The following is a 57,671-nucleotide window of genomic DNA, read 5'->3' as shown; positions in this document are numbered from 1 at the left end:
AGGAGCTCGAAGTCGAAGCTGAAAGCTAGCCGCTCCAGTCGTGCAGCCCCTTCTTCTTCTGCTGCTTCTGATCAGCCAGAGCTGCAATCGCGATCCCGAAGAAAGCGCAGTTAAAGCTCGGTATTTCCGGAAGGGTTTATTACTTAGCTTAGCTAAGCAGAGCTGAACTTAGCTACATTGCACTTTGTACATTAGATTTGTTGTAACAACCCTTGCTTACTCACGCAGACTGCACTTTTTACAGCAGAATTCATGCTTTGAGGGGGGAAATCGTCGTTGCAAGCTAATTCTGCTGCATAATTGCAATGTAGCTTCCCGTATCCACCCTCATGTGAGGTTTCTACTGCAAAAGTACATCGTAGGTTGCTGGTTGGTGATTTGCCACGGCAATATGCGGCTATGCAACAAGCAGCATGAATCGCGGAGTTCGGAGGCATAGAGGCGAATTTCGAGAAAAAACGTCCCCAAAGGCTCGATGCCTTCAGGGACGTTTTTTTATAGTTTGCTTATAGCTTAATTGGCAGTCCTGTACGCGCAGACTCATTGGCAGCAAGCGTAACCCGATGCGTCAAATAAGCATCTGCATAGGAGGAACGAATCCGTGATGTATCTCCAGTTCTGACAGCGTGAAGAAAAGCTTCATTTTCCAACTCATAAGGATCTGTACGATTAGCGTATTCCGTTTTGCGGCCCGCTTCGATATCAACAAGTCCATGATGCCCTAGCTCCAGCACACCTTTATTCGTATAAATATGTAGTCCGGCGCGATCACCTGCTGGAATTGCGCATGTATTGCTAATGGTAGCAACAGAACCGCCTGCTAGCTTCAGCGTAACCGTACCTACGTCAGGGACGGAAACACCCTCTTCGATCGTATTCATATAACGTTCACCGTACGCTGCATAAACCTCGGTTACTTCTCCAACGGTATAGCGAAGCAAATCTACAACATGTGTCGTCTGCTCCACAAATTGTCCGCCGGAGCCGCTCATCTTGCGCCACCAGCTTACGCCAGGCATCGATCCCATCCAATAGCCAAGTGCCATTAGCGTCGTACGCTCGCGAAGCAGCTCTCTGGCACGGTCCGTTCCATCCATATAACGGAAGTGATAGCCTACCGATGTAATCAGCTTCTTATCTTCAATTCCTTTCAATATGGAGGAAGGCAGCTGCTCGTCTACTCCAATAGGCTTCTCTACCAGAAATGGAATGTTTCTCTCTAGCAATGCACTCTCAATTTCTCCATGCGCAAAAGGAGGAACACAAATGTATACTGCATCGAGCTTGCGATCATCGAGCATATTTTGAACAGAATCATAACCTCGGGCACCATCAAATTTTTGCGCAGCTACATCTGCTTTCTGCTGATTTGTAGCTACAAAAGCGGTTACATGAATACCATCCAGCTTTGCAAGCTTCTCAGCATGCATCATGCCGAACCAGCCTGTACCAACAATACCTATTTGAATTGACATGAATGAATCCCCTTTCGTAATGGGTTACTCTCCGATTATACTTGCAGTTCTAGTAAAAAGTCTATTTTTATACGCAGGTACCTATACTGCTCCTCCAACATACACTATTTTATCGGTAAGGCTGGCGTTGTATGAGCGGAGGGATGTTATGACAACAAACAATATGAGAACAAGCAAGAGAATCACACAAGAACCACAGGAGCTTGATCTTCGAACTGCCCTATTCCTAGCTGCGGTTTGCGGACAAACGTACATGCAATACAATAATAAGGACGGACTGTTTCTTGTGCCAAGACCCTACAGCTTAGCAAGCGAATTTACAGCCAAAGCATATGATAACAGCGAGGAAAGATTCGGTTTTGTGCTCACTTCAGAACGAGCCTCGATCCTTGCTTTTCGCGGCAGCGGCTCTGCTGTTGATTGGGTATCTGATTTTATTGCACAGCAAACGGCCTATCGTCCCGTCAAAAATGCAGGTCTTACTCACAAAGGGTTTACCGATATTTATATGTCTGCCCGCGTACAAATTCTTGAGATTATTAGTCAGCTTCCTTCAGATAAACCACTGTTCATTACGGGTCATAGCCTAGGCGGTGCACTTGCAACGCTCGCAGCTTTGGATTTGGCTAACAACTCTGAATTTACAGCTCCTATTGTATACACTTATGGCGCTCCAAGAGTCGGTGATCCTAAATTTGCGGGCAGCTACAATGCGTCGATTGCTACACACTGGCGATTGCAGAACGAGTTTGATATCGTACCACATCTCCCTACGCTCGTCTACCAGCCTCCCAAAACTAAACAAACCTATTACTACATGCATGCAGGGAGCGAGGTTCCACGTTCATTTCGAATGGGCTCGGTTTCTGGCAATCATATATTATCCAACTATTTTGCCGATCTTGCGAACGAGGATCCCGCTTTTGCCATAACCATTTGCAATGACCCGCCTGGCTGGTGTCCGGCTATTGCATTTTAGGCAAGCCATTGCCATTTATTATTTCCCGACTAGCCTGCTTGCCTCTAGCGTTTCCTAAGCGGGCAGCACGTAAAGCAGGATAGCAAAGAAATGAACAATCGAGCCTGCCAAGACGAATAAATGCCACACCGCATGATGATACGGAAAGCTGCGCCACATATAAAACACCGTCCCAAACGTATACAGCAAGCCTCCTGTCACAAGCAGCTGTACCCCGCCTGGTGCAAGATGCTCGGTGAGTAGCTTCCATGCAAATACAATAATCCAGCCCATCAAAATATAGAGGATTGTTGAAGTAAACAGGAAACGCGAAGCAAAAAAAGCTTTGAAGCCTGCGCCAATTACAGCAGCTCCCCAGACGATTCCGAAAAGCACCCAACCCAGCTTACCTTGCACGATATGTAATAGGATAGGTGTATAAGTTCCAGCAATAAACACATAAATAAAGGAATGGTCCAGCGACTCGAACACCCGCTTCGCTTTTCCCTCTGGTGTGCTGTGCACGAGTGTAGACGCCGCATAGAGGAGCAGCATGGCTGACCCATAAATGGTAAAGCTCACGACATGAACGGCCGTTCCTTTTGTTGCAGCGAATACTATCAGCACTACAAGCGCCGCAATACTCAAAACTGCCCCAATTCCATGTGTAACTGCGTTTGCAACTTCTTCCCTTTTGGAATACGTATGTGTATTAGCCATCGGCTGCTCACCTCCTAAGATGAAAGCAAGCGGTCATACGATAAAGATGTTGACGTCGCTTACTTCCCTTAGTGTATAGGATCACAACCACCCTTTCAACCAACCGCGCATCCGATCAACCGTTTTATCCAAATTGCAGATGGCCTCTTGATCAGCAAAGTCCTGTGTATGGCGAAAATAGTCCGCATGCCCTCCTACCGTAGGTATGCCCTCCACATAGCCGGGAGCATATTTCATCCGGTTCCACTTAGGTACTGCATATCTCGATTTGCTCCAGCCGCCCCATGTGCCAATACGGCTAATCGGATCATTGAGCTTTCCCAAGCTGTCAATCGAATGAAAATAGCTGACACGCTCCTGCAGCTTTGGCTCGATAGGCGTTCTTGGCGAGCCTACCTGAACGATGCGGAAATCTTCAACTTGATTTTGCTCATACAGCATCTTAGCCGCTTGATAAGCAGCTGCTCCACCGCCACTGTGTCCAATGAGAAGAAGCCGCTCACCCGTGAGTGTCTCTTTGATTTTAGCAAGCGCCTGCTGTCCGCCAATACGTCCAGCCGTCAGACGGTTGGACAGGTCGCTTCTCACCTCTAGAACCTGCCTCACCAGACTGCGGCTCGCATCCCCATACGGAAAAACAACATGGACAACAGGATCGATTCCTTCCGATTGAAACATTTTTTCGAGCTTTATTTTGCATTCGGTAAAGATACTGTTGGATGTTGCCACACCGGCAAGCAAATAAATATTCATTCCTGATGGTTTGGTCGCCGTCATAACGAATCCCTCCGCAACTAATCATTGACGTATATTCATTATGTGGGATTGCTATAGAATTCATTCTTGTATATTATATCCAAGGTGAAACGGCTGTCGCTGTTCTTATGGCGCCAGCGCGTTTCATTCCGGAGAAATATAGAGAAAGCATGGCGAAATGACATACTTTCCTATATTTCAACAAAGAAAAACGCCTAGCTGTTGCCAGCCGGCGCTCTTCCTCGTTTCTATTGCTGCATCTTATCGTACGAGTCCGGCATCTATACACCCATTTTTTTACGTTGGTTGTTGACCTTCTTCGTATTTTGGCTCTTCAGCGCCTGCGTCCCTGTGGATAGATGCGTTTGGCCAGGAGCTCCTCCTGCTTTGTTTTGCTTCTTCTGAGCGAGCAACTGCTTCGCTTTCTCTGCTTGAGTCAGCTGCTTTGGCTGCTCGGCAGATTCGTTTTGATCGATTGTAGACATAGGTTCACCTCGCTTCATGCACTACATAGTCTTATTCTACTACACTTATATATCTGGTAAAAGAGGCTTTACTTAATGTTGTGCTTCTCGCTATGCGCCAAGAAGCCATTTCCAGCTGTGGCAGTATTGGTTCTGTAGTAACTATGACCGCTTTCTTTGCACATTTTCTAATGCTCTCGAGCATAACAAGCTGCTCTTCCTCCGGCAATACGGAGCATAAATTATAAGGCATATCCACAATCGCCGTATCGTATTGCTTCTCCATTAGCCTCATATCGCCAAGCCTAACCCGATCCGGATAGCCAAAATGGGCCAGATTAATACGTGCGCCCTTCACCGCAAGCGGATTGAGATCGATCCCCTCGATATCAATGCCCATCGACATCGCTTCAATAAGAACGGTGCCCATTCCGCAGCATGGATCGATCAGCTGCTGCTGCGTATTTCTCCCAGCTGCAATATTAACGATCGCACGTGCCGCTCTGGTCGGGAGCGCAGTCGAATAATTTTGCGGCTTGCTTTGATGCTTTAGCCAGATGGCGCCGTTCTCCTCCACTTGCCCAAAATACCAGCGGCCCGCAAGCTTCGTTAAACCAAACAACTGCTCAGCACGCCGCATATCTGCTTTCCCGTTCATCACTGCGCCGGCAGCACGCTCTAGCTGCCTCTGCTCCTCATACGGAATAGGCTCGTCGCCAGTAGTGAACAGCACCTTGAATGTTTTGCCGTTCAGTTCAATCAACGACAGCTGCAAAAGCAGCTCCTCGAGACTGTCAGCTTGATACCTTGCCGCAATACGACGCTTCACAAACGGGCTTCGATCAACAGAGACCTCATAGGAACTCCTTACTGCTCCCCCATTTATCTTATGATCAAACAGCATTTGTAATTCAAGCTCGCACAAGGCCGCTTCATCCTCATGGCACGCATACGTATAAATAAACATGATTGACCTCGCGATCCAAAATAAATTATTCAGACTGCGGCATTGCTGCCGTCTGCTCAGTGTGAAGCTTAACCTTCGATAGCCCAAACTGCTCTGCCTCAGCATTCAGCTCGGCAATCTGCTTCTCTAAAGCTTTGACTGTCCGTTTAAATCGGATTTGACGAAACATGCCAAACATCGCAACAGTCACGCCTCCAAGCAGCGTCGATCCCAAAATTACGAGAATTAGCGGAAGCGTAGTCTTCGTAAATAAGAAGTTTACGTGTACCGGCTCAACATTGATCACGGCAAATATCGCAATGAGAAGCGCGAACACTAAGGCAGATATAAGAATTCCCTGTCCCTTCACGCCGATCCCCTCCCTTTTGCAAAATCATACCACAAACCTTATTCCCCATACATCCATATTTGCTTCTCGGTGTGGACCGTTTTTCCCGACTCAATCGCTTGCCCCATCAATAGAGCCAAATAATGATCCTGCGAGGCATCCGCTAAACTATAAAAGGATGAGCCCTTGCCAGCAGCATAGTCTCCCATTTTCAATAGACAGGCAGCTATTGCAATTTCATCATCGCTTAGTCTTGCAGGAGCGACTGGGTTTTGGTACAGCCATTCTCCGCCGGCGATCACGCCGCGATGATGATAGCCCTCCAGATTGCCGTGATGACCAGTATCTACCCTTCTAAGCTCCGTATGAATAGGTGTCTCGAAATCCTTTAAATAGCTCACCTCACAGTCTACAAGCTCGCCAGTGCTGCCTCTAACGAGCATTCTGCTGCGTCTTATCCATGAGAAATATTGGTCTCCCGTAAAATCATAAACTGCCAGCTTGTCGCCAAAACGAAATGTAGCTATGTTCTGAACCGATTGAACCATTCTCTCAACTTGTGGATCGCCTTGTCTGCTTGGGCCTTGCATAATTATGGATTCAAATTGCTGGCCGGTAATAACTGCCGACTCGAACCGTACACCTAGCAGCTGTCTAATCAAACTTATCCCGTGATAATCATGGGCAACAGAAACCTGTACATGTGTTACCTCGCCCAGCTTCCCGGAGCGTACCATCTGAATCCGAGCTGCGTGCATAGGCTGATACAAATACTGCTCTGCCACCTGTACCTTAGCGTCCTTCGGCAATGAGCTGTAAAGCGCGGTAAGCATGGCTAAATCAGCTGCCGGCGGCGTTTCTGCCAGAACAGGTATTTGCCGCTCGGCTAATTGACGGATGATCTCCGGTGCTATCGTTCTCGGAACGGATACTACTGCAAAGCTGAATTTGTCAGACTCCGCCGCAAATTGCTGCATCGTTCGGACAGTTGGTATCCCCCATTTTTCTTCAATAGCTCGTCCCTTTTCTTCATCTCGTACGAGCATGGTATGAATATGAAACCGCTCAGGCAGCGCCCGAGCAATCCGTATATAAAATTCTGCACGCCAGCCTCCACCAACAATTCCAAAGCTTATCATTGACATTGTAATACTGCCCCCTGCAAATTAATCTAATCTGTATTTTCCAATAAAAAAGAAAAAGATCTCCACATGAGAGATCTTCTTTATGCAGTTTGGAAAGTTCCTGTAGCTTTTATTTCCTCTTGGCAGCCTGTGTATGCTTGCAGCTTGCCGTGATATATTAATTCAAGCAGATTCGTGTTCTCCAGATCCGCAGGTGTAACGAAGAACGATGGCTTATTAACCAAGTTAACACCGCTTTCTTCAAAGACCGATGCGACAAACTGTGAGCAGAAATACGCGTATTCTCTCTTCATCTCAATATTAAGCATAATCCCTAGCATGCCAAGCAGGTTATATTTGTATTGGTCTTGGTTCTTTTCCATATACTGAATTTGATTTCTCATATGAATATAAGCGCAATGACTAATTGTACATCTGTATAGTGCACAGGTTGAATTCTCAAAAAACTCGCCTCGCACATCTTCCTTCACAAAGCCTGCAAAAAAAGGATTGCTCGGATTTTTCCTGCCAAAGCTGTATACCTCATTCAAATCACTATCAAATGCAATAGAAGCATGATTTAGCATATTTTTCGTATACCATCTAATCGTCTTTGAAAACAATGTCCCCGTATTCGTTAAGAGCACATAAATTTCCACATCTCTATTCATGCAATACTACCTCCACATTAAAGAACTTTCATCTAGGTATTAACTTTAATGCAGGAGAACTAAATTCTAAACCTGCTCAGGTAATAGGTTGATCCTCGACCTTAGTCCAGTTTTGCGAGTGTAGCCTGACAAAGGGTGGTCTATGAAACTTTCCTATTTCCATAACCTTTCTTCATTTTACTGGATTTTCATGTTTTACTCAATAAGTAGTTCGATCTTTCTCACTCTTGTTTCAAAAAATGTTAACATTTACTTATTTTGAAAATGATATAGTAGAAAAGGCACTTACTATTTAGTTTCTATTATATGCAGCATTTCGTAGTATAGTATAGCCTTTGTAATCATTTTAACATTAACGGAGGGCGTTGCAATGAACTGGTACACCCGTTATATCACACAACTGGAGCAAATATATAAGGAAGCCGAAGATCGGATTTCCCTTTTTCCCGAGCCGCTTAATCATATCGGACTTGCTTATGCAGACAAGTTCAATCCCGTGAAGCATGAGAGCCGCAAAGATTATATTTGCAGCCTTCTTCCCTTTTGGATCAAAGAAGCGAGCGGTATTAGCGATTCTGAGTGCAAAAGCCTTGCTAAAGCTAATGTATATGGAATGCTTTATTTTTTTATTCAGGATGATTTGATGGACAATATCCCTACAGCCAAATGGAAAGAGCAGCTAGCGCTTGGAAATCTGCTCCTGCTTGAGATGTTCGGTGTATTTCGCCAATTATTTCCGTCAGATTCGCCATTTTGGAGCTACTACGACCATTATGTGACCGTATGGTCAGATAGCGTAATAAATGAAGCTGGGCAAAACTTTTTCATGACCTCGCCCATACGAACCGCGGGTAAAGCAGGACCTGTCAAAATTGCCAGCACCGGCGCGCTTCTGTTAACAGGACGCCAGAAACAAGTTGAAAAACTCGAGCAAGCCATCGACATTGTGTTAATGACACTTCAAATGTCCGACGACTACGCAGACTGGAAGGAGGATCTCGCAGAAGGCAGCTATAATGGCTTACTTGCAATGATTGCTGCTGAGCAGAACTTAGAAAGAAAACTGACGGAAAAAGACGCTGAAAATGCCATTTACATTAGGGGTTGCATGAAGCGCTTCGCTCAGCTTGCGGCCGTTCATCACGAGAAGCTAGTCGCTTTGGATACTAACGCTATTGAGCTAGTAGACTTTCATACCTATCTAGTAAACCATTTGAACCAACAGGCTGAGACGATAGATACAAATAAGAGACTTATGCTTTCTGGCGGTTTTAACTATTTATTGGTTAGTTTGGAAAAAGAATAGATAGGACTAAAAAGACTTTTGGAACTATGGGCAGCAGTCACGAATAGACATATTATCCCCTATTATTGTTATGTCAAGCTGCATGAAAACTATTAAACACACCTTTTATGTCGAAAATTTGAATTAATTGTAGATATTCCCGAAACTACATGATATACTTATTTGGTAATCTTATACATAATTTGAAAGGGTGATCATTTTGTCGACAAAGCAAGTAACTCAGGAGAACGTTATTCAAAAAGCATGGGAAGATTCCGAATTTAAGGCTCAGCTTCTCGCAAATCCGAAAGCTGCATTAAAAGAAGCTTTTGGCATTGATGTACCTCAAGGAATTGAAATAAATATTGTGGAAGAAACTTCTACAAACCTTTATTTTGTACTTCCGCAAAATCCTACGGTTGCTAAAAAAGAAGATGTTGAAGGCGCAGCTTGGCAATAACATAACAAAAAAAAGCGTGAGTCTGCTCGAATATGAGCAGCTCTCGCTATTTTTTTGCCGAAGGTATCTGGATAACAACCTCTGTCCCTACTCCCTTCGTACTAAAAAATTCAACCTTCCCTTGCATCACTTCAATGATGCGGAAGGTCACCATCAAGCCTAAGCCTGTTCCCTTCGTTTTTTTCGAATAGTAGGGCTCACCTAATCTTTTTAAGTCTTTTTCATCTATTCCCTCGCCATTGTCTTTTATATTAATGATTACATTTTTGGAGTCATCCATAAACGTATAGATTTGTATGACTCCCCCTGTATCTAATGCTTCGATACTGTTTTTAATAATATTAATTAGCGCTTGCTTTAGTTTGGAAGAATTACCGCGAACATAAAGATTTGGAGATAAATCAACTTTAATAATCCCGCCCTGCATATTCGCTAATGGAATTAAAATCCCCTCAATCTTCTGAAGCTCCTCTGACACATCCAAAAGGACGGTATGATCAATCTGAGGCTTGGCAAATGTCAAAAAATCAGTAATGATGTCTGAAGCTCTGTCCAGCTCCTCTATCGCCAGCAGCATAAAGCTTTTTTCTTTGTCATTCACGGAGGTTCCCCGAAGCAGTTGCAAAAATCCCCTTGTCACCTGCAGCGGATTTCGCACCTCATGAGCAACCGACGCAGCCAGCTGGCTAATAATTTCCATTTTCTCCGATCGCTGCAGCTCGTTATTAAACACCTCAAGCTGCTTCGAATAGCTGATTAGCTGCTCGTAGTTTTGTACTATCCTTCTTGCCAAAATAATAACTAGCGAGGCAATAAAGCTAAAAATGCCAAATTTCCACAAAAACAAATCATAATTCATACCCTGAATAAAATACCACATCACTTCTAAAACTCCGATGATCGCAAAAATGCCATACCCTGTCGTTATAATTTGTGCATCTCTATTTCGCTGTAAACAAAATCGGATCAAACAAAATAATATTAAAAAATTACCAAAAACGATTGAGAAGGCAAAAGATATCGTTGTGACTGCGATATACGATTCAGCGATTTTACTAGAGAAAAATGAAGATAATAGAAATAAAACAGTCAGTATCGAAAGAACGACTTGGAACTTTCTAAAGCGGGTTATGAGTCCCAGCGGTCCTCTGCCGAAAATTCTCTCAAAAAAGAAAAATAGAGACGGAACCACTAAAGCTGAACCTATATCAAACATATAATAAATAGCGAACCCATAATCGTTATATACCCTATGCAAATAGGGAGATAACGCAAGTATCATTACTCCTATTGAAAAAATAACAAAGGAAAGTGAATTTAATCCTGCAAGGTAAGATTTATTCATGAAGATAAAACATAAAAACATGGCAAAGGATGAAAATATAAACGCTCCTCCAATAACGACGTCAAGTATCTCCTTTTTCATAAAGGACTTATTGAGCATCTGCTCTTCGCCAAGCATAATTGGTTTATTTAAACCTAACCAATCAGAGTTGGTCTTAAGAAGAATATAAACCATCTGATTAGCTTCACTTTCCGTCACAGACAGTAAAATTTCATTTTTGTTATACGGATAGTTTCTCTCCGACTTATACACGAGATCTTTATTAATAAAAATAGAAACATCTTTAGCGGTAAGTTTGGTGATGTATAACGATGGCCTAGCAAAATCATTGGCAGGAAGTTTAAACCTGAGCCACGCCGAGTGAATGTTAGCAGGTTTTAGAGGTAAATCATCCTCGGAGGAAAAAGATTGCCATCCGCTTGCTTCATTGGTAGGAGCAGCATTTTGGGCAGCACGGTACGGATCCTCTTCCCAGATCATTTCCCACTCTGTAATGTTCGTGGTCGCTGAATCTGATAACGCAAAAGAATCCTCGACTGGAAGGCTAGTGACTATGAATAACAAAAAAATAAACAGTATTACGAATTTATACCAAAACTTCATCATGCACCTCAGAGTGTAAAAAAATACAAATCTTTCTTTCGTACTCTATTTCGACAATCTTCGATAAAGCTCCTTCTCAAAATTCTAATTTTCCAAAAAAAAATTAATATGAATATTTTTACATCAAATATTATGAAAACTGCCCCTAAGATCACAATAATCTTTAGGGGCAGCCTACTATTATAAAAGCTTCTTCATCCATTCGAGCAATCCGCTAATTACTTGCTTCTGCTGCTCTTCTAGTGTAATGGTGGCAGCATTATCGCCCTTCTGTGAACCGTAGGAGCCAAATTGAGCATGGTTTCCGCCTTCTATCGTAATATATTCCGTTTGATTAGGCATATAACGTTTCCCTTTTCCCCATTCCTCTCTATTCAGCACACCATCTTTGGTTGCCGTCATTTGCAATACAGGGAATTGAACATCAGCTAAGCTGCCAGCCTCTTCTGCATAAGCCGCCAGAAAGAAGACACCATCGATTTGATCCAAATGCTCAGCTGCATAGCGGGAAGCAAATACGCCTCCAAGGGAATGGCCGCCAATAACATAGCTTTCTTCAGGATGCTCCGATATAAACGCATCGGCTTTGTTCTGTCCCATAAAAGCAAGATTAAACGGCATAGTTGCAATATATACCCGGTGGCCAGCCTCTGCCAATTCACGAGCGAACGGCGCGTAGCTCTTCGGATCTACCAGTCCACCTGGATAAAAAATAACGTTTGGCTGCAGCACTGCCGCATCGCTAGATGCAGGCTCAAAGCGGTAGCCGGCCTGACCAACGCTTACTGTAACGGTCTCATCACTCGTCATCGCCGTCTTCGCTTCAGAAGACGGTTTATAAAGTATTGTCTGATATACAATGGCTAATATTAAGATCAACACAAGCAATACTCCCAATGACCATATCCAGACTTTTTTAGCTCGGCCTTGCTTTGGTTGCTGCAAAGCCTTTGCACGCTCACTCATTTCATGCACTCCTTTTTCTATCCTGCTCCTTAACGCAGCACTATCCTCTTTCCTGCTGGTTCCAATCGTTGCACCTATTATATTTATTGTATCGTCTCTCATTGCTTCTAGCAAATTCATGCAGCAAGCTCATTTCCCCTAATGACAACGGCCCATTGCTCAACTACAATGATATAAGGTGAAGCACACCGCATGTACTCCAGAATCTGGAGTGGAGCGGTGTGCTTTTTAGTTTTTAGGATGGGAGATGGATGAGACAATGGTAAATCAACAGCCGTCAGATTTGGTGAAGGACAACACAACAAATCGAGCCCTATTAGTTGAGCAAGCTTATAAGAATTGGATTATAACGCATATCGAGCTTCGAGAGGCAGACAGTGAGCGGAGACGAAGGCTAGTAGACAGAGACGACCATGGCGAGCAGCTATTTGCAACTCTTATTTGGTGGCCTATACTCGGGAGCTTTGAACATTTGCATCCGGAGTATGAAGTCAATGATTATCGCGATGGCAGTCGCTTTCTCGATTTCACCTATATTCGCTCACCTCACCAAATCTCCATTGAAATTGACGGTTACGGACCGCATCAAAAGCATGCTTCGAGGCGTAAATTTTCAGATGATCGCTTTCGTCAAAACCAGCTCATTCTGGATGATTGGATCGTTGTTCGCTTTTCTTATGACGACATACGAGAGAGGCCAAGACAATGCCAACAGTTTATTCAGCAGCTGCTTGGTAAATTGTACGGCATCGGAAGAGTAGACGCACTTGAATTACAATTATCTGCAACTGCGCGTGAGTTGCTGCGATGGGCGAAACGTCTCGAGCGAGAAGCCACCTTCGGTCCGAAGGATGTGGAGAAACAGCTTCGCATTAGCCACTGTACTGCCCTTAAATACTTACAATTGCTGCTCCAACATAAACTAATCGAACAAGCCTCAGGAAAACAACGCATTCGCAGCTATCGCCTAACAGCATTAGCCGCTCGCACAGTTCTTTAAACTAATGTTAGGTCGACCTGGGTTTTGGCGGAGCTTGTGGCGCATTAGATCTAGTTTCTAGATCTATTTCTGCGGATTTGAGCTGTTCCGAGGTTTTAGATCTAGTTTTTAGATCTATTATGCGGAAAAGTGTGCTGCTGCCGGATTTTGGCAGAGTTTGCCGCGCATTTGATCTAGTTTCTAGATCTATTTCTGCGGATTTGAGCTATTCTGAGGTTTTAGATCTAGTTTTTAGATCTATTATGCGGAATAGTGTGCTGCTGACGGATTTTGGCAGAGTTTGCCGCGCATTTGATCTAGTTTCTAGATCTATTTCTGCGGATATGAGCTATTCTCAGGTTTTAGATCTAGTTTTTAGATCTATTATGCGGAATAGTGTGCTGCTGGCGTGACATGGCAGAATCCCGCGGTTAGTCGATGCCCCAAAGCCTAAAAGCCTAAGAAACATGAAGATTTCATAGTCATATACAAAGTTACCCAACACACTCTCGTAATTTGGTATAATATGATAAATAATGTCTTTATAAAAGGATGATGACCATGTCCGATCATAACGACCACGATGAGCTTGCTAATCGCCGTCGCAATAAGCTAAAGCTGCTTCATTTTGATGCGAACGGTAAGGATTTAGTAGAGTCAGAGAAGCCGAATGAGACGTTCGCTGATGTTGGCGGTCTTGAGGATGTTAAGAAAAAAATTCGCATGAACTTTATTTTGCCGCTGAAGCAGCCTGAGCTTTTTGCCGCTTATGGCAAGGAAGCAGGCGGAAGCTTGCTGCTATATGGACCTCCAGGCTGCGGCAAAACCTTCCTAGCCAGAGCAGTAGCTGGTGAAATTGATGCCAATTTCATGCATATTGAGCTGCAGGCTATTCTAGGTATGTATGTGGGGCAAAGCGAAAATAATTTGCATGATATTTTTGAGAAAGCACGTGAGAATAAGCCATGCGTCATCTTCATCGACGAGCTCGATGCAATGGGCGGCAGCCGCAATCAAATGCGTCAGCACCACGATCGCATTCTCGTCAATCAGCTTCTCATGGAGCTTGACGGACTTCGTACGTTTAATGATCAAGTGTTTGTCATCGGCGCAACGAATACACCTTGGTATCTTGACTCAGCGCTTCGCAGACCTGGTCGATTTAACCATATGATCTTTGTACCACCGCCAGAAGAAGTCGAGCGATCAACGATCTTACAGTTGAAGCTGGCTGACAAACCGCTTGCTTCACTTGATTTAAGCAAAATCTCGAAGGAGACAAAGTATTTCTCCGGCGCAGATCTCGAGCAGATTGTGAAGGACGCTGTCGAAAGCGCATTGGAGAGAACGCTAGAAATTGGAGAGATCCAACCAATTACACAGGATGATCTGAAGAAGGCGTCCAAGCAGCGTAAAGCGACAACGCTTGATTGGTTTGCCACTGCCAAAAACTATGCAACGTTCAGCGATGTGAACCAAGACTATCAAATCGTTCTAGATTATATGAAGCAAAGCGGTTTAAAATAATCCATTCATAGCGAGGTAGCCTTATCCATGATAGAAGACGCCAGCAGTCAGCGATATGAGAGAATTCAACAGCTCGTGCAGTGGAAAAAATACCAGGATGCCACAAACGAAGCTATGGCGCTTATTCGGGATACACCGGAGGACGCTTATGCTTATGCGCTACTCGGCCACGTTTGCCTTCATATGGAGCAGCTAGATCAAGCCCTTCATTGGTCAGAAGAATCACTTCAGCGTAATCCAGAAAATGAGTTAGCCTGGTTAGTGCGCGTCAACGCTTACTATACAAAACAAAACTTTAAGGCTGCTGCTGAAGCAATTGCGGAAGCGCAGCGAATTGATCCTTACGAGCCGCATTATTTTTTCTTGCTCGCCAATATAAACAATAAGGTGAGAAAATATGCGGAAGCAAGAGATTTATTGCTTAAAGCACTTGAGATTTCTCCTGAAAATGCGCTGTATATCGCTAACCTGAGCTACAACGAAGCTTTGCTTCTCAATTTTTCTGAATCAAAGCTGCTCGCAAGCAAAGCTTTACGACTGGATGTAGAGTCAGACATGGTCTATATGTATCTGGGCTGGTCCGCCGAGAGGCGAAATGACTATGAGGATTATTTGCTCATGCTGAAGAATGCGATCAGACTTGACCCGGATGACAAACAAATTCGCCAGCAGTTTCTTGAAGCTCTACAAAAAAATTATAAATGGTATCGAATTATGCTCATGCCGGGAAATCTCTTGAAAAGAATGAAAACATGGCAGATTATTGTTTCCTGGATTGTATTATGGATCTTGTTCCGACCATTCATTATCCTATTCATCGTTCTTTATATCCTCACGCATTGGACAACAAAGTTACTGGTGCATGTGAAAGTATTTGGCTGGAGACGTCGGGGGTGACCCTGAGAGACTCATTGTAATCTGAGAGTTCCATTGCTAACTGCAGCGTACTTGCTCCATCACCGTGCCATGCACTCCCCCTATAACAAGAACAAAATCACCTACGGTGAATTTACGTACTAGCCGACGGTTACTTCTCCGCCGGCTCTTTCTTCCTCACCAAGTCTCCGTTACACTCCGGGCATACGAACACAGGACTCTCCTCAGGTCCTAATTCATAAGAACACTCTCCTACGATGAAATCAGGCACAGGATCTAAACATCCGCAATCTACGCAAACATAATCGATAAAGACTTCTTCCTCCTCATCATCAAAGGAAAATAGTTCAACAGCTTCTTCCTTTTCGCTATCCTGTTTCTTGCCTTTCCTTTCGTTCATTAGCCCGAACCCCCCATTTCTTCTTATACGCTCGTTCACTTTCCTCATCATAATAATAAATTCGCCCATAGTCTGCATGCCAAATAACCACAAGCAACATGGTTTGTTTGCAGCAGGGACAGGCGATCGGATCCCGTTCATAAGTCTCCAACATCCGCTGACGGTACGTCTTTCTTCTCTTTTCCTTCGGCGGGAACGTCATTTCAATCTGTTTATGGACCATGTACCGCCATAAGTTAACGATCTTTTGCGACTCCTTATTCTTACTTCTGCTGTACAGGCCATACCTGCCTACCATTCGAAAATGCTTCGGCGGGATATGTTGCACCAGGGCATAAATGAATTTCATGACAGGGGCTACGACATCGATCCTCTTTCCTGTCTGATGATCTTCGTACCAGTAATGTACCGTATGGTAGTCATACTTTATAATGCGATACTCTGCGATTGCCGGACGAGCCAGATAACGTCCAATATACTTGGCCGCTCCACGGGCATCCTTCATTCGTTGTTCTGCGTTGACATAAAATCCATGCTTGTACCGACTGTACAGTTGGTTTACCAACGTTTTTACCTTCGCATCGCCAGGATGCCACTTCAACATTAAATCCATAAGTAGCTTCTGCCATGACTTTCTCAAGTAGGTAAAAGAAATATACTCCACACTCTTCCACTGCTTATGGCAATCTAACGCACCTTCCGTAACCAGGGCATGAATATGCGGATTAAACTTTAGATCCCTTCCAAACGTATGAATGACCGTAATGACGCCCACGTCATACTGTTTGCTCTTATTTTTACGCCGATAGTAATATTGGATGACCTTCGCCACTTCTTTACTAAGCTCGTTCAAACGACTCCGATCCTCAAAGAAGTATTTCCTCAACTCTTTTGGTACCGTAAACACGGTATGACGATGGGGGACATTCAGGATTCGCTCCTGTTGCTTTTCTGCCCAGTCATCGGTGTATTTCTTTCCGCATCCATGACAAAACCGACTCTTACAAGTAAAACAGATAATGACCGGTTCCGGTTTTCCCTCCGTACAACCCATACATTCATATCTCGCGTAACCCATATCCTTCGTGCCGCATCGCGTTGCCTTGTTTACGGCTTCCGGTATCGCTTTCTGCAGTTCTTCCGGGAATAGATTCGCATGAAGTTCCCAAAACCCATGAAAATGATCCTTCAAGATCTGTTTCACGATCCCTCGTTTCTTCCATGTTTCTCGCTTCTCCATAACGATCCCCCCCTATTTATTTTTTCGACTCGATTATCCACATTTTTTAGCATCGCATAATTTCCTAAACAACAAAAAAAGAAGTCTCGCATGATCTTTCTCAGATCGAGCGAGACTTCTTTAAACTTAACATTTCCCTTTATTGCAGCGCGTCATTCAAACGAGTAATCGTCATATATGCCTGTTGACGCGTATAATTTCCTTTTGGACTAAAGTTGTTATTTCCAGTTCCATTCATAATATCGTACATGAATACAAAGTCTACGCTTGTCTTAGCCCAGCTGGCAATGCTGCTTTTATCAGCAAAAGCAGAAGCATCTGTCAGCACATCATAACCAAGCACCTCTGCTGTGTTCGTAAGCATAACAGCCGCTTCCTGCCTTGTTATGCTGCCGCTGGGATCAAATTTGCCGTTGCCCTTACCGTTTACGATACCCATCAGATTTGCCGCAATAACTTCCTTTATAGTCGTATCTGTAAAAGGGTTATCGCTAAGGCTAAGCTCATTCTCCGCTAAAATAGCATCAATCGTTTGACCGGTTTGCACTTCCAATAACTTAATAATAATTTTCGCAAAATCAGCGCGGGTTATTTTTTGCTTGTAGCCGCTTTGCAATTCCGCAGGTATAAGTCCTGCTGCCATCGCTATCTCTACTTCAGTTTTAGCCCAAACATCTGGTTGATCGCTTTTTCCTATCCACTTGTCAATCTTGAAGAAAAGGCTGGACACAGCCTCTGTTTTCTCATCAAATATGAAAAACTCATAATAAGAAACACCTTGATTAAATGTTACTGTGGCAGTTGTATTTGCAGGCAAACCTTCCTCCGACGTTTCCTTGCCATTAATCGTCATTGGTAGCGCTTCTGCTACTAAAACACCTTTTTCCCAGCTGTATCCGATGACCGTAGCACTGAGATCAACCTTTGCTGTGACGGTTAAAACTGCATTTTCCGGAACGAGTACTGAAGAAATTTCCAAATCCTCATAAATTTCACCTGTATCCTCAATGGTTACCGTTTCTTTCACTTCACCGGTTGTCTTAGAGATGGTATACGTGTAGTTCTCCTGCGGTATTTCAGCCGCTGAAGCAGGCAGTACGAAAGACAACATCATTATACTTGCCAGCATCATCATAAAAAAAGCCTTTTTACTTCTAATCACAAGCTTTCCTCCTATTATTTCCTAATATGTACCTGATACTAATTCAACAAATCGTACAAAATCCCTTTATTATTCCGATCAAATTCCATTTCAACACGCCTATACTTTTCTATATAAAAAAAAGGACAGCTTCGGCATTTGTATGCCTAAGTGTCCTTTATCTGTATATCCCTCACCAACCAGCTATTTTGCTTGACTTCGCTAAGCAATTGCTCTGCCATAAGTCCATGACTGATCACATTAGGATGTCCCGTTTCACTCATACCGTCCCGCTCTGCATTCACCTGCTCGAATAAGAAGTAATGAAGTGCTGCGAATCAATCGTATAATTGTCTTCACCATAATTGACAGGTCAAGCCACTGCCTTGAAAGCGAACCGTAATAGAGCTCCCTGCCCAGCTCAAAACAGGACCCTTCGCCTCTCTCCAATCCATCCGTCCGATGTACCTTGCACGCTTAGCCATGTCGAACACGGTTGAAGCTGTTCCATCCAGTCTCAGTCAGCTATTGATAGCGCTGGATCAAGTCCCGCTTTAGCTCCCAGACGGCTTCACTTAGGTTGACACGGTAGGCCTCTGCATTCAGCTTTCGCAAGTATTGCGGCCAGAAAAGCTCAAACTGCCCTCGATGATAGCTGCGGATTTGCTCCAAGCTTGGCAGCTTGTACACCAGCTCTCCTTGGGTGAATATAGGCTTTAACAGCGGTATCGCTTCATAGCGTTCGATATACTTGTGAATGTAGGGATGAACGGGGTCAAATAGTTTAATCCGTTCTCCTAGCTCTATATGCTGTTCGTTTTTAAGTGCAATATAATCCGCCTCAGCTTTTCCGGTATCCGTATTAATAATACGATACAGTGACTTAAAGCCTGGTGTGGATACTTTCTCTGGATTTGCCGAAATTTTAATAACTGGCTCATAGCTTCCATCCTTCTCCCTGGCAACAAGCTTGTACACCCCGCCAAGAGATGGCTGATCTGCAGCGGTAATCAGCTTTGTGCCAACACCCCATACATCAATCTTCGCCCCCTGCGACTTAAGATTATCGATGATGCCTTCATCCAAGTCATTGGAAGCAACGATTTGTACATACTCAAGCCCTGCTTCATCCAGCATTTTCCGCGCTTCTTGCGAGAGATAAGCAAGATCGCCGCTATCGAGTCGGATAGCATTCATCCGTTTCCCCTTTTTCTCCAATAAATGACCAATCTTAATCGCGTTTGGAACCCCGCTTTTGAGCGTATTATATGTATCTACTAGCAATGTTACATGATCTGGCATGGAATCCGCATAAGCATGGAAGGCTTCTTCCTCCGTATTATGTCCCTGCACCCAGGAGTGAGCATGCGTCCCTTTCGCTGGAATGCCAAAGAGCATACCCGCCCGCATATTTGAAGTAGCATCAAAGCCTGCAAGATAAGTCGCTCTCGCTCCCCAAATTGCCGCATCCGCTTCTTGTGCTCGCCTCGTACCAAACTCCAGCAGGATGTCATTCTGCGCAACCAACTTAATACGTGCGGCCTTGGTCGCGATAAGTGTCTGATAATTCATCATATTAAGAATTGCGGTTTCTACAAGCTGCGCTTCGAAAATACGTGCTTCCACACAAATCAGCGGCTCGTTTGCAAAGACGAGCGTGCCTTCCTCTACCGAATAGATATTGCCCGTAAATCGAAGCTCACGCAGCGTATCCAAAAATCCCTCGGCATAATTTTCCTCCTGTGTCCGCAAATAAGCAATTTCTGCTTCGCCAAAATGAATGGAGCGGATATACTGCACAATTCTCTCCAATCCCGCAAAGACGGCAAAGCCGTTTCCAAAGGGAAGCTTGCGGAAAGAGACCTCGAATACCGCCTTCTCATTCATGCTCCCTTGCAGCCAATGCGCATACATCATATTAATTTGGTACTTATCCGTATGCAGTGTCAAATTGTTATCGCTCATGCCATTAACTCCCTTCCTTATTACTATTTCCTGAAGCTGGATTAATCACTCAAAGAAGCGTAAACGGCTTCTGGTTTATGAAACAAAAATACGCCTTAGAGATCGCTCGAGACTCTCACTGGCGTACGTTTCTATGCTTTCATTTGAACCAGCCTTTTTCTTTAAAGCGCGTAATCGCTTCGATTCGATTACTGACGTCAAGCTTGTCGAGAATGACCGATATATAGTTCCGAACGGTTCCGGTCGTAATGAAGAGCTCACTCGCAATCTCCTTCGTATTCTTACCGTCCGCTACAAGAACAAGCACTTCCTTCTCACGCTCGGTCAATGGGTTTTCTTGGCCGTAAGCTTCGTCCACGAGCTCCGAGGCAAAAATACGCCGACCAGCCATCACGCTCCGAATCGAGTCAGCGAGCTCTTCACTTGGGCTGTCCTTCAGCAAATATCCGCTCACACCGGCTTTAAGCGCACGTTCGAAGTAGCCTGATCTTGCGAATGTCGTTAAAATCATTACCTTACAGCCTTGGCCTTTGAGCTCTTCGGCAGCATCGAGTCCCGTCTTCGCTGGCATTTCAATATCCATGATACAGATGTCAGGCTTATGCTGATGAACAAGACTTATGGCGTCTTCTCCATTACTCGCTCTTCCGACGACCTTCATGTCCTCTTCCAAATCAAGCAATGAAGCGAGGGCGCCCAGAAGCATGCGCTGATCCTCTGCAATAACAATTCTAATCATAACCCTCAATCCCTCCGTTTACTAGTTATGAACCTTGTTTAATTACTTTTGGTACTCTACATATCAGCATTGTTCCGCCTTCGGAAATAATTTCCAAGCTTCCATTCACAAACTCAAGGCGCTCCTTCATCCCCTGAAGACCATGACCGCCGTAATTTCTAGCAGCTTCAGCAATACCTGAACCATTATCCTTTACCTTCAGCAGCAGCTCGGTACGCGTGGACTCGATCGTAACGGTACAAGCGGTCGCTCCGCTGTGCTTAACCACATTCGTTACCGCTTCCTTCAAGCACATGCTTAGCACATTTTCAGTCAATAAATTCGTATTGCCAAGCTTCAGGTCTCCTTCAATGGTACAGTTGATTTCTGCTGCCATCAAAATCTGCTTTATACGAAACATCTCATCCTCTATCCTTGTCCCCCGCATCTGGGTGACCATTTCCCGTACTTCCTTTAACGCCGTTCTTGCCGTCTGGCGAACGTCATTAATTTCAGCCTGGGCCTGCGCTGGATTTTTGAGCATCAGCTTTCCTGCAAGATCACTCTTCAGACCGATAAGAGAAAGCTTCTGTCCAAGCGTATCATGCAGATCACGTGAAATCCGTTGTCTTTCCTCAAGCTTAACGAGCTCCGAAATTCGCTTATTCGCATCCTCCAGCTTTCCTTCAAGCTGTCCCTGCTTAATCCGGCTATACGTATTGAAAGGAAGTAGAATAACGACGATAAGACTGATCAGGATGAACGGAAACTGTGTGAAAAACAAACTATTTTGCGTGACAAAGCCGTAATTGACCGTAACAAAGGTAGTGACAATATGAATGGTGTACAGTGTAAAGAAGCCGGCTCGATTCTGGACATTTCCTATAAAAAAGGCTAAAAATATCGAAAAATAAACATAGCTGAACAACAAAGTCATCGCAATCGATATGACAATCATGACACTGGTCCAAAAATAAACAAGCCATCCCTTGGAGACAAAGGAGAGTCGATAGCAAATAAAAAACAAAATAATCATAATAAAGCCTGAAACGACCTCATAAGGTGAGGATGAGCGAAAAATAAAGTAAAACGGCAAAATATAGAAGACGACCCAAACGTACGGGCTTAGACCTGTATTTTTATGAAAAATCTGATACCACTTATTCATGGTCGTCCCCTTTTTCCCGAAAAGTCCAGCATCGGCTGCGATTATGGTTAGTACCATTTTATCATACACATTTCTTCACGCACTTATTTTCCTTGTAAGTTAAACCAGCAGAAGCCACCCAATAACGGCATGGCTTCATCGTACTTTTTATATTTTAAGATTGTGGTTGTGTAGACTTCAGCTTGTCTGCGGCAGCTTCTAATTTGCGAATCCGTTGTTTGACGCCTTTAAAGCTGACAAATTTCTTATCTGATTCATCCCATAGGCGGAACTGGAGCGATTCCAAGCTCTCGCTAATATTAATCGTTGTTGCTTTATGAAGCGGAGGCGTCGCATTATGCGCCTTCTCCAAATTATAGTTAGGCACCTTAGGGCTTAAATGGTGGACGTGGTGGAAGCCGATATTGCCTGTAATCCATTGCAATACTTTAGGCAGCTTGTAGTAAGAGCTTCCGTCAACTGCAGCCTTTACATAGCTCCACTCGTCTTCACTTTCAAAATAGGAGTCCTCGAATTGATGCTGTACATAGAACAACCAGATACCGAGCAAACCCGATACAAAAAATACAGGACCTTGAATAAGCAAGAACGACTGCCAGCCGATAGCCCATATAAGCAAGGCATACGTGCCTACGATCAGTACATTGGTCAAATAAGTGTTCATACGTTCCTTGCGTCTAGCACCTTTGATATTGAAGCGATATTGAATAAGAAATACGCCAATTGGGCCAAGACCAAACATGACAATCGGATGACGATACATACGATAGGCGATGCGGCGCATCATCGAAGATGCAGCATATTCCTCTACGGTAAGAATCCACAAATCGCCAACGCCCCGTTTATCAAGGTTGCTGCTCGTTGCGTGATGAATAGAGTGCGAGTTTTTCCACTGTCTATAAGGAACAAGTGTAATTACACCTGTAATGGTACCTATAATGTCATTTGCTTTTTTGCTTTTGAAGAAAGACCCGTGGGTGCAGTCATGGAAGATGATGAATGTCCGAATAACGAAACCAGAAGTAAGCAGCACCAAAGGAATAGTTAGCCAGTAAGATATTGAAAGACTTAAGTAAGCGGCGTACCAAAGCAGTACGAGTGGAACCAATGTGTTAATAAGCTGTCTGACGCTCGACTTTAAATCCGTTTTCTCAAAAGGGGCAACTTCTTTCTTAAGATGAGCTAATTTCGGCTCTGTCATAACATTCTTCCTCCTCAATATGACGCGTGGAGAGTATCCTTGACGTCTAAAGCAGTTATTCTATCCTTATTGTAAAGGATGATGTCACGTCATTACAGTCATAAACGTCAATACGAGGACATGACAAATGTCATATACCTTTATGAAAAGCCGCTATGAAACTGTAATTTCTCCCAGTAAAATGAAAAAAAGCTGCCCGAAGAAGCTCTCGCTTCTAACGGGTAGCTCTACATGTCATGCGGCTTGCTAAATGGCCCAGTTCCCTTTGCGGAAGATCGGTACGATCTTGCCATCCTTCGTAATCCCGTCGACATCCATCTCCGCAGAGCCGATCATGAAATCATTATGCGTAATGCTTGCGTTCACGCCGCTGGCTTCAAGCTCCTCGGGAGACATCGTCTTGCCGCCTTCAATATTGAAAGCATAGCCGCTGCCGATCGCAAGGTGGTTCGAAGCATTCTCATCAAACAGCGTGTTATAGAACAAGATGTTCGATTGTGAGATCGGCGACTCATGCGGTACGAGTGCGACCTCGCCAAGATAATGCGAGCCTTCATCGATATCAACAAGCTGCTGCAAAATCTCTTGGCCTTCCTCAGCCTCAACCTTCACGATACGTCCGTTCTCGAAGGTCAGCTTGAAGCGATCAATAATGTTGCCGCCATAGCTAAGCGGCTTCGTGCTGGAAACATAACCGTTCACACCCGTTTTGAGCGGAACTGTAAACACTTCCTCCGTCGGCATATTCGCCATAAATGGAGTGTTGTTGACGTTTGTGCTGCCTGCAGCGACCCATATATGCTTCTCTGGCAATTCGATCGTGAGATCGGTACCGGGAGCAGTGTAGTGCAATTTTTGAAAATGGTTCTTGTTCAGCGTCTCGCCTTTGCTATGTAGATTGGCATTATGCTCAGCCCACGCTTTGACAGGATCTTCCGCATGCAATCTTACAGAATCAAAGATGGCTTTCCACAGCAGCTCGACAGCTTCCTCTTCCCCTGCTTCTGGGAATACCTTTGCAGCCCACGGCTTGCTAGCTGCTGCAACGACAGTCCAGCTTACTTTGTCAGCTTGAATTGCTCTGCGGAATTCCTTGAGTCCTTGGCCTGCAGCCTTCTGAAAGCTCGAAATACGCCCAGAATCAATTCCCTTCAACAAATCTGGGCTGGATGAAACGATGGAGATAAACACTGCGCCCCGTTCTACGAACGAATTGCGCTTGCTCGTCTCCCATTCAGGAAAGCTCGCGAACACCTCATCCGCAGCTTTCTCATATTTTAGTTTAGACAACGTATCATCGGTCCAATCCACGTGCACATTACTCGCGCCTGCCTCATATGCTCTGTTAGCCACAAGTCTAACGAGCGCAGCTTGATCTACAGCACCTGTAATAAATACCTCTTGTCCCTGCTGTACGTTCACGCCAATTTTTACGATTAACTCTGCATACGTATCTAAATGATGTTCAAACTCACTCATTTTTCATTATCTCCTTTCATAAATAACTTTATGTCATTCAATGTTGTGATTTAAATTGTATCGAAAGAACGAGCCCATAGTCAAATGGAGTGATTTATAGCAAAACAAAGACCGCATTCCAGCTTAGCTGGACTACGATCTTTGTTTCTTGGTTTGCTGCTATTTGACAACGCTCCAAATCATTTTCGCAATCTCGGCACGTGTAACGTCTGCTTTCGGATCAAATAGGTTGCCGCCTTTGCCATTTATTAGACCTAGCGCTTTCGCAGCTTCAATGGATTCACGAGCCCAATTAGACGCTTTCGCGATATCAACGAAGGCCGTCATTTGGGAAACTGCCGCCTCTGTATGATTGATATACTCGTAGAGTCTAATTAAAATAGCTGCTGCTTCCTCGCGGGTAATCGTATCCTCTGGCCTGAACTGTCCCTGATAGCCCATAATAAGTCCAAGCTCGGAAGCCTTCTCTACATAAGCCGCATAATACTTGCTTGAGGCTACGTCTGCAAACGATGCATCTCCCGCTTCAATTTCAAGGAAGCCTAACGCCTTTACTGCTATAACCGCAAAATCTGCACGCGTAATTGCCTTGGCTGGTGCGAAGTGTTCCTCATCTACACCTGTTATCGCATGCTTTGCAGCTAGTTTTGCAACAAACTCCTCCGCCCAATGACCGGTTACGTCCACAAACGATTTCCTGTATTCAAAGATTGAATAATAAGAGAAATGATTGACCGTGAAGGTTACCTTGTTCCCATCAAATATAGCAGGAATGTATTCCGCCTTGCTTCCGTTCAAATAGTACACGCCTGCATAATCCATATCAAGCGCCAAAAGCTCTTCTGGCGACAATGTCCGTGTCACCTTAATGGACTGATTAAAGTTATGGATGGAGACGGTAGTACCAGTACTAGTAAGTGCTTTTAGCTCCAATGTATATACAAGTCCGGTTGCAGCAAAACTTTTATCCTGTCCCGTTATTGCCACAACTGCTGATTGCAGCTCATCCGTTTCTTTCACATTTACTTGTAATTGAACGGTACTAGCCTCTGCAATAGCTGCCGGAAACGCTCCGGCTGGTATATCCAAGCTAATATTTTGCGACAAGATGCGGAAAGGAAGACCGCTTTGCTGTAACGCCTTCATGCCTTCACCGCTCATCTCAAGCTGATCCGTACCCGAAGTACTGGAAGCAAGAAGCTTCACTTCAATAACGGTGCCTGCTGCTGCGCTGCTTATCCTTTTGTTAATCGTTTCTGCATCCAGCTTGTAGCTGCCGTCCTTACTTGCTTCAAGCTCAATAATGCCGTTCAAGCCTTCAGAATTTCCCGATCCAGCCGTTGGTGTCGGCACAACTGGGTTCGACGTCGGTGATGGTGTTGCCGTTGGTGCTTCTGTCGGCGTCTCCGTCGGTGTTGGTGTCGGAGTCGGTGTTACCACCGGTACTGATTCGCCTGTCTTAAAGCGCCAAATATCCGATCGTCCTTCACCACTATGCTCATCTTCAGCTACCGCATACCACTCGTAATCGGTATTTCCATGCAATCTACTCCAGATCGTCGAAGCCTCTGTACCGCTATCGGATTGGACCGCCTCCCCGATTTGGTTGCCCGTATATACACGTACAGCGAAATAATCCGTTGCCACACGTTTCGTTGCCGCGCCTAAATCTAAATCCAGCGAAAACTCATCCTTGCCCGGAAACTCTTTAGGATCATAATAGTTATAATCATCAAGCGTCGGCGAATAGGTCTTGATATGCAGCTTATTGTTTTTCATATCAAATTGCATGAGCCTCATATATCCGAGACCGCCATCCTCAGCGCCTTGGTAATCAGCAAGCATTTGATATACTGTACGGTCTGCGCTACCGTCCCCATCATCGTCTATCGCGTCTTGCTTCAGCTCCGCATCGTGATAGTGGCCTGATAGAGTAGCAAATACATTTTTGTTAGGTACGACCACTCGCTCGTACACCTTGTCAGCGATTGGCGCACGATTGCCCGAAACGAGCAAATATTCATGCAAGGCCAATATAGCTTTGCGGTTCGGATATTGTTTTACAACCTTATCCATCCAGTCGATCTCTGCATCGCCAAGACCCCAGCCCATGTAGACGATAATGAAATCATTGCCGCCTGCTGATATCAGATCATAATGTCCCATATTGTTCTTATAAGACCCTCCGAAGGTTGGTTGATCCTTGAAACGATCGTCCCCGAACCATTTCCAATAGTCAGTATATGAGCCTTTTTGATGATCAACGTCATGATTTCCGGCTAAGACGCCATATGGAATTTTGGCATCATCAAGCACCTTCATGTTTTTGTCTGCTTCAATCCATTGGTATTCCTTATCGGATTCGTCGACAATATCACCCGTATGAATAACGTATTTAATTTTATTATCGATCTCATGATCCCGAATCCAAGCGACGTTGTCGCGGTAATATTTGAAATAGGTTTCAGAATAATACTGTGTATCCGACATCCATACGAAGGAGAAATCATAGGGATCGTCCGATTCTGGAAGCTGATCCTGTACCATCACTTGTATACTGTTACCGTTTCGATATTGACCGGCCGTTACTTCAGAACCAAGTTCAAAATCCTCGTTGCCTGCTATAGTAGTATCGAGCATTTTCCACTTATTCTCCGAAGGTGCCCATGCATACAGGCTGACCATCCGTCCCTCTAGTGATTTGCCGCTCCAGCTAATTTCGACAAGATCGTTATCCTGCACAGAGGAATCGAGCGTAATCTCAAAGCGCTGGTAAGGAAACTGTTCAATCGAGTCATCGATCAAATATTGTCCGTCGATTTCACTGATTGCCTTATAATCATCAGCTGTAAATGTCTTTTCTCCAGCAGGGATCATTTCCTTCGGAGGCTCTACATCTGCCGCATTGCGATAAGCTTGAAAGCCTGTTTGCGAATTAGCGTCATATTTAAAACCTTGAAAGAACCTCACATTCATACGGTCAGCAAGAGGATCGAGTACATTAACAGACAACTTAACCGAGCTGTCCAATTCTTGAGTATTATGAATAGGGGCTACCAGCACCGGAGCAAACGGATTTTCGTCAGGAACAGAAAATTGAACCGCAGCTGTCGCTGTATTCCCTACTTTATCCGAGGCACTAATTTCAAATGTATGTGCCCCAGGCGAAAGCTTAGCCGATGAAGTCGCGTAAGGTAGTACAACCATTTTGCCATCAAGCAAAGCCTTTACTTCTTGCACGCCTGCTATGGTGTCATTAATGTCTACGTCAATAACAAAATTGCCACGATATTCCTTTCCTTCCTCTACAGATGGCTTAATCGTTGGAGCTGTATTATCGACCTTGATTTTACGACTAATCGTCCCTGCCGAATAATGGCTTAGCATAATGTCGTACTCGCCATCGGCTGCTTCCTTCGTATTCCACGCATAAGCCTTCGAGCTTAGCTTGGCACTAGGAACAGCAAATTTAAAATCAAGAAATTCATGCTTGCCTGCACTATCGCCCATTTTAATGGATGTAGTCTTGCTCGCAAATGTTGGATCATAGATTTCTGTGCCGTCTGCCAATACTAGGCGAACGTTGCGCACTTCGAAGTCATCCTTGTTTTCTTCTGGACGATCATCGAACGGCCCTGATTTGGAGCCTGCATAGATTGACAATACATTTTCGCCCAGCTTCAGTCGATCCGCCGAGATTGGAATGGATAGCGTTGACCAAGACGGGATGGGATCAAGGAAGGTATGCAAAATTTCCTTATCCTGTACAACTGCATTTTTGAAATAATAATCTGCTCCCTGCACCTCGAATGCAAAATACGCATCACGTTCCACCGCATGATAGATGCCTGAGGATAATGGTTTGCCGTCAATTGATAGCGTAAGCTCATCGGCCGCAGCCGTCTCTCCTGCCCCGAGCAAAATTTTGGTGCCTGACAAAATTTCGTTGTCCGATACGTTTAGACGCAGCTCCGAACGATCCGCACCGCCAAGAATAGCGACCTGCTTCGGCTGCGTAGTTACCTTATTCGTTCCATCGGAAATCTCAAAATAATACGTAATTGATTCGCGTCCAATCAGCTCAGGCGAAAAGATCGTCTGGCGATAGAGGCCGTCATCATAGCTTTTGGTCAAATATTGCTTCGTGAACTCGCTTTGAATATCAGACTTGTAATAGAGAAGAACTGTTTTTACCAGCTGTTCATCCTTCGCATCGCCGACAATATCAAACGTTTTGGACTGCTCAACCTGAGTAACCTCCGTCAAATCGGTGATCACTGGAGAAATGGTATCCATCACCATATGAACGGGCTCAGCCGGTGCTTGTCCATCCATTAGAATACCCGGTGTAGCTACTGTGCGCCCCGGACTGTATTTAATCATTGTCGTCGTTCCATCAGCAGGATACTTATAAAAAATACCTTTGTCTGGTTTTGTTTCCTCATCGTTATCATAATAGGCAGCTGTAATTTCGATGCCGCTGTTCGTAGAAATAACCATGGCACGTTTTCCGCCATTAGCCATCCCATCACTGTAAAGCTTAAATAGATTCACACCTTCCACAAGCTGTGAGCCGCCATAATTGGCGTTAAAGCTTGCTGCCGTTGCTGAAGAATTGTAGCTATTAATGACCCAGAATACGACCGTCCCACCAGCCGGAATAATGGCATCTTCCTTCGAGGAAGGCCAGATCACATCTGCGGATGGTCCTGAGTCTGTGTAGCGATAACGAATTTTATAATCCTTCAAATTAATCGGCTGATCCGTGTTGTTATATACCTCTGCGAATTCGTAGCCATCACCGCCGCCAATATTCGTCGAATCAGGGACAAGCTCAGTCAATAACAGCACTGGAGCTCTCTGCGAGTCAAATTTATCTTTATTGACCGTAACCGGATATTCTGCTGTTTTCACTAGGTTAATGCCATCGTTTGCTTCAATATAATAAAGCATCGTAGCCTCAGTAACAGCTCCCGCCGGTATCAGTGCCTTAAAGCTTCCGTCCGAATACCCCAGCGGCACCGATGTGAAACTTTGCTGTGAAACTGTTTTGTAATAGATAGACGCCTGAAGCGCTAGTGGCTTCTCGTCATTAATTGCAGCAGTTACCTCAATGCCGCCATCGAGCTTAGCATCGCTTACTGCAGTTACCTGTGGTGCGTAATTCGTCATTTCCGGTAATTTCGCCGTTTCGGCTGGAAGTTGCTCTAACGCATTGGCTCCTGGCGTTGCAGCAAGCGTACCTGGATTGTCCATCATCTTCATATGTAGGCTTCCATCTATTGGATACGCGTAGAAGATCCCTTTATCTGGTACCGTTTGTGCATCATTTTGATAAGATGCGATGACAAGATCGATTCCATTGCTGTCTTTAATGACCAATGACCTTGCTGCTGCATTTGCCATGCCATCGTAAACTTTTGTGCGGAATAGGCTGCTGTTTCCTACAAGTGTCGTGCCGAACTTCATATTGAAATCATCCGTCGTATAATGGCCGTTCGCATTGTTCTGCACCCAAATAACAATGGATCGACGAGAAGGAATGGTTGCATCGTCTGACGTTTCAAGCTCCCAAGCGATATCGGCGCTCGGTCCTTTGTCCGGATAACGATACACTAGACTAAAATCATTGAAGTTAATCGTTTTATCCGTATTATTGTAGACTTCGATGAATTCAAAAGCATCGCTGCTAACATTCGATACATTCTCGCTATCGGGCAGCAGCTCTGTAATCAGAAGCGGCGGAACCTTGCTGTAATCAAATTGGTCTGTTTGCACCACAACGTCGTAAACTAACGTTCTTGCTGTTTCGATGCCATCTGACGCTTCAATATAATAGTTTAATTGGGCTTCAGTTAACAGTTCTTTAGAAATGATCGCTTGGAAGCTGCCATTCACTTCTAGCATTGGAAGACGAGTAAACTCCGTTTCCGAGCCTTGCTTGTAATACACGCTTGAAGACACAGTATGACCTATTGGATGGACGATTTGCGCTGTAATCGTTAGATCCTCTGTTTGCGCTGCGCTATTCACCGGTGTATGTGTAATTACCGGTGGCAGCTGAGGCTCGCCAGGAACCTGTGCAGGGTTAATGACACCAGGAGTTGCCGCAAGTGTGCCTGCGCCTGGCATCATCACCATATTTACTGAACCATCTGTAGGATAAGAATAAAAAATGCCTTTGTTCTCTTTCGTTTGATCATCATTCTCGTAGGAAGCTGCTGATACGATTTGGCCTGTCTTATCCTGGATGATCAATTCGCGAGGCTCACTATTGTGCAGACCGCCCGACGTTTTAATTTCGAACAAGTTTACATCCTCTTCTAAAGCAGATCCGTAATTTGTATTGAATTGGGCTACGGTAAGAGCAGGATTTAGCTCATATATCGTTTTTGCCTTCACCCAGAAGACAACCGGCTTATGCGCGGGTATAATAACTGCTTTGTCTGTCGATAAGGTCCAAGGAATGCTCGTTTCGACATTCAAAGGGGTAAAGTAATGATAAATTAAGCTGTAATCTTTAAAATCTATCGGTTGATCTGTATTGTTGTATACTTCAATAAATTCATATGCATCCGTGGAGCTCACGTTTTTCGAGTCGGGCACTATCTCCGTAATCATAAGCGCAGGTCCCTTTGCTGGCTCAGCAGTCTGCGTTTCCTGCAAGCCTCCTTCAGCCAAGGCAGGCTGTGCGATGACACCAAACAATATCGCAACTAACGTTACAGTCGATATCCATTGCTTTAGCATTGTTGACATAGGTTTCATTTGGATAACTCACTCCTAATTTTAGTTTCTACTGCTTTGAGGGCACAGGAAAATAAGCGAAGCCTTATTTGACTTCCCCTTAACCGTCGCTTCCTTGCTATTGGCTCCAAGCACTCTCCATCGTTCGGTCACTTGCCGTTAAAGAAAGTAGATGTAATAACAAACAATTTCCCGTTTTATGTCTGTTAAAACCTTTCTTTATTTTACTGCACCTGCATCGATTAGGATATGCCTGCCGTTTTGAGTTATTGTAAAGAAAGCTGCGCTATTGTTGATCTACTCATTCGTTTAACCGCCATAATACTCTACAGCTAGCTATACAACGCATTCATCGCCTTTGCTTCATCCTTAACCTTTTCTCTCAGCTCAGCGGGCTCGATTGCAGCAATACGCGAGCCGCAGCTCAGGATGATCTCGCAGGCGGAAGCCAGTGTTTGAAATTCCACCTTGGCCGTTATCCAATTCGGCTCCTCAGATGGAGAGCTTTCCAAAACCTTGACATAACGCTCTTTCGATAGTTTCGTGAGAGAAGCCTCCGTCACCAGCACAGTCGCCGGATATTTCGGCAGCCTTTGCCTGAAGTCCCCCATCGATTCTTCCCAATAGCTGGCCAAATCAAAGTCAGTTGGCCGCTGAATTCGTTCCTCGAGCATGACAGCACCAAGCAGGCGAGCAATGCGATAGGTTCGCATCTCCCCGCCAGCAAGGCCTACAACATACCATACGCTGCGTTTGGCAACGAGACCGAGCGGCTGGACAATTCGCTCTGCTATCCCATCCTCCCGCTGATAGCGCAGCTGCAGCGCGCGCTCCTCCCATACCGCCTCCTGAACAACAGATAAAAACGGCACAGACTCCTGCATTTGATGCCAGCCCGCTCCATCGATATGTATTTTTTGCCTAGCTATTGCTGCGCTTCTGCTCACTTCTGTGGGAGAAGCCGCCAGCAGCTTCTGTACAGCGGCATCATAATGTTTTGCAATGCCCAAGTCCCCAAGCAAGGCAGCTTGGCTCGCGACGATAACGGATACAAGCTCATCCACATGCATGCCAGTCAAATTCGTACGATATCCCTCGGATAATACCCAGCCACCATGCAACCCTCTTTCCGCATAGACGGGAACGCCCGCCTCGCTTAGCGATTCCATATCGCGAATAATCGTCCGCTCCGATACCTCCAGCTTTTCTGCCAGCACCTTGGAAGTCATTTTTCCGTTGTTTTGCATCAATAGCACAATTGCAATTAATCGTCCCGCTCTCATCCGCGAGGTCCCCCCTTTGCTTCTCTGACAATAACTTTTTTTCATTTTAACATGAATACATGACAGTAGTTGTCGTATATCCTTTGTTAAACTGACAAAGAGTAAATCATAGAAACAGGATTGGAGAGATTCGATGAAACCATTGCATGGAAAAATAGCGGTTGTAGCTGGCGCTACGCGTGGAGCAGGACGCGGCATAGCAGTAAGCTTAGGAGAAGCGGGAGCGACCGTTTATTGCACGGGGCGGAGTATTCGCGGCCAGGCCTCCGATTTAAACCGGACGGAAACCATTGAAGAAACGGCAGAGCTTGTTACTGCGCGAGGCGGCTTAGGCATACCGATTAAGGTGGATCATACAGTAGAGTCAGAAGTCCGATCGCTGTTTGAGCAAATTCGTGCCGAGCAGAACGGTCAGTTGGATGTGCTTGTTAATAATATATGGGGAGGAGAGCAGCTCACGGAATGGAAGACACCTTTTTGGAAACATTCCTTGAGCAAAGGGCTGTTAATGCAGGAGCGTGCCGTGAAGACGCATCTCATTACGAGCTATTACGGAGCACCATTAATGGTGGAAAGGAAACAAGGGTTGATTATTGAAGTAACTGACGGCATTGATTACCGCTATCGAGGGAGTCTCTTTTACAGCCTCGCCAAAATCTCTCCCATCCATCTCGCGGAAGCGATGGCAGCTGACTTAAATCCTTATGGCGTTTCATCTGTAGCCGTCACGCCGGGCTTTCTCCGCTCTGAGGAAATGCTGGAGCACTTTGGCGTAGCAGAGCATAATTGGCTGGATGCCGTAAATAGCGGCAAGCCGGATGCAGAGCATTTCGCTGAGTCCGAAACACCTTATTATATAGGACGTGGAATCGCAGCACTTGCAGCAAGCAATAATCTGCTGGAACGATCCGGACAAGTATTCCCCAGCTGGCAGCTGTCCGATGAATTCGGCATCATAGATGTCGATGGCAGACATCCGCACTGGGGGAAATATGCTAAGCTTCACGGATTCCTGTAACAACAGCCTTTACCCGTTTACAACCTCACCGCCGTTGATATGCAAAATTTGACCGGACATATAGCTCGAATCATCACAAGCCAAGTAGACATAAGCGGCAGCAAGCTCATGCGGCTGTCCCGGACGCTTCATCGGCGTATCCGATCCGAAAGTTGCCACGGACTGATCATCAAACGTCGCTGGAATAAGCGGCGTCCAGATCGGTCCTGGAGCAACTCCGTTAACTCTAATTCCCTGCTCGGCAACATTAACCGAAAGCGCGCGCGTAAAGGATACGATCGCTCCTTTAGTCGCCGAATAATCAATCAACGTAGGATTGCCGCGATACGCAGTTATGGAGGCCGTGTTGATAATCGCACTGGACGCTTTCAAATGCGGCAATGCCACAATCGTCAGATAGAACATGCTGAACACATTGGTACGGAATGTCGCAACTAGCTGATCCGAGGTGATATCCTCCAGCTTCTGCTGAACATGCTGCTCAGCTGCATTATTAACGAGAATATCAAGCTTGCCGAATTCCTTAATCGTCTGTTCAATTACGCTTTTGCAAAACGCCTCGTCGCCGATATCTCCTGCAATCAGCAAGCATTTAACGCCCGCTTTCTCGACGATCTCCTTCGTCTTCTTCGCATCATCGTGCTCATTCAAATAAACGATTGCCACATCGGCGCCTTCTTTAGCATAAGCAACAGAAACAGCACGACCGATTCCGCTGTCTCCACCGGTAATAATAGCTGTCTTGCCCTTGAGCTTTCCTGCGGCCTTATACGAATCAGATTCGTATATCGGCAGCGGATTCATCTCGGATTCAATGCCCGGCTGGCGATTTTGATGCTGGGGCGGGTTTACTTGGCTAGTAGAATTAGTGTTAGACATTCTAATCAGCTCCTTATATTTTTACCATAAAAAATTTCGTCCATTTCGTTCTTAAGCCTTCTCGTTATTTCCTCTTGCTCTATGGTTGATAGTGAATCCTTGGTGTAGCCAAACAAATAATTGTTCAAATCAAATTGCTTCAGCTTGCATTTCGTATGGAACACGTTTTCCTGATAAATGTTAACGTCGATCATGTCATACAAAAGGCATTCTTCCTTCGGTATGTAATTTTGGATGGAGTTAATATCATGATCGATAAACAGCTTATGTCCATTAATATCACGGGTGAAGCCTCGCACCTTATAATCCAGCGTAATAATGTCGGTGTCAAACGAATGTATCAAGAAGTTCAGCGCTTTAAGAGGCGAAATTTCACCGCAGGTGGACACATCGATATCAGCTCGAAACGTACTGATTCCTTCGTTCGGATGATATTCAGGATACGTATGAACCGTTATGTGGCTTTTATCCAAATGCATGACAACTGAATCAGGCAAAGGCCCCGGTGATTCCTCAAATGATTCGTTAGGGCTGCCGATAACCGGGCCCTCCGAAACGAGCAGCGTCACGCTAGCGCCCTGCGGCTCATAGTCCTGCTTAGCGATATTTAGCACATGCGCCCCAATAATTTCCGATACTGCCTTCAAAATACTCGTCAGCCTATCCGAATTATATTGCTCGTCAATATAGGCAATATAGGCTTCACGCTCTTCCTTTGTTCTTGTATAACAGACGTCATACATATTAAAGCTGAGTGACTTCGTTAGGTTATTGAAGCCATGCAGTTGAATTCGCTGTTCCGACGTTAATTTCAAGTGCCAATCTCCTCCTTTTCCATAACTACTATTTCCTTTTACCCAACTTGCGATGCAGCAAAACCAAAATGTGTAATAAAAAAAAAGCATTTCGCACTCGGTTTGCGCCGAGCTGCAAAATGCTTTTTCATGAATGGCTAATTAAGCTTCTTCAATTCCTTAATGCGAAGTATGGGATCGCCCACGTAAATTTGTGTATGAGTCATCATCCCGTCACGCTGATTAATCGCAAGAATATTAAGCGCACTGACCAGCTCATCATGCTCCTTCTCTTTCATTTGAAACTGTACGCCGTACTCATAAATATCATGCTCCACTTCACTGTACCAAACGATACAGCCATATAGAACGTACGATTGATTTGCAATTTGGGTTTTAATCATCAATAAAATATCGCTGTTAACCGGGAGCTTAACGCCTACCATAAACCGAAGACCGCCCGGGCCGATATTTTTCACAAATACCTCTGTGCTTCCAAGTCCGACCTTTCTGCCCTTAAACATGGTGATCGTCATTTCAGCCAGAAGACAATGCTTAAGATCGATCCGAAAATATTGCCTGCGGTTAACGATCGGCTGCTTGTTTTGCAGCAGCAAAGCCGGCTCCTTCAAAGATTTATTACGGAGCAGCTGTTCGATCCTTTCAGGATTCACAGGTCGGCTGAAGTAATAGCCTTGAATCTCTTCACATCGCTGCTCCCTCAAGTAGTTGAATTGTTCCTCGGTTTCAACGCCTTCAGCGACTACTTGCATATGAAGCTCCCCAGCCAAACGAATAATACACTCGATGATGCTCTTATTGCTAGGCTCTGTCATCATTTCCTCGACAAATGACCTGTCGATTTTTATGGAATGGAGAGCTAAGCGCTTCAATAAATAAAGAGAGGAATAGCCTGTGCCAAAATCATCAAGCGATACTTTAATTTTTCTCTTCTTCAGCTCAAGCAGCAGCTCTGTCACTACCTTCTCGTTGCTAATAAATGAGCTCTCTGTTATTTCAATTTCCAGCCTATCCGGAGACAAGCCTGTTTCCTCGATAATTTGATCAATCGAAATCAATATATTTTGCTTGAGCAGCTGTTGTACCGAAAAATTAACCGACACGGTAATCGGTGCCAAGCCCATTGCCTGCCAACGCTTGTTCTGCATGCAAGCCTCACGCAGCACCCATTCACCTATCGGAACGATGAGTCCCGTCTCCTCTGCGATCGGTATGAATTCTGTTGGCGACACCAACCCCCAATCCGGATGATTCCAGCGGAGCAGTGCCTCTACACCGACAATTTCCATCGATTCCGTATGTACACGAGGCATATAGTCGAGAAACAGCTCTCCTCTCCCGAGCGCTTTACGCAAATCATTGCTGAGCGAGAACAATTTAAATGTTTGTACACTTAATGAAGAAGAGTAACATTGAAACTGATCTCTTCCTCTCGATTTGGCAAAATAAAGGGCGGCATCTCCGTTTTTCATCAACGACTCTACGGTGCTCCCGTCGTCAGGTGATTGACAGATGCCAATACTCGCCGTTACATTCAGCTCATACCCTTCTATCACAAATTGATTTTTAATCAAATCAATGATTTTATTAGAGCTCTTGGTAATATCGCTTTGCTGCTGCAGATTAGATAGGATGATAGCAAACTCATCTCCGCCAAGCCGGAACACTTCCTGTCCGCTGCCAAGATTATTCCTCAGCCTGTCAGCGATTTGTTTGAGCAGCTCATCCCCTATCGGATGCCCCAGCGTATCATTCACATATTTGAAGCGATCCAGATCGATGAGCATTACCGCCAGTTTTTGTTTATAGTACGCATTCACGATTAGCAGCTTGTTCAACTGCTCTTCAAACCTTCGTCGATTCGGCAGCTCTGTTAAATAGTCGTGATACGCCAAAAATTGGTTTAGTTCCTCCGCTTTGCTCCGTTCTGTAATATCCAGGACAATGCCTACAATTGCTTTCTCTCCTAAATGAGAGACACGATTGTAATGCACCTCACAGTGTATAATCGTTCCGTCCTGCTTATATGCCCGATGGCAAAAATTAGGTATCGATTCCCCTTCATTGAGCTTCATGACCTGACTTAAGACTGCTTCACGATCCTTATGATAGACGATTCCCCCGACATCCATACCGATTAATGTATCGTAACCAAGCATCTTATTCAGCTGCTCATTTGTATAGACAAAGCAAGACCCTTGTGCGACAAATATGCCGACGATAGATTGCTCCAATATACTCCGATATTTGAGCTCAGCTTCTGTAAGGGATTGTTCAATCCTCTTTTTCTGCGTAATGTCCTTAGCGATACCATATATACCAATTAGCTCATTATTAATAATAATCGGTATACTGGTCACATTAAGCTCGACCGTTTGTCCGCTTTTAGTTATACCTGTCGTATCGTAATTTTGAGGTACAAGTGTTTTGACTGTTTTCTCAATATAATGAATCGCTAAATCCATACTTTCCTGTTCGATAATACGATAGAAATTACATTCGAGAACCTCGTCCTGAGTGTAGCCAAACATTTTCTCAAGTGATGAATTGCATGACATAAACTGGCCATCTAGGTTAAACGAAAAAACCGCGTCAGGATTATTTTCAAATATTGATTTATAATGCTGCAAAACTTCATTCTCCGTCTGATCCTGAACTGTACCGATAGTCATCACAATTTCATTGTCATCACCGAGAATAAACGAAGTATTTGCTACCACAAGTCTCACTTCACCGCTTGGACGAACGATGCGATACTTGCTAATATCCTCTGATTTTGATGCTTGCGATGCAAGAAGCTGCCGCGCCACACGCTCGCGATCTTCAGGATGAACAAAGTTAAATAATTGATCCTGCTTCAATATAAAATCAGAGCTCATGCCATAAATGGCGAACATTTGGTTGGACCATGACGTTTTTTCCGAAGTATGGTCATACGCCCAAAATCCTAAATTAGCTGCCTTTTGAACAATATCAAATTTAGTCATATTGTCAGTAAAATGTTTAATTTCTAGTTCCATTGTCTAATATCCCTTATCCCTTCCTAATATTGCAGATGAGGTAACTTGATGTTATAAGGAAGAGGATATTAAACGATTATCACTCAGCCTTTTGGCAACCCAGCCACCTTTGGAAACTTCCTTTAGGCCTGTTGGCTTTGCGTCATTGTCTTTCGACAACTTTGCTTTTTTCTAGGACTATTTACTTATACCAGTATTTCATAAAATGCTTATATATTCCATCATGAAATTAGCAAAACCAGTGATATTCGGTTCAATTACAATCTCGGGTCAATTTCCTTCTCTCTAGCCACCTCGAATAGGAGATTAGCAACAGCCGATTGGTAAGCTTCATTTTCCGGTGATATGTTAGAAAACGGCACTTCCAGCATGATCTGTCCCAATCGATGCTCATTTATTGATGTGCGAAGCTTCATGTTAATGCTCTTCTGCTTGATCAGCTTCTGGTACTTATGCGGAAAGCGATAATCATAACCATAAATAATGGACATATAGCTTGCATTTCGCACCTTCATATAAGGAACGGCTTCCGGGACTATTTGCTCAGGCTTAATGACAACACCCTCCATATGATTATCTATCGTGAGCGCTCGAAAGTATTGCTCTGCCTGGTCATAGCTCTCTGTATTCATCAGATCCAGCTTAATAAACGAATCATCGCTGAGGAAACGATACATCTCTGATGTGCACCAATCCGGCAATGCTTCACTTCCATCACGATATATCATTTTGAGCAGCGAAAACGGCTTATACTGAAGTTCGCCTGCTTCTGCATAGAGCTCTAGCTGCTTCTTGTACGTTACATAGGCTTCAATATGCTCGTCTAGAGGTCTATGCTTCTCCAACATCGTATGAACATGTTTATAGTTCTGATAAATGGTTAAGCCATGTTTTTCATTCAGCTCCCCTTTGCTAAGGTGGAATTGATCCCGCTCAAAGCCGCTTTCCTTATAATTATCCACAAGCTTATTGAACGCTTCATCGAAGCCATTCGCCTGCAAGAAGGCCAGCTCCGTCTTTAACGCCTGCTCAATGGGCTTGAACTGCTTGTCAATGAGACCTTCTCCGAGCGCTTGCCATGGAAGCAGCTCACCATCGAGCAGCAGCATCGCAATGTCGTTTTCCTTCATATAGCCGCCAAACCTATTCAGCAGCTTCTCGTACACTGGAGTTAGATCCAGCTTGTTAATTTCGTAGCCATTGCGGCTAACTGCGAAGCATTGGTCTAACTCGGCATGCAAATAAACATTGCATCTTGATCCCATATATTTCGGCTGCAGCACGACTTCCTTGACACCGCGGCCCCTAAAATAGTCCAGCCCTTTGCTCAGCGACTCCAGCTCGCCAGCAGCTTCATCCTTATCCGCTGGCGCCATCGTGCCAGAAATATAATTAATTTTATGGCTTGCACAATACTGAAGTCTGCGAGCTTCATCCTCGTCTAGCTCCTGTAGAGAAACCTTTCGTTCCTGTTTGAATAGTGTGTACAGCTCATCACCTATCGCCGCTTGGGCAGACAGTTGTGATTTGTATATCGGCTTCGCCGAAAGCATGACAGAGGTGAGCTGATTGCCATGTACGGCACCAGAGTCAATATGAATTTTATTTTTGATTCGGAAGGCGTTCTTGGCTGCGATATGCCCAAAGACATGATACGGCTGATTAGCTACCGCCTCCCTCTTCAGAAACGCCAGCTGTTCCTCAAGCGGCGCTGAGCGGTCAATGCGGAAATTACGCTGATGCCGCTTCGAATCTGAGTCCAGCTTGCCGATATATTTGTTCTCGCATGGAGCATGAGTAACATAATAAGAAGAGCCGTGCTTGCCTACCCTCTTATAAAAGGGGTTCGAAAGCGACACAAGATGATTAAATCGCTGAAGCAGCATATCGTCTCCTCTAAGCACCTCCGTAGAATCGAAATAGGCATGCAGAAGCTCCTCTTCCACCCCTTTAATTTCACCGCGCATATATTTATATACGAAGCTTTCATGGTTGCCTAATACGAACAGAAAATGATGCTGATTCACGTATAGAAAATCAATGATTTCCTTCGTGCGCTTGCCTTTGTCGATCCAATCCCCGACTAGAAGTACCTTCGTATCCCTGACCTTTGCAGTTTCCAGCAGCTGATCGCCATCCAATTCAAAGCCATGGCTCACGAGCAGTGCTTTCAGTTCATCCACGCATTCATGAACATCGCCTACAATGATCGCCTTCTGTTCTAATGGCAATATTGCAGCCAGATAATCATCGACATCTTCGATCATAATTTTGTAATCCTTATTTACTAACCGGTCAGCTGGAGAATAAAAGTCCTTCGCGCGTACTTTATGGATTTTGTTATACTTCTCCCTCGAAAGTGAGCCAAGCACCTCCTTGCGCAGCCGATTGATATGGCTCGTAATTAGCTTCTTTGATCGATCTGATGCGTAATAATCCTCCCGCTTCCGGTAGTCAAACAGTACAACCTCCAGATTATAATGATTATCCTTCGCGATTCCTCTCACCTTTGCTCGAAAATCCTCGGACAAGCCCGTTGTATCCACCACAACAAATTCGGCATTAATCGGGTAGGTTGTCACCAGCCGCAGCTTCTCGAACAAAAGCTGAAACGCCTGATCGCTTGCTTCCAGCATCACTTGATCATATTTATCGTAGTCACTCCCCAGAAGCTCCTGCCGAATGCTATCAGAGGATATGTACTGCACATTGGCAATCACGCCCTTCTCCTCTTCACGAAAGCGCAGCTGCGGCATAAGCACCTCGTTTGCAAACGTTGTTTTACCGCATTCTGTTGACCCAATGAACATAAAAATCGTATGAATCCTCGTTCTCATTTCCATATCTGCTATTCCCTCCTTTTCCGTAAAATCGCACCTTGTGTCGTTTGAATTCCGTTGACCCCATCACCAATGGCGATAAATGTGGTTTCTATATCCTGCATGTCCACCGCTTCGAGCAGCCATTCCTGAAATTCTGCTCGCCCTAGCTCCCATTTATGATCATCATGTCTAAATTCGCTCAGCTCATAGTAAGCATTAAACTCGGCATTTGGTGTCGTCAGCACAAAATAATCAAAATCGACCTGCTTGCAAATTTGCCGAATAAGCGTTCTCGCCTCTTCCAAGCTCATATGCTCGATAACCTCCGTCAGTACAACGTCTACTTGCTCACCGTTATACTCCTCTAGGAAGCGATCGATAGACGAGAAGGTAACAATATTGTCCAATTCCTTCCCTTTCGCCCTCCGCTGCACGATCTCAAGCAATGGCTCGCTAATATCAATTGCATAATAGGTGGCCTCAATCTTAGCTGCATATGGAATGGCATAAAAACCTTCGCCGCAGCCTACATCCACAATCGACTTATCGAATGGAAGCACACTGCCGATATAGCTTCGCCGCTGCTGCGCAGTCCCGCCAAAGGAGAGCTGTATCGCATATCGATCTGTCTTCTCAAGCTCTGCCTTATATTTCTTGAATCGATCTCTAGATGCCAGAAAATTGCGGGCAAACAAGCTGCGGATATAGAAGGGCGCATCCATAATTTGAATACTCCTTATATATTTCATCAAAACATTATCGGAGATATCGATATATTCATCGCTGAACATCGCCAAGAATAAACAGAGCACGCTGACAACATGCATAAGCTCATGCAGCGATTTATGTGTCTTGATTGTAAGTGAATAGCTTTTATCCGCCAGATGCACCGCTTCAAACGAATAGTCTGTCAGATGCTTCTCAAAAAACTGAATATATCGCAAAAGCTGAATATGAATCATATTGATATGAAAGACATGCTCATACTCCTCCGTGTCCTTCGTATCCTGCGCCTTCAGCGGTGAAGCAAAAAACTCATTAATAGCCCCAAGCACAAAGAGCGGCGTATGATACCGGGAAACATTGAGATATTCGAATTGATCCTCTCTATGCTGCTTATAAGAAACCTCATTGTCGGCATCCTTAAAATAAACATTAAAGGTCCCTTCATCGGTGTACCAGCCGTAAGCCATCCCTTTGCGCATTTCGCGCAGAAGCATGCCGGTATGTGGATTTTTTCTAATGACGAACGAAAAGCTTGGGTTCGTCGACTTCAGTTGTACGATTGCCATTGCAGCCTGCTCCCTTCCTATACAGTAATAGCCTTGCTCTCTCCCCACACCTCTTGCAGTGCATTGCGGAACAAGTCATCAAGCTGCTCATCCCTCGTCCCCTCGCTTTGCCTAAGTGCTAGAGCTATCTGTTCAAAATAAGCGATGCGTTCCTCCAAATAATCATTGATCGGATGAAGTCTTGGCTCGTAATCGAGCTCCTCGCCTGCTTTCTTGCGCCTTAACAATTGTGCGATAACGATGCGAAGCTCGCTGTTCTTAGGTATAAGCGCTTCGACCAATTCATCGAATGCGATTGGCGGCATCGTATTGTAGGCTTCAATCCAACCGCACGCTAAAATAGGCCGCAGCACATAAAAATATTTTTTTATTTTCACATGCTCTCCCTGTAAGTATTCTCTATAGTTCCCCTTCGCCATATTGAGATAGTGATACATACATGACTTTGGCGAAAAGCTTAATGGAGAAATCCCACGGATTTGCTTTGCTACCGTATATTTCGTAAAGTACGGAATCGGAGATTGCAGCCATTCCAGCAGCGGCGGGTTCGATTTGCGAAACAGAAGAAGCGCTTTGCGCAAATCCCAGCCATTGATATCGAGTAGATTGCTGATCGGCCGCTCAATCACATCTCTTTTATCAAAAATAGACAAGTACCACTCGATCGGCCTTACATATATAAAACGAACGTCATAATCACTATCTTTGGAAGGAAAGCCCCACGCTCTGCTTCCCGACTCGCACGCATAGACAATCCGTACCTGCTCCTCCTGCTCGATCTTGCCAAGCTCTAACAAAATATCCGTATGTATATTGTTCATCCTATTCACTCCTTCATGCACTGAAATTTCAAATAAAAAAAGACCATAGACATCATCGTCCATGGTCTCGTAGTGTGGAAGGATAGCGCTTCGACTGACACAAAATCAGCACAGACTATCCCTCCTCAAATACCAAACGAAGGGGCCGATGAGTGGAGCTATTTTGTAAATTAAAATGAAATGAGCTGTCTCCATCATTTACGTTAACTGGATATAGTTCCTCATATTGGTTTAGCATTCTCCTCGAACCCCCTCTATTCCTTTATTTTTTAAGTTCCTTTTACAGCAGCCAGCGGCTTGCATTTGGCAACGACCTGCGCGAGCCCCGCTCCTACCACACTTTCAATAATTTGATCGACATCCTTATAGGCCTGCGGCGACTCATCAACGAGAGACTCCATAGAGCGCTGGTTCACGACAATTTCATCGTCCGTCCCTACGCGCATCGCAGCCGCTACTTCTTCTACCGAGATGAGCTGCTTCGTTGCGTTGCGTGAGCGAATGCGTCCTGCGCCATGACAGATTGAATAATGATTAGCCGCTCCTCCGGGGCTGCCGACCATAATGTAGGAGGCCGTCCCCATGGAGCCAGGAATAAGCGCCGGATGCCCAGTCGCAGCGTATGGCTCTGGATTATCCGTGTGTCCTGCAGGGAGCGCTCTTGTCGCCCCCTTTCGATGGACGAAATACGCTTGCCCGTCCTGCTCTTCCTCCCATGCATAGTTGTGCATGAGATCATACAGCGTACGCAGCTCAAACTTCGGACCGAATACATCCTTCCCAGCCTCGCGGACAGCATACGCAATCAGGTGCCGATTCACGATGGCATAGTTCAAGGCTGAATACATCAAATGAATGTAGGTTTGCCCTAGTGGATGAGAGATCGGAGCGTACAGCAGCTTGGGATCGGCGGTGCCAATGCCTTCTTGCTTCATCATTTTTGCCATATCGGTGCTGCAATATTGACTGACCGCACCACCCCATGCCCGTGAGCCGGAATGAATCATAATAACGACCTGACCATCGAATAATCCCCAGCTCTCGGCAATTTCTCGATTTTCCTCTGCAATTTCAATCGCCTGAATTTCTACAAAATGATTGCCTCCGCCGAGCGTGCCCAGCTGGCGATGCGCACGATGCCAGACCGCTTCCGGGAATTTATCCAGCACCTCTTCGTCAAAATAAAATCGGCTGCTCTCCACATGCGTCAATGAGCTCGCCTTACGCGGTGTGTAGGCATCAGGAATATATTTTTTAGGCAAGCCGTGCAAGCCCTTCTTCACGATATTCTCCAGTCTAATGTCTGAGAAATGTCCTCTGGCATGCTCCTCAACCGGCAAATACTTTTCTATCGCACGAACAAACTTCCGCCGCAGCTTAACCTCCTTCAGATCATCCTTATGGAGGCTCGTAAGCTGTACCCTCATTCCACAGCCGATATCGCTGCCTACAATCGATGGCGACACGTAGCCGTCACTGGCATTCCAGACTGCCGTTGTACCAATACAAGTGCCAACACCAACATGTACATCCGGCGTATAGCTCATATACACCTGATTTGGAATTTGCAAATTATTGTTTGCCATTTCAAATACTTTATAGTCCAAGGACGCGAACAGCTCCGGTCCTGCATAAACATGTACCTGCCCCGATGGCAGTTGTACCTTCTGATAATAATTTTTTTTCATGCTTGTTATCTCCCTAATCATCAAATGAACACAAAAAAGCCATAGACCTGTAAATGTCCATGGCTTTACTTGCGCCTTTATTTCCTAAACGTTGCAGCAGCACTCCGCATGCAAAATATTAGAAAACAGTCATAGGCCCCGCAGAGGCCGATGAAATGGACGTGCAATATGCTGCGTGAAATTCTAAATTGAGCTTGAACATTGTCATCGACCTCCTTTCAATTGATTTACACTATATTAAGCCCGTTACCCAGCATTTGTCAACGATTTTATAAAAAACAAATCAAGAGATTGTCCTAATAGCAACAATTGATTCGTACACTCCGTTAATATAACAAAGGAAGGGGAAGCGAACATGCAACTTAAAATTTTCTGCTTGATCGCCGCAGCTGCAGTATTACTCGCTGCTTGCGGAGCGAACGCGGATGAGCCTTCAAATTCGGTTACAGACATACAAGCAGCAGCGCTTATCCAAGCAGAGGGTACAGGTTTCATAGGATATGTGGTTAAAGCCGATGGCGAACGTATTTTGGTCGTTTCCCCTGATCGTAAGGACTATAGCGCCCAAGGTGGGCAAATAAATTATTACGCTGCGGATTGGTTTCGCGGGGCTCCTTCGGATATAGAGGTGGGAATGAAGGTAGAGGCTTGGACATTGGGAGGTGAGCTTGCGGAGTCGTATCCTGCCCAAGGTACACTCGAGCGTATTTCTGTTCTAAATGATAGTCAGCCTAAAGGAGCAGAGCTAACGGAAGACGAGGCTGTTAATAGAGCACTTGCTGCTCTTGAAACCGATGAATCCCATTTTACAGTCGTTAAAAGTGCCGCCTATGACTCTGCTGCATCTGAATGGACCGTGTATGTGCTAAACGAAGATCGGGATCATGTCATACCGATTAAAGTTTCCGAACGATAATAGTTAATTCGCTCTGAACTCGCACTCTCTTTTCTCCCCGCACACTAGCTATCCTGCACATTTGCACTAACTTCGCGCTTTTCAGCCCCACCGAGCTGCCTATCCTGCACCTGTGCATTAGAATAGATCATTTTCAACTCAAAACATCCCTATATGGCTGTCTATAATGCAGGCGTGCATCATAGACATGCATCAGCGAGGAAAAACAGCTTCTATCCTGCTAGAGTGCAGGATAGAAGCTATTGAGAGTAGTTGCTGGCTAGCGCAGTTGCCCGTTGTATGATCAGTTGCAGGAGAATCATAAATTAATCGTGAATTTGCTCCGAACGCGCCCCCGCACACTAGCTATCCTGCACATTTGCATTAACTTCACGCTTTTCAGCGAGTGAAGGCATCCAGAAAATCAGCTATTATTTGCTGATACAATCATTGTTTTCACTCGACTCGCTTGGATATAGAAACATCATTTAATGACAACAGCCCAGAGCTTTTTTCAAAAAAGCCCCAGGCTGCCATCTTATCTTTATGCTGTTTATTACTGATATATTATAAATGACTTAATAAGTTTGCACGAACCTCAGCAAGTGTCCGGTCCTGAACCAGCTTTCCGTCCTCAAAAATAACTTCCAGCTGATCCTCCGCCTCACGCGCTGCATATTCCGCTGCACTCAGATTATCGGTATAGCTTAGTACACCTGCCTCCTCTGTTACTAGAACAAGGCCCGTTTGCGACTTCTTCACGCCGTTGTCTGTTTTTGGGTCCTTGTAAATTTTGCGTTCCTCGCCATTCACAATCGTAAATGTCGACTTCAACGCAAAACCAAACGTATCGCGAGTGTTGTACTGGTACGTAAACGAACCGATACCAAACACCATATTCGTCGAAGCGAAGCCTTTAGCCGCCAGACGCTCGCATATTTCACCACACCGCGCGATCGTAATCGCATCGCCATAAATGGCGCCAATATGGCTATCAAGCAGCTTGTAGCCCTTAGCAGTAACCGTGCCGCCAAAAATATCCCAAAGCATTTCAATGACACCCTTGCGCTCGAACTCACTCTCCCCATCCGGGTCTCCGCAAATGATTTTAACCGGATCTCCGCTGTCGGGACGAATGACAACCTTGCCGTCCCTGCTCATAATATCATCCTTCAAGCCGCGGATAACTTCATCCAGCACGCTCCATAAATCCCATGTATCCGATACAATCGAGACGAAGCCAGTCGGATACACCTCTTTGATCAAATAGCGGTACGAAGCCAGCTCATCGCGTCCATGCGCGCACATTACGCTATGCTCTGTCGCAGGTATCGAGGTTCCAACGAGCTCCTTCTCGATATTAGCATTATAATAATTTTCCAAATAGAGAATGGCAGGGATCGTGTCTGTTCCCGTAAACGAAAGCAGATGGCCCGCACTGCTGCCAAGCGCCGATTCCAGCGCACCCATCCCCCGCATCGAGAAGTCATGCCCTTGGAACGGAACGCCGATGGTATCGCCATTCGTTTTAAGCGCATACGCTTCTAATATTTTGCGATACTCGAACGCCAGTGTGGCGCTTGTAGCCGGCATCCACAGCTGGCACGACATTAACGTTTCCAAATAATTTGTAAGCCAGAAAAATTCCGGCTTCGTGTTCTCGATGGTCAGCATCGGCATGCGTATTGGCACTAATTTCCCTTCCTTAATGGCTTTGATTTTAATTGGCAAATAACCAAGATCATGCAGCTCCTCAATATGCGAAGCATCAGGCTCTGCTACTCCAAGCGCATACTGTATGAGCCTTTTGTATTCAGCAGCTACCTCAGCTCTCGTTCTAGCAAAGAAGTTCTCATTGAAATAAGCGATCAAATATTGCTTAATAAACGATTGGAATCCGAAGGCTACAACCTCATTCATCCCTTCTAAGCGGCTAGTACGTGCCGTCCAGGTCGAATAAACGAGCTCAGTTCCTTTTGGATACTGGTTTTTATGGCTCACCTTGTAAAAATCACACAGCAGTGTAGCTGGATAAACGAATGTTTGAGTCATCCTATAAACCTCCTATTTCGTATACATGAATTTTGTTGTGCTCTGCCTGATCTAGAATCGTGTTCGTTGTAAATACTTTATCGATGAGATCGGTTTCTAATATTTTCCCTTTATAGATCGATTTCTCGCAATGGCCCACCAGCAAATAGATGTGCGAAGCGCCGATTTCCTTCAGCTTCTCCCCGCTCAGCATAAACGTTCCACCGTACGAGCAAAGATCATCGACAATAATAACTTTAAAGCCTGTGCCTTCCACCTGACCGACAACCTCCAGGCTTTTAATTTGGCCCGTTTGAAAGTCTCTCGCCTTAAATCCTACCAGCTGCTTATAGCCCTGAACCTTGCTGTAGCGCTTCTGCGCACCTGCGTCTGGGAAGAACAGATAGTCCTGCTTCGGATCAAAGCCTACCTCCTCGGCGACCTGATCAAGCAGCTGGATCGTCGGATATTTGCCAATGCTGCGATCAATCAACGCTAACGAAACATCAGAATGCGGCTCAATGATCGTTACCGATTCGAAATCCAAACGATTGATGAAGGAAGCCGTATATTTTAATGTAAAAGCAGAGGTTCCTTCCACACGATCCATTCTGCTGTAAGGCAAATAATAAATCGTCAGGCTGCATCTGACTCTGCGGTCATCGAGATAGCTCTTGATGAACATCAGCTTAACGAGATCTCCATCCTCTTCATACTTCCATACAAGCGTATTGAAATCCGCCATATGTGTAAGTATCTCATCACCATTAACGAGCGTCTCGCCATTGGGAAACTGCTTCAAACCAAGCTCTATTCCGTTTAGCATAAGCATGCCAGCACTCTCCTTATCAGCATTTAGCTATAGATTGACAACCGAGGCTCTTCCTTCGTAAAACGGTACAATTGTGCGGCTCGCTGTGAGTATTGATTAGACTGCTTTAGCTGACCGTTCGTATCCTTTGCCTCCTCGATAATTAAGCTGCGGCTCTTCGTAGACGTCAGCTTGCGGATAAAATTGGGCTCCTCAAAATCCGGAACAACGGTCTGTATCACTTGATAAAGCTCGCTGAGCGTAAATTCCTCTGGAAGGAATTCTTTCGCAATCGTTGTCGTAAGCATCTTCTTGCGAATCCCTTGCAGCGCATCGCTCAATATTTGTTTATGGTCAAAAGCCAGATCCATCTGGAGCGCTTCTTGAACGCTGAACAATTGCACATCGGACGCATCAACAGCCGCTGCTCTCCTGGCAAGTAAACGCTCGTTAACGAGCGCCAGAAACGCATGAGAGATAATCCAGCCCCGCGGATCACGTCCAGGAGCACTGTATACGTTAAAATATTCCATATGGACATCCTCGACCGCCGTCTCCTCCTGAAGTTCGCGCTTTGCACAGTCATAGACCGTCTCATCTTCCATTGTGAAGCCGCCCGGCAGCGCCCACTGCCCTTCGAACGGCCAAATGTTGCGTTGAATCAGAAGCACCTGCAGCTCCCTCACAGGCAATGCCTTCTTTCCCATAGGCTTCTCTGTCGATACAATTGTAAAAATGACGATATCGGATGGCGCACCATCTGGCGAACGGTAATTACCGGCAAAATAATTCGATTCATTCTCGACCATACTTACCGCTCTCCTGCTTTTCTTTATTTATCAATTTGATATTATCATAATGACATTATTGAGTGTCGAAGTCAACTCATTTTACAAAAATAGGCTATTGGTCTTACTTTAATCTTCTGACCATTACTCACAGCCTACAAAAAAAGAGCAGCTATGCGCCGCTCTTTCACCGTTTATTTGAATGCTGCTGTATCCGCGGGATAGATGAGTCCCATTTGCTTTCTTGCTTCATCCATAATCTCCAGTGTTGTTAATGAATTCTCAAACGTATTCACCGACGACTCCGTACGTCCAGCTTTAATTAAGGCTATAAATTCTGCAGCCTCGTAATACATCGACTTATGGTCTGCTTGCACTGAAATATCTTCAACCGTACCATTGCGGTATTGAATCTCGACTTTGCTTATTTCGCTAATCTTATCAATAACAATGCTGCCATTCTCTCCTTGAATCTCGGAAGGCAGAGAGGAATGCGTAATCTTGGAGTACATGATAACCGCATCCATGCTTGGATATTGCAATACGAGGCTGCCTTCTCCGTCCACGCCAGATTCCAGCATAACACCCGTTGCTTTAATCACATCCGGCTTGCCAAACAGAGCGACGAGCGGATAGATGCAATAGATGCCTAGATCCATAAGCGATCCGTTCGAGAAGACCGGATTAAAGGCATTCAGCACCGTACCTGCCTTATAAGCATCATATCTTGAGGAGTATTGGCAATAGTTTGCAAAATAGCGCCGGACCTCTCCCAGCTTCGTCACGTTATCCTGAATAGCTTTAAAGCCTGGCAGCAGCGTCGATTTAAGAGCCTCCATGAGCAGCACACCGTTCTCTTGAGCTGCTGCTATCATTTGCCGCAGCTCATATGCATTAGAAGCAATAGGCTTCTCGCAAAGCACATGAATGCCATGCTTCATACAAGTAATGGCATGCCCTGCGTGGAACGAGTTCGGGCTGGCAATATAGACGGCGTCAATTACTCCGCTAGCTGCCATCTCTGCTAGATCCGTAAACGTGTTAGTAATTTTGTGCTTTGCTGCGAATACGCCTGCCGTTTCTGCTGAGCGTGAATATACAGCCGATAGCTCAAACCCTTCAGCTTCACGGGCCGCATCGATAAATGCCTCCGTAATCCAGTTCGTACCGATAATGCCAAATCGTATTTTAGACGTCATTTTAGTTTCTCCTTGAGATTATTTATTGGACATTCTCCTATTGCTTATTATAACGATTGCGTAGACAACCTGTCCAAAGTTGTCTTAAGTCATTTGACAATCGCTATTATTTGTATTAGTTTAGTTAATACAAATAATACTTTGTTATAAGGGGTGATCCGATGATTATGAAGCTTGATTATAACAGTGATATCCCGATCTACGTGCAGCTCCGAAACCAAATCATCATCGGAATTGGCGTAGGCGGTCTAGCATATGGGGAGCGCTTGCCGACGGTCAGGCAGCTTGCTGATGATTTAGGCGTGAATGCGATGACCGTTAACAAAGCATATGCTATTTTGAAAAATGAGGGATTTATATCGATTGACCGCAGGCATGGAGCCAAAGTCAACACGATATGGAACAAACAAGCTAACTTCGACCAAAAGCTCGAGCATGAGTTAAAGCTTGTCATTTCCGAGGCCAGCCTAAGAGGAGTGAGCAGAGAGGAATTTATGCAAATTTGCTCCAATATCTTTACTGCTGCAGCAAGCAAACATCATCCCTTGTCAGAATAGGAGACCATTCATGAACCAGCTTTTATTAATTATACCTGCCGTAATCGTCTATATTTGTATTGTTGTCATGTTTTTGAAGCAAGGACTGCCGAACAAGCAAATTTTATTTGGTGTGACGCTGCCCGTGCCTGCTTTGGAGGATCCAGCGATTAAGCAGATGCAAGCCGAATATAAAAAATCTTATCTCCAATTTAGCATTGCAGCTTTGCTTACTATAGCACCGCTGTATTTGCTTGCGCCTTACTTTTCATTAGCCTTCATCTATCTATTTCTTTGGATTGCCGCTTTTTTATATACCTCTACGCTTCCTTTTAAAAAAATGCATCATAAAGCATCTGCACTTAAACGTGAAAAGGAATGGTTTGTTGGCAAAAAGAGGCTCGTCAGCATCGATAAAAAAGTAAAGCTGCTAAAACAATCGTTGCCTGCTTCTCCGTATTGGTTTTTGATTCCGCTGCTACTATCCGTCATACCGCTTCTTCTTTCCTTCCAAAACTCAAATACTCTTTTAAGAATGACAGGAATTGCTTCGCTCGCAATGACTGCGATTATCTATGTCCTCTATTTCTCTTTTGGGAAAATGAAAGCAAAAGGGTATAGCGATAACCATCACCTCAATGCGGCAATCAACGCCGTAGCGAACCGTTATTGGTCGATATTATGGATCTGTCTAGCTATCTTTGAGAGCATCAACGCCATAGTCGCATACATCATATTGACGCAGAACAGCTCACCAAGCTTTACTCAGTGGATCATTGGCATTATTATGGTATCGCTAATACCGCTTGGCAGCATCGTAATGGTACATAACAAGCTTCGAGAGTTAGGCGTTAGTCTTGCAGAGAACGATGGAAAGGGCATTTATACAGATGATGACGAATATTGGATCAATGGGTCCACCTATTTCAATCCTAATAATAAATCCGTCTTCGTGCCTAAGCGTATTGGCATCGGAACAACCGTAAATATGGCTACGAGGGGCGGAAAATGGATTCAATACGGCGGTATTGTATTCGCTTTTGTCATTGTCGTCCCGATCGCTGTTTTTGCCGTGCAATCCGACCAGACTAAGCCTGTTCTCACTGTTGCTGACAGCGGAATCGTCTCTATTGAATACCCATTGTATAATTATAGCTTTGATATCAAAGAGGCTGCAGATCTAACGTTGGAACAGACAGTTCCTAGCGGCTTCCGAACGAATGGCGTGGCTACTGCTGAATATGCGAGAGGCAACTTTTCTTTAGAAAAGCTCGGTCATGCCAAGCTCTATGTATTTAAAAATTCACCGCCGTACATTTTCATCCATTTGGACGATCTAACTGTTATTTTCAATTATAAAGAAGCTGCTGCTACCGAAGCTCTATTTGCCAAGCTAACAGCCAGCAAGTCTTAATTGTCGTTTCCATAAACGAACGTCTCAAGCGCTGCTAATGATAGCTCGGAAAGCTGCTCAGAATTGTCAAAATAAAGCACAGAGGACGCGGAGATATTCCATTTCAGTTCTCTTTTGGCAAGTGAGCAGCTAAACTCGTCCCAATTGTCCAGCTTGTAGTGATCAAGCTCTGACCCTCTGTGTACAATTCGTTCATAATGAAGCTTATCATCACGAAGGGATACAAATACGACCTTCACATCAACATCCAATAAGGAGGCCCCAATTGCAGCGAGCTCCAGCTCGATCCAATTCGGGGTCTCCGTTTCCTTTGTAAACGGCCCAATCACAAATATATCTCCGTCATTCGCAATATTTTCGAGTGCAGCATCCATTGTTATGCGATAACCTAAATCACGGCATAACTTCTTGTAATCGTTAGAATCACGATCGCTTGGATCAAGCCCCGCCTGCGTCATAAGCGCTACCGCAGCCGGCCTAAGCACCGTGTCCATATCAATGATCGCAACTCCATGCCTCTTCGCCAGCGCTTTAGCCAGCGTCGTCTTCCCTGCTCCTGCACCGCCCACAAAAAACACTAATTTCCGCATAGCCGCCTCCTTCGATCCTTCATCTATTTACTCATCATATCAGACCTATACAAAAAAACACCCTGCAGCGCAGGATGTCTTAGATGTTCACTATTGGAGCGGAAGACGGGAATCGAACCCGCGACCCTCGCCTTGGCAAGGCGATGCTCTACCGCTGAGCCACTTCCGCATAATAATGGCTGGGGATTCAGGGATCGAACCTGAGAATGACGGAGTCAAAGTCCGTTGCCTTACCGCTTGGCTAATCCCCAACATATATTTTAATACTCTTTTTTGAAAAATGGCGGAGCTGACGGGATTCGAACCCGCGGTCTCCTGCGTGACAGGCAGGCATGTTGGGCCACTACACCACAGCTCCGTATGTATAAGCTCGGATAAATCCGAAGGTAAAACCTTGGTTTGGTTGCGGGGGCAGGATTTGAACCTGCGGCCTTCGGGTTATGAGCCCGACGAGCTACCGGGCTGCTCCACCCCGCGTCATTTACTACTTATGCTATTGAATTCCAGAACTAATCCCACATATGTGAGACGTTTACTAATACAATCATTAGTAAATTGCGCCCTGAAAACTGGATACGAAAGGTAGGTTTGCTGAAAACCTGTTCTGCTGCTGTCTACCGGATGTATGGGTCACAGTAAACGTGTTTAGGATAAGCCCTCGACCGATTAGTATTCGTCAGCTACACACATTGCTGTGCTTCCACCCCGAACCTATCAACCTCGTCGTCTTCAAGGGGTCTTACATACTGGGAAATCTCATCTTGAGGGGGGCTTCGCGCTTAGATGCTTTCAGCGCTTATCCCGTCCGTACTTGGCTACCCAGCGGTGCTCCTGGCGGAACAACTGGTACACCAGCGGTACGTCCATCCCGGTCCTCTCGTACTAAGGACAGCTCCTCTCAAATTTCCTGCGCCCGCGACAGATAGGGACCGAACTGTCTCACGACGTTCTGAACCCAGCTCGCGTACCGCTTTAATGGGCGAACAGCCCAACCCTTGGGACCTACTTCAGCCCCAGGATGCGATGAGCCGACATCGAGGTGCCAAACCTCCCCGTCGATGTGGACTCTTGGGGGAGATAAGCCTGTTATCCCCAGGGTAGCTTTTATCCGTTGAGCGATGGCCCTTCCATTCGGTACCACCGGATCACTAAGCCCGACTTTCGTCCCTGCTCGACTTGTAGGTCTCGCAGTCAAGCTCCCTTATGCCTTTGCACTCTGCGAATGATTTCCAACCATTCTGAGGGAACCTTTGGGCGCCTCCGTTACATTTTAGGAGGCGACCGCCCCAGTCAAACTGTCCACCTGACACGGTCCCCGAACCGGTTTCACGGTTCTAGGTTAGAACTCCGATACGATCAGGGTGGTATCCCAACGGTGCCTCCACACAAGCTGGCGCTCATGCTTCGTAGGCTCCCACCTATCCTGTACAGATCGTACCAAAGTTCAATATCAAGTTACAGTAAAGCTCCATGGGGTCTTTCCGTCTTGTCGCGGGTAACCTGCATCTTCACAGGTATTAAAATTTCACCGGATCTCTCGTTGAGACAGCGCCCAAGTCGTTACGCCATTCGTGCGGGTCAGAATTTACCTGACAAGGAATTTCGCTACCTTAGGACCGTTATAGTTACGGCCGCCGTTTACTGGGGCTTCGGTTCACAGCTTCGGGTTACCCCTAACCGCTCCCCTTAACCTTCCAGCACCGGGCAGGCGTCAGCCCGTATACTTCGCCTTACGGCTTCGCACAGACCTGTGTTTTTGCTAAACAGTCGCTTGGGCCTTTTCACTGCGGCCCCCTCGGGCTATAAACCCTACCGAGGCACCTCTTCTCCCGAAGTTACGAGGTCATTTTGCCGAGTTCCTTAACGAGAGTTCTTCCGCGCGCCTTAGCATACTCTGCTCGCCTACCTGTGTCGGTTTGCGGTACGGGCACCTAGATCTCACTAGAGGCTTTTCTTGACAGCCGGAGTACATGACCTTCGCTACTGTAATTTTCGCTCCCCATCACAGCCCAGCCTTATAGTGTGCGGATTTGCCTACACACCAGCCTCACTGCTTAGACGGACTATTCCATCAGTCCGCGTCACTGCCCTTCTGTGTCACCCCATTGCTCAAACAATCTTCGGTGGTACAGGAATTTCAACCTGTTGTCCATCCACTACGCCTTTCGGCCTCGCGTTAGGTCCCGACTTACCCTGAGAGGACGAGCCTTCCTCAGGAACCCTTAGGCTTTCGGCGGACAAGATTCTCACTTGTCTTTTCGTTACTCATACCGGCATTCTCACTTGAATACAGTCCACCAGTCCTCACGGTCCAACTTCAATCCGTATTCAACGCTCCCCTACCCAAGTACCATTAAGGTACATGTCATAGCTTCGGTGGTGTGTTTAGCCCCGTTACATTTTCGGCGCAGAGTCACTCGACCAGTGAGCTATTACGCACTCTTTAAATGATGGCTGCTTCTAAGCCAACATCCTGGTTGTCTTTGCAACTCCACATCCTTTCCCACTTAACACACACTTGGGGACCTTAGCTGATGATCTGGGCTGTTTCCCTCTTGACAATGGATCTTAGCACTCACTGTCTGACTCCCGAGTAGCACGTCTATGGCATTCGGAGTTTGACTGGACTTGGTAACCCTTGGCGGGCCCCGCACCCAATCAGTGCTCTACCTCCACGACGCTCATTCCTCGAGGCTAGCCCTAAAGCTATTTCGGGGAGAACCAGCTATCTCCGAGTTCGATTGGAATTTCTCCGCTACCCCCACCTCATCCCCGCACTTTTCAACGTGCGTGGGTTCGGGCCTCCAGTGCGTGTTACCGCACCTTCACCCTGGACAGGGGTAGATCACACGGTTTCGGGTCTACGACCACGTACTTATTCGCCCTATTCAGACTCGCTTTCGCTACGGCTCCGTCTTCCCGACTTAACCTTGCACGTGATCGTAACTCGCCGGTTCATTCTACAAAAGGCACGCCATCACCCATTTAACGGGCTCTGACTTTTTGTAAGCGCACGGTTTCAGGTTCTTTTTCACTCCGCTTCCGCGGTGCTTTTCACCTTTCCCTCACGGTACTGCTTCACTATCGGTCACCAGGGAGTATTTAGCCTTGGCAGATGGTCCTGCCGGATTCCGACGGGGTTTCTCGTGTCCCGCCGTACTCAGGATCCGTCTCGGAGAGTGCTTGCTTTCGGTTACAGGGCTTTTACCTGCTCTGGCGGGCCTTTCCAGACCTCTTCGCCTACCAAACACCTTTGTAACTCCATGTGAGACGTCCTACAACCCCAAGGAGCAAGCTCCTTGGTTTGGGCTAATCCGCGTTCGCTCGCCGCTACTGACGGAATCACTATTGTTTTCTCTTCCTCAGGGTACTTAGATGTTTCAGTTCCCCTGGTATGCCTCTATCCAACCTATGTATTCAGTTGAAAGTAACTGCCCATTACGGCAGCTGGGTTTCCCCATTCGGAAATCCTCGGATCAATGCCTGCTTACGGCTCCCCGGGGCGGTATCGTTGTTCGCCACGTCCTTCTTCGGCTCCTGGTGCCTAGGCATCCTCCGTGCGCTCTTACTAGCTTAACCATATGCTCAGGTGATTCGGCTTGCCCGCCGTTTTCCTTTTGTTTCTCTGATCTCCTAAGACATCAAATGGTTGAAACAAAACGAAAAGAAGTCGGAACAATCTCGAACACCTTTCGCTTACAATAAAAACAACTTAAAGGATGTTTCAGCAATTCTTTTCTTTCGTTATCCAGTTTTCAAGGTGCAAAGTAAATCACAGACAACCTTGCGGTTGCTGCTAGGTGTGAATATAACACCTGCTTGGCGACGTCCTACTCTCCCAAGACCCTGCGGTCTAAGTACCATCGGCGCTGAAGGGCTTAACGGTCGTGTTCGGTATGGGAACGCGTGGTTCCCCTCCGCCATCGCCACCAAACGGATGACTTAACGTTGAAAGACGATTAATCTTTCAAAACTGACAACGAGTAAGCGATAAACTGCCAAGTTTATCCGAACCTCATCGGGTTCGGGTATTTCCTTAGAAAGGAGGTGATCCAGCCGCACCTTCCGATACGGCTACCTTGTTACGACTTCACCCCAATCATCTACCCCACCTTCGACGGCTAGCTCCCTTGCGGGTTACCCCACCGGCTTCGGGTGTTGTAAACTCTCGTGGTGTGACGGGCGGTGTGTACAAGACCCGGGAAC

At 45.4% G+C, this 57,671-nt stretch carries 43 protein-coding genes, 4 tRNA genes, 3 rRNA genes and 1 riboswitch (2 of these 51 cut by a window edge); of the genes, 11 read left to right on the top strand and 39 right to left on the bottom strand.

Translation table 11 applies throughout. The features are described 5' to 3' along the window. Positions 1–114, top strand: partial view of a magnesium transporter CorA family protein gene (locus MHI37_RS05190; RefSeq protein ID WP_076339418.1) — the 3' portion only. The gene continues 1,092 nt to the left of window position 1, outside the view; 114 of the gene's 1,206 nt are visible here — the last part of the coding sequence; its start codon lies beyond the left edge, outside the window; its stop codon occupies positions 112–114. Between the two features lie 392 nt (positions 115–506). On the opposite strand, the gene MHI37_RS05185 is transcribed toward MHI37_RS05190, so the two are convergent. Beyond that, the gene (locus tag MHI37_RS05185; RefSeq protein WP_076339419.1) at positions 507–1,475 is read right to left on the bottom strand and encodes a Gfo/Idh/MocA family oxidoreductase; all 969 of its coding nucleotides are present in this window, start codon (positions 1,473–1,475) and stop codon (positions 507–509) included. A gap of 148 nt (positions 1,476–1,623) precedes the next feature. Here MHI37_RS05185 and MHI37_RS05180 point away from each other — a divergent pair, with 148 nt between their 5' ends. Continuing rightward, positions 1,624–2,454, top strand: coding sequence for a lipase family protein (locus MHI37_RS05180; protein ID WP_256710691.1), 831 nt, complete (start codon positions 1,624–1,626; stop codon positions 2,452–2,454). A 54-nt stretch (positions 2,455–2,508) separates the two neighbouring features. Here MHI37_RS05180 and MHI37_RS05175 read toward each other — a convergent pair whose 3' ends face one another. The 7 genes from MHI37_RS05175 to MHI37_RS05145 all read right to left on the bottom strand — a co-directional run bounded on the left by MHI37_RS05175 (position 2,509) and on the right by MHI37_RS05145 (position 7,463). Continuing rightward, positions 2,509–3,153: a hemolysin III family protein gene (locus MHI37_RS05175; protein WP_076339420.1), complete on the bottom strand. Its 645-nt coding sequence runs from the start codon at positions 3,151–3,153 to the stop codon at positions 2,509–2,511. Positions 3,154–3,234: 81 nt separating this feature from the next. Beyond that, positions 3,235–3,930 (bottom strand): hypothetical protein, encoded by a 696-nt coding sequence (locus tag MHI37_RS05170; protein ID WP_076339421.1) that lies wholly within the window; start codon positions 3,928–3,930, stop codon positions 3,235–3,237. 260 nt (positions 3,931–4,190) lie between these two features. Then, positions 4,191–4,394, bottom strand: a complete 204-nt coding sequence (locus tag MHI37_RS05165; RefSeq protein WP_179090317.1) for a hypothetical protein — start codon at positions 4,392–4,394, stop codon at positions 4,191–4,193. A gap of 31 nt (positions 4,395–4,425) precedes the next feature. Next, positions 4,426–5,340 carry an RsmD family RNA methyltransferase gene (locus MHI37_RS05160; RefSeq protein ID WP_076339423.1) on the bottom strand — a complete coding sequence of 305 codons (915 nt, stop codon included), beginning with the start codon at positions 5,338–5,340 and terminating at the stop codon, positions 4,426–4,428. Between the two features lie 25 nt (positions 5,341–5,365). After that, on the bottom strand, positions 5,366–5,689 hold the full coding sequence (locus tag MHI37_RS05155; protein WP_076339424.1) for a LapA family protein: 324 nt from the start codon (positions 5,687–5,689) through the stop codon (positions 5,366–5,368). 38 nt (positions 5,690–5,727) lie between these two features. Then, the gene (locus tag MHI37_RS05150; protein ID WP_076339425.1) at positions 5,728–6,813 is read right to left on the bottom strand and encodes a Gfo/Idh/MocA family oxidoreductase; all 1,086 of its coding nucleotides are present in this window, start codon (positions 6,811–6,813) and stop codon (positions 5,728–5,730) included. An 80-nt stretch (positions 6,814–6,893) separates the two neighbouring features. Beyond that, entirely contained in the window at positions 6,894–7,463 is a 570-nt protein-coding gene (locus MHI37_RS05145) for a hypothetical protein (RefSeq protein ID WP_076339426.1), read from the bottom strand. A gap of 370 nt (positions 7,464–7,833) precedes the next feature. On the opposite strand from MHI37_RS05145, the gene MHI37_RS05140 reads away from it, so the two are divergent. Together MHI37_RS05140 and MHI37_RS05135 are read left to right on the top strand one after the other, a co-directional pair. Continuing rightward, complete coding sequence (locus MHI37_RS05140) at positions 7,834–8,769, top strand: hypothetical protein (RefSeq protein ID WP_076339427.1); 936 nt, start codon at positions 7,834–7,836, stop codon at positions 8,767–8,769. Between the two features lie 190 nt (positions 8,770–8,959). After that, a complete protein-coding gene (locus MHI37_RS05135) occupies positions 8,960–9,208 on the top strand; it encodes an NHLP leader peptide family RiPP precursor (RefSeq protein WP_256710692.1) in 249 nt (82 codons plus the stop codon). 46 nt (positions 9,209–9,254) lie between these two features. Here the strand turns inward: MHI37_RS05135 and MHI37_RS05130 are convergent, their stop codons facing one another. Together MHI37_RS05130 and MHI37_RS05125 are read right to left on the bottom strand one after the other, a co-directional pair. Further along, positions 9,255–11,159, bottom strand: coding sequence for a sensor histidine kinase (locus MHI37_RS05130; protein WP_083676526.1), 1,905 nt, complete (start codon positions 11,157–11,159; stop codon positions 9,255–9,257). Between the two features lie 177 nt (positions 11,160–11,336). After that, positions 11,337–12,122 carry an alpha/beta hydrolase gene (locus MHI37_RS05125; protein WP_076339436.1) on the bottom strand — a complete coding sequence of 262 codons (786 nt, stop codon included), beginning with the start codon at positions 12,120–12,122 and terminating at the stop codon, positions 11,337–11,339. Between the two features lie 259 nt (positions 12,123–12,381). Between MHI37_RS05125 and MHI37_RS05120 the strand changes: the two genes are divergently transcribed. The 3 genes from MHI37_RS05120 (at position 12,382) to MHI37_RS05110 (ending at position 15,525) form a co-directional block, all read left to right on the top strand. Further along, on the top strand, positions 12,382–13,122 hold the full coding sequence (locus MHI37_RS05120; protein WP_083676527.1) for a hypothetical protein: 741 nt from the start codon (positions 12,382–12,384) through the stop codon (positions 13,120–13,122). Between the two features lie 540 nt (positions 13,123–13,662). Continuing rightward, positions 13,663–14,628, top strand: a complete 966-nt coding sequence (locus MHI37_RS05115; protein WP_076339429.1) for an ATP-binding protein — start codon at positions 13,663–13,665, stop codon at positions 14,626–14,628. A gap of 27 nt (positions 14,629–14,655) precedes the next feature. Then, entirely contained in the window at positions 14,656–15,525 is an 870-nt protein-coding gene (locus MHI37_RS05110) for a tetratricopeptide repeat protein (RefSeq protein ID WP_076339430.1), read from the top strand. 130 nt (positions 15,526–15,655) lie between these two features. On the opposite strand, the gene MHI37_RS05105 is transcribed toward MHI37_RS05110, so the two are convergent. The 10 genes from MHI37_RS05105 to MHI37_RS05060 form a co-directional block, all read right to left on the bottom strand. Continuing rightward, positions 15,656–15,904: a hypothetical protein gene (locus MHI37_RS05105; protein WP_076334765.1), complete on the bottom strand. Its 249-nt coding sequence runs from the start codon at positions 15,902–15,904 to the stop codon at positions 15,656–15,658. Beyond that, a complete protein-coding gene (locus tag MHI37_RS05100; protein ID WP_342556499.1) occupies positions 15,873–17,144 on the bottom strand; it encodes a transposase in 1,272 nt (423 codons plus the stop codon). Before MHI37_RS05100 ends, MHI37_RS05105 begins: the two co-directional genes overlap by 32 nt. A gap of 139 nt (positions 17,145–17,283) precedes the next feature. Beyond that, on the bottom strand, positions 17,284–18,306 hold the full coding sequence (locus MHI37_RS05095; RefSeq protein ID WP_076339559.1) for an S-layer homology domain-containing protein: 1,023 nt from the start codon (positions 18,304–18,306) through the stop codon (positions 17,284–17,286). 504 nt (positions 18,307–18,810) lie between these two features. Continuing rightward, complete coding sequence (locus MHI37_RS05090) at positions 18,811–20,250, bottom strand: nicotinate phosphoribosyltransferase (protein ID WP_076339558.1); 1,440 nt, start codon at positions 20,248–20,250, stop codon at positions 18,811–18,813. Positions 20,251–20,389: 139 nt separating this feature from the next. Beyond that, complete coding sequence (locus MHI37_RS05085; protein WP_076339557.1) at positions 20,390–20,989, bottom strand: response regulator transcription factor; 600 nt, start codon at positions 20,987–20,989, stop codon at positions 20,390–20,392. 25 nt (positions 20,990–21,014) lie between these two features. Beyond that, positions 21,015–22,136, bottom strand: coding sequence for a sensor histidine kinase (locus MHI37_RS05080; protein WP_076339556.1), 1,122 nt, complete (start codon positions 22,134–22,136; stop codon positions 21,015–21,017). A gap of 154 nt (positions 22,137–22,290) precedes the next feature. Beyond that, positions 22,291–23,337 carry a fatty acid desaturase gene (locus tag MHI37_RS05075; protein WP_076339555.1) on the bottom strand — a complete coding sequence of 349 codons (1,047 nt, stop codon included), beginning with the start codon at positions 23,335–23,337 and terminating at the stop codon, positions 22,291–22,293. A gap of 246 nt (positions 23,338–23,583) precedes the next feature. After that, positions 23,584–24,816 carry an aminopeptidase gene (locus tag MHI37_RS05070; RefSeq protein ID WP_076339554.1) on the bottom strand — a complete coding sequence of 411 codons (1,233 nt, stop codon included), beginning with the start codon at positions 24,814–24,816 and terminating at the stop codon, positions 23,584–23,586. A 159-nt stretch (positions 24,817–24,975) separates the two neighbouring features. After that, the gene (locus tag MHI37_RS05065; RefSeq protein ID WP_076339553.1) at positions 24,976–31,584 is read right to left on the bottom strand and encodes an S-layer homology domain-containing protein; all 6,609 of its coding nucleotides are present in this window, start codon (positions 31,582–31,584) and stop codon (positions 24,976–24,978) included. Between the two features lie 311 nt (positions 31,585–31,895). Next, positions 31,896–32,846, bottom strand: a complete 951-nt coding sequence (locus tag MHI37_RS05060) for a YafY family protein (protein WP_076339552.1) — start codon at positions 32,844–32,846, stop codon at positions 31,896–31,898. Between the two features lie 133 nt (positions 32,847–32,979). Between MHI37_RS05060 and MHI37_RS05055 the strand changes: the two genes are divergently transcribed. Continuing rightward, positions 32,980–33,864: an SDR family oxidoreductase gene (locus MHI37_RS05055; protein ID WP_076339551.1), complete on the top strand. Its 885-nt coding sequence runs from the start codon at positions 32,980–32,982 to the stop codon at positions 33,862–33,864. 9 nt (positions 33,865–33,873) lie between these two features. Here the strand turns inward: MHI37_RS05055 and MHI37_RS05050 are convergent, their stop codons facing one another. The 7 genes from MHI37_RS05050 to MHI37_RS05020 form a co-directional block, all read right to left on the bottom strand. Then, on the bottom strand, positions 33,874–34,743 hold the full coding sequence (locus tag MHI37_RS05050) for an SDR family oxidoreductase (protein ID WP_076339550.1): 870 nt from the start codon (positions 34,741–34,743) through the stop codon (positions 33,874–33,876). Between the two features lie 5 nt (positions 34,744–34,748). After that, complete coding sequence (speD, locus tag MHI37_RS05045; RefSeq protein ID WP_076339549.1) at positions 34,749–35,558, bottom strand: adenosylmethionine decarboxylase; 810 nt, start codon at positions 35,556–35,558, stop codon at positions 34,749–34,751. A 137-nt stretch (positions 35,559–35,695) separates the two neighbouring features. Continuing rightward, on the bottom strand, positions 35,696–38,578 hold the full coding sequence (locus MHI37_RS05040; RefSeq protein ID WP_076339548.1) for an EAL domain-containing protein: 2,883 nt from the start codon (positions 38,576–38,578) through the stop codon (positions 35,696–35,698). A gap of 90 nt (positions 38,579–38,668) precedes the next feature. Beyond that, positions 38,669–38,754, bottom strand: a riboswitch (cyclic di-GMP riboswitch). A gap of 81 nt (positions 38,755–38,835) precedes the next feature. Beyond that, positions 38,836–41,421 carry a metallophosphoesterase gene (locus tag MHI37_RS05035; RefSeq protein WP_076339547.1) on the bottom strand — a complete coding sequence of 862 codons (2,586 nt, stop codon included), beginning with the start codon at positions 41,419–41,421 and terminating at the stop codon, positions 38,836–38,838. Positions 41,422–41,426: 5 nt separating this feature from the next. Further along, positions 41,427–42,692 carry a class I SAM-dependent methyltransferase gene (locus MHI37_RS05030; RefSeq protein ID WP_076339546.1) on the bottom strand — a complete coding sequence of 422 codons (1,266 nt, stop codon included), beginning with the start codon at positions 42,690–42,692 and terminating at the stop codon, positions 41,427–41,429. 17 nt (positions 42,693–42,709) lie between these two features. Next, the gene (locus MHI37_RS05025; protein ID WP_076339545.1) at positions 42,710–43,513 is read right to left on the bottom strand and encodes a nucleotidyltransferase domain-containing protein; all 804 of its coding nucleotides are present in this window, start codon (positions 43,511–43,513) and stop codon (positions 42,710–42,712) included. A 269-nt stretch (positions 43,514–43,782) separates the two neighbouring features. Then, a complete protein-coding gene (locus MHI37_RS05020) occupies positions 43,783–45,201 on the bottom strand; it encodes an RtcB family protein (protein WP_076339544.1) in 1,419 nt (472 codons plus the stop codon). A gap of 355 nt (positions 45,202–45,556) precedes the next feature. Here MHI37_RS05020 and MHI37_RS05015 point away from each other — a divergent pair, with 355 nt between their 5' ends. Then, the gene (locus MHI37_RS05015; protein WP_076339543.1) at positions 45,557–46,117 is read left to right on the top strand and encodes a DUF3221 domain-containing protein; all 561 of its coding nucleotides are present in this window, start codon (positions 45,557–45,559) and stop codon (positions 46,115–46,117) included. 546 nt (positions 46,118–46,663) lie between these two features. On the opposite strand, the gene MHI37_RS05010 is transcribed toward MHI37_RS05015, so the two are convergent. The 4 genes from MHI37_RS05010 to MHI37_RS04995 form a co-directional block, all read right to left on the bottom strand. After that, positions 46,664–48,148: a nicotinate phosphoribosyltransferase gene (locus MHI37_RS05010; protein WP_076339542.1), complete on the bottom strand. Its 1,485-nt coding sequence runs from the start codon at positions 48,146–48,148 to the stop codon at positions 46,664–46,666. 1 nt (position 48,149) lies between these two features. Beyond that, the gene (locus MHI37_RS05005) at positions 48,150–48,959 is read right to left on the bottom strand and encodes a ribose-phosphate pyrophosphokinase (protein ID WP_076339541.1); all 810 of its coding nucleotides are present in this window, start codon (positions 48,957–48,959) and stop codon (positions 48,150–48,152) included. Positions 48,960–48,982: 23 nt separating this feature from the next. Continuing rightward, the gene (locus tag MHI37_RS05000) at positions 48,983–49,747 is read right to left on the bottom strand and encodes an NUDIX domain-containing protein (RefSeq protein ID WP_076339540.1); all 765 of its coding nucleotides are present in this window, start codon (positions 49,745–49,747) and stop codon (positions 48,983–48,985) included. Positions 49,748–49,920: 173 nt separating this feature from the next. Next, positions 49,921–50,925 carry a Gfo/Idh/MocA family oxidoreductase gene (locus MHI37_RS04995; RefSeq protein ID WP_076339539.1) on the bottom strand — a complete coding sequence of 335 codons (1,005 nt, stop codon included), beginning with the start codon at positions 50,923–50,925 and terminating at the stop codon, positions 49,921–49,923. Positions 50,926–51,086: 161 nt separating this feature from the next. Here MHI37_RS04995 and MHI37_RS04990 point away from each other — a divergent pair, with 161 nt between their 5' ends. Next, positions 51,087–51,482, top strand: coding sequence for a GntR family transcriptional regulator (locus tag MHI37_RS04990; RefSeq protein WP_076339538.1), 396 nt, complete (start codon positions 51,087–51,089; stop codon positions 51,480–51,482). A 10-nt stretch (positions 51,483–51,492) separates the two neighbouring features. Continuing rightward, on the top strand, positions 51,493–52,875 hold the full coding sequence (locus tag MHI37_RS04985; RefSeq protein ID WP_076339537.1) for a DUF5808 domain-containing protein: 1,383 nt from the start codon (positions 51,493–51,495) through the stop codon (positions 52,873–52,875). On the opposite strand, the gene MHI37_RS04980 is transcribed toward MHI37_RS04985, so the two are convergent. The 8 genes from MHI37_RS04980 to MHI37_RS04945 all read right to left on the bottom strand — a co-directional run. Then, positions 52,872–53,465 (bottom strand): AAA family ATPase, encoded by a 594-nt coding sequence (locus MHI37_RS04980; protein WP_076339536.1) that lies wholly within the window; start codon positions 53,463–53,465, stop codon positions 52,872–52,874. The genes MHI37_RS04985 and MHI37_RS04980 overlap by 4 nt on opposite strands. A 94-nt stretch (positions 53,466–53,559) precedes the next feature. Beyond that, positions 53,560–53,634: transfer RNA gene (locus tag MHI37_RS04975), tRNA-Gly, on the bottom strand. Positions 53,635–53,641: 7 nt separating this feature from the next. Next, positions 53,642–53,716, bottom strand: a tRNA-Gln gene (locus MHI37_RS04970). Between the two features lie 30 nt (positions 53,717–53,746). Then, positions 53,747–53,823, bottom strand: a tRNA-Asp gene (locus tag MHI37_RS04965). 42 nt (positions 53,824–53,865) lie between these two features. Further along, a tRNA-Met gene (locus MHI37_RS04960) sits at positions 53,866–53,942 on the bottom strand. Between the two features lie 169 nt (positions 53,943–54,111). Further along, positions 54,112–57,044, bottom strand: a 23S ribosomal RNA gene (locus MHI37_RS04955). 238 nt (positions 57,045–57,282) lie between these two features. Next, positions 57,283–57,399, bottom strand: a 5S ribosomal RNA gene (gene rrf, locus MHI37_RS04950). A 106-nt stretch (positions 57,400–57,505) separates the two neighbouring features. Beyond that, positions 57,506–57,671: ribosomal RNA gene (locus MHI37_RS04945) — 16S ribosomal RNA — on the bottom strand; it runs 1,390 nt beyond the window's last position. The 16S, 23S and 5S rRNA genes sit together here with 4 tRNA genes alongside, the layout of an rRNA operon.

This window comes from Paenibacillus sp. FSL H8-0548, from assembly GCF_038630985.1.
Classification (GTDB): Bacteria; Bacillota; Bacilli; order Paenibacillales; family Paenibacillaceae; genus Pristimantibacillus.
Note: the sequence above shows the minus strand (reverse complement) of the source record. Positions and strands in the feature narration are given on the sequence as shown.

Bases quoted from the DNA above. Each gene is read 5' to 3' on its own strand.
- MHI37_RS05185 (WP_076339419.1), bottom strand. From the start codon at position 1,475: ATGTCAATTCAAATAGGTATTGTTGGTACAGGCTGGTTCGGCATGATG.
- MHI37_RS05180 (WP_256710691.1), top strand. From the start codon at position 1,624: ATGACAACAAACAATATGAGAACAAGCAAGAGAATCACACAAGAACCA.
- MHI37_RS05175 (WP_076339420.1), bottom strand. From the start codon at position 3,153: ATGGCTAATACACATACGTATTCCAAAAGGGAAGAAGTTGCAAACGCA.
- MHI37_RS05170 (WP_076339421.1), bottom strand. From the start codon at position 3,930: ATGACGGCGACCAAACCATCAGGAATGAATATTTATTTGCTTGCCGGT.
- MHI37_RS05165 (WP_179090317.1), bottom strand. From the start codon at position 4,394: ATGTCTACAATCGATCAAAACGAATCTGCCGAGCAGCCAAAGCAGCTG.
- MHI37_RS05160 (WP_076339423.1), bottom strand. From the start codon at position 5,340: ATGTTTATTTATACGTATGCGTGCCATGAGGATGAAGCGGCCTTGTGC.
- MHI37_RS05150 (WP_076339425.1), bottom strand. From the start codon at position 6,813: ATGTCAATGATAAGCTTTGGAATTGTTGGTGGAGGCTGGCGTGCAGAA.
- MHI37_RS05145 (WP_076339426.1), bottom strand. From the start codon at position 7,463: ATGAATAGAGATGTGGAAATTTATGTGCTCTTAACGAATACGGGGACA.
- MHI37_RS05140 (WP_076339427.1), top strand. From the start codon at position 7,834: ATGAACTGGTACACCCGTTATATCACACAACTGGAGCAAATATATAAG.
- MHI37_RS05130 (WP_083676526.1), bottom strand. From the start codon at position 11,159: ATGATGAAGTTTTGGTATAAATTCGTAATACTGTTTATTTTTTTGTTA.
- MHI37_RS05125 (WP_076339436.1), bottom strand. From the start codon at position 12,122: ATGAGTGAGCGTGCAAAGGCTTTGCAGCAACCAAAGCAAGGCCGAGCT.
- MHI37_RS05120 (WP_083676527.1), top strand. From the start codon at position 12,382: ATGGTAAATCAACAGCCGTCAGATTTGGTGAAGGACAACACAACAAAT.
- MHI37_RS05115 (WP_076339429.1), top strand. From the start codon at position 13,663: ATGTCCGATCATAACGACCACGATGAGCTTGCTAATCGCCGTCGCAAT.
- MHI37_RS05110 (WP_076339430.1), top strand. From the start codon at position 14,656: ATGATAGAAGACGCCAGCAGTCAGCGATATGAGAGAATTCAACAGCTC.
- MHI37_RS05105 (WP_076334765.1), bottom strand. From the start codon at position 15,904: ATGAACGAAAGGAAAGGCAAGAAACAGGATAGCGAAAAGGAAGAAGCT.
- MHI37_RS05100 (WP_342556499.1), bottom strand. From the start codon at position 17,144: ATGGAGAAGCGAGAAACATGGAAGAAACGAGGGATCGTGAAACAGATC.
- MHI37_RS05090 (WP_076339558.1), bottom strand. From the start codon at position 20,250: ATGAGCGATAACAATTTGACACTGCATACGGATAAGTACCAAATTAAT.
- MHI37_RS05085 (WP_076339557.1), bottom strand. From the start codon at position 20,989: ATGATTAGAATTGTTATTGCAGAGGATCAGCGCATGCTTCTGGGCGCC.
- MHI37_RS05080 (WP_076339556.1), bottom strand. From the start codon at position 22,136: ATGAATAAGTGGTATCAGATTTTTCATAAAAATACAGGTCTAAGCCCG.
- MHI37_RS05075 (WP_076339555.1), bottom strand. From the start codon at position 23,337: ATGACAGAGCCGAAATTAGCTCATCTTAAGAAAGAAGTTGCCCCTTTT.
- MHI37_RS05070 (WP_076339554.1), bottom strand. From the start codon at position 24,816: ATGAGTGAGTTTGAACATCATTTAGATACGTATGCAGAGTTAATCGTA.
- MHI37_RS05065 (WP_076339553.1), bottom strand. From the start codon at position 31,584: ATGAAACCTATGTCAACAATGCTAAAGCAATGGATATCGACTGTAACG.
- MHI37_RS05060 (WP_076339552.1), bottom strand. From the start codon at position 32,846: ATGAGAGCGGGACGATTAATTGCAATTGTGCTATTGATGCAAAACAAC.
- MHI37_RS05055 (WP_076339551.1), top strand. From the start codon at position 32,980: ATGAAACCATTGCATGGAAAAATAGCGGTTGTAGCTGGCGCTACGCGT.
- MHI37_RS05050 (WP_076339550.1), bottom strand. From the start codon at position 34,743: ATGTCTAACACTAATTCTACTAGCCAAGTAAACCCGCCCCAGCATCAA.
- MHI37_RS05040 (WP_076339548.1), bottom strand. From the start codon at position 38,578: ATGGAACTAGAAATTAAACATTTTACTGACAATATGACTAAATTTGAT.
- MHI37_RS05035 (WP_076339547.1), bottom strand. From the start codon at position 41,421: ATGGAAATGAGAACGAGGATTCATACGATTTTTATGTTCATTGGGTCA.
- MHI37_RS05030 (WP_076339546.1), bottom strand. From the start codon at position 42,692: ATGGCAATCGTACAACTGAAGTCGACGAACCCAAGCTTTTCGTTCGTC.
- MHI37_RS05025 (WP_076339545.1), bottom strand. From the start codon at position 43,513: ATGAACAATATACATACGGATATTTTGTTAGAGCTTGGCAAGATCGAG.
- MHI37_RS05020 (WP_076339544.1), bottom strand. From the start codon at position 45,201: ATGAAAAAAAATTATTATCAGAAGGTACAACTGCCATCGGGGCAGGTA.
- MHI37_RS05015 (WP_076339543.1), top strand. From the start codon at position 45,557: ATGCAACTTAAAATTTTCTGCTTGATCGCCGCAGCTGCAGTATTACTC.
- MHI37_RS05010 (WP_076339542.1), bottom strand. From the start codon at position 48,148: ATGACTCAAACATTCGTTTATCCAGCTACACTGCTGTGTGATTTTTAC.
- MHI37_RS05005 (WP_076339541.1), bottom strand. From the start codon at position 48,959: ATGCTTATGCTAAACGGAATAGAGCTTGGTTTGAAGCAGTTTCCCAAT.
- MHI37_RS05000 (WP_076339540.1), bottom strand. From the start codon at position 49,747: ATGGTCGAGAATGAATCGAATTATTTTGCCGGTAATTACCGTTCGCCA.
- MHI37_RS04995 (WP_076339539.1), bottom strand. From the start codon at position 50,925: ATGACGTCTAAAATACGATTTGGCATTATCGGTACGAACTGGATTACG.
- MHI37_RS04990 (WP_076339538.1), top strand. From the start codon at position 51,087: ATGATTATGAAGCTTGATTATAACAGTGATATCCCGATCTACGTGCAG.
- MHI37_RS04985 (WP_076339537.1), top strand. From the start codon at position 51,493: ATGAACCAGCTTTTATTAATTATACCTGCCGTAATCGTCTATATTTGT.
- MHI37_RS04980 (WP_076339536.1), bottom strand. From the start codon at position 53,465: ATGCGGAAATTAGTGTTTTTTGTGGGCGGTGCAGGAGCAGGGAAGACG.